The 57,671-nt window shown below is 69.2% G+C and carries 49 protein-coding genes (2 of these 49 only partly in view); 37 read left to right on the top strand and 12 right to left on the bottom strand.

Features of this window, described 5'->3' with window-relative positions; genetic code table 11:
• From HRC28_RS22180 to HRC28_RS22120, 13 genes are all read left to right on the top strand, one after another.
• Window positions 1-593: the 3' portion of a hypothetical protein gene (locus HRC28_RS22180; RefSeq protein ID WP_182377533.1), read on the top strand. 559 nt of this gene lie to the left of the window's left edge; the window shows 593 of its 1,152 coding nt (coding positions 560-1,152); its start codon lies beyond the left edge, outside the window; the stop codon is at window positions 591-593.
• Between the two features lie 148 nt (window positions 594-741).
• Window positions 742-2,670 (top strand): Ig-like domain-containing protein, encoded by a 1,929-nt coding sequence (locus tag HRC28_RS22175; RefSeq protein WP_182377532.1) that lies wholly within the window; start codon window positions 742-744, stop codon window positions 2,668-2,670.
• Window positions 2,671-2,797: 127 nt separating this feature from the next.
• The gene (locus HRC28_RS22170; RefSeq protein ID WP_182377531.1) at window positions 2,798-5,125 is read left to right on the top strand and encodes a hypothetical protein; all 2,328 of its coding nucleotides are present in this window, start codon (window positions 2,798-2,800) and stop codon (window positions 5,123-5,125) included.
• Window positions 5,122-6,726, top strand: coding sequence for an Ig-like domain-containing protein (locus HRC28_RS25180; protein WP_202033148.1), 1,605 nt, complete (start codon window positions 5,122-5,124; stop codon window positions 6,724-6,726). Before HRC28_RS22170 ends, HRC28_RS25180 begins: the two co-directional genes overlap by 4 nt.
• 80 nt (window positions 6,727-6,806) lie before the next feature.
• The gene (locus HRC28_RS22160; protein ID WP_182377530.1) at window positions 6,807-8,534 is read left to right on the top strand and encodes an Ig-like domain-containing protein; all 1,728 of its coding nucleotides are present in this window, start codon (window positions 6,807-6,809) and stop codon (window positions 8,532-8,534) included.
• Window positions 8,535-8,568: 34 nt separating this feature from the next.
• The gene (locus HRC28_RS22155) at window positions 8,569-11,298 is read left to right on the top strand and encodes a hypothetical protein (RefSeq protein ID WP_182377529.1); all 2,730 of its coding nucleotides are present in this window, start codon (window positions 8,569-8,571) and stop codon (window positions 11,296-11,298) included.
• A complete protein-coding gene (pstC, locus tag HRC28_RS22150; protein WP_182377528.1) occupies window positions 11,295-12,326 on the top strand; it encodes a phosphate ABC transporter permease subunit PstC in 1,032 nt (343 codons plus the stop codon). Before HRC28_RS22155 ends, pstC begins: the two co-directional genes overlap by 4 nt.
• Window positions 12,326-13,624, top strand: a complete 1,299-nt coding sequence (locus HRC28_RS22145) for an ABC transporter permease subunit (RefSeq protein ID WP_182377527.1) — start codon at window positions 12,326-12,328, stop codon at window positions 13,622-13,624. Before pstC ends, HRC28_RS22145 begins: the two co-directional genes overlap by 1 nt.
• On the top strand, window positions 13,621-15,399 hold the full coding sequence (locus HRC28_RS22140) for a substrate-binding domain-containing protein (protein ID WP_182377526.1): 1,779 nt from the start codon (window positions 13,621-13,623) through the stop codon (window positions 15,397-15,399). Before HRC28_RS22145 ends, HRC28_RS22140 begins: the two co-directional genes overlap by 4 nt.
• Window positions 15,396-16,361, top strand: a complete 966-nt coding sequence (locus tag HRC28_RS22135) for a sortase (RefSeq protein ID WP_182377525.1) — start codon at window positions 15,396-15,398, stop codon at window positions 16,359-16,361. Before HRC28_RS22140 ends, HRC28_RS22135 begins: the two co-directional genes overlap by 4 nt.
• A gap of 25 nt (window positions 16,362-16,386) precedes the next feature.
• Window positions 16,387-17,364, top strand: coding sequence for a phosphate ABC transporter ATP-binding protein PstB (pstB, locus tag HRC28_RS22130; RefSeq protein ID WP_237111609.1), 978 nt, complete (start codon window positions 16,387-16,389; stop codon window positions 17,362-17,364).
• A 25-nt stretch (window positions 17,365-17,389) separates the two neighbouring features.
• A complete protein-coding gene (locus HRC28_RS22125) occupies window positions 17,390-17,992 on the top strand; it encodes a hypothetical protein (protein ID WP_182377524.1) in 603 nt (200 codons plus the stop codon).
• 25 nt (window positions 17,993-18,017) lie between these two features.
• Window positions 18,018-19,124 carry a GuaB3 family IMP dehydrogenase-related protein gene (locus tag HRC28_RS22120; protein ID WP_182377523.1) on the top strand — a complete coding sequence of 369 codons (1,107 nt, stop codon included), beginning with the start codon at window positions 18,018-18,020 and terminating at the stop codon, window positions 19,122-19,124.
• A gap of 72 nt (window positions 19,125-19,196) precedes the next feature.
• Here HRC28_RS22120 and HRC28_RS22115 read toward each other — a convergent pair whose 3' ends face one another.
• Window positions 19,197-19,790 carry a TetR-like C-terminal domain-containing protein gene (locus tag HRC28_RS22115; RefSeq protein WP_182377521.1) on the bottom strand — a complete coding sequence of 198 codons (594 nt, stop codon included), beginning with the start codon at window positions 19,788-19,790 and terminating at the stop codon, window positions 19,197-19,199.
• A gap of 91 nt (window positions 19,791-19,881) precedes the next feature.
• Between HRC28_RS22115 and HRC28_RS22110 the strand changes: the two genes are divergently transcribed.
• From HRC28_RS22110 to HRC28_RS22100, 3 genes are read left to right on the top strand one after another with little or no spacing between them, the layout of a single operon-like run.
• On the top strand, window positions 19,882-21,030 hold the full coding sequence (locus HRC28_RS22110; RefSeq protein ID WP_182377520.1) for a phosphotransferase family protein: 1,149 nt from the start codon (window positions 19,882-19,884) through the stop codon (window positions 21,028-21,030).
• The gene (locus tag HRC28_RS22105; protein WP_182377519.1) at window positions 21,027-22,196 is read left to right on the top strand and encodes a hypothetical protein; all 1,170 of its coding nucleotides are present in this window, start codon (window positions 21,027-21,029) and stop codon (window positions 22,194-22,196) included. Before HRC28_RS22110 ends, HRC28_RS22105 begins: the two co-directional genes overlap by 4 nt.
• Window positions 22,197-22,235: 39 nt before the next feature.
• On the top strand, window positions 22,236-23,690 hold the full coding sequence (locus tag HRC28_RS22100) for an aldehyde dehydrogenase (RefSeq protein WP_182377518.1): 1,455 nt from the start codon (window positions 22,236-22,238) through the stop codon (window positions 23,688-23,690).
• A 6-nt stretch (window positions 23,691-23,696) separates the two neighbouring features.
• Here HRC28_RS22100 and HRC28_RS22095 read toward each other — a convergent pair whose 3' ends face one another.
• From HRC28_RS22095 to HRC28_RS22085, 3 genes are read right to left on the bottom strand one after another with little or no spacing between them, the layout of a single operon-like run.
• A complete protein-coding gene (locus tag HRC28_RS22095) occupies window positions 23,697-25,067 on the bottom strand; it encodes a PQQ-binding-like beta-propeller repeat protein (RefSeq protein WP_182377517.1) in 1,371 nt (456 codons plus the stop codon).
• The gene (locus tag HRC28_RS22090) at window positions 25,058-26,380 is read right to left on the bottom strand and encodes a hypothetical protein (RefSeq protein WP_182377516.1); all 1,323 of its coding nucleotides are present in this window, start codon (window positions 26,378-26,380) and stop codon (window positions 25,058-25,060) included. Before HRC28_RS22090 ends, HRC28_RS22095 begins: the two co-directional genes overlap by 10 nt.
• Before the next feature lie 27 nt (window positions 26,381-26,407).
• On the bottom strand, window positions 26,408-27,346 hold the full coding sequence (locus tag HRC28_RS22085) for a hypothetical protein (RefSeq protein WP_182377515.1): 939 nt from the start codon (window positions 27,344-27,346) through the stop codon (window positions 26,408-26,410).
• 356 nt (window positions 27,347-27,702) lie between these two features.
• Here HRC28_RS22085 and HRC28_RS22080 point away from each other — a divergent pair, with 356 nt between their 5' ends.
• On the top strand, window positions 27,703-29,028 hold the full coding sequence (locus tag HRC28_RS22080) for an HNH endonuclease signature motif containing protein (RefSeq protein WP_182377514.1): 1,326 nt from the start codon (window positions 27,703-27,705) through the stop codon (window positions 29,026-29,028).
• A gap of 117 nt (window positions 29,029-29,145) precedes the next feature.
• Here HRC28_RS22080 and HRC28_RS22075 read toward each other — a convergent pair whose 3' ends face one another.
• Complete coding sequence (locus HRC28_RS22075; protein ID WP_182377513.1) at window positions 29,146-29,340, bottom strand: hypothetical protein; 195 nt, start codon at window positions 29,338-29,340, stop codon at window positions 29,146-29,148.
• Window positions 29,341-29,569: 229 nt separating this feature from the next.
• Here HRC28_RS22075 and HRC28_RS22070 point away from each other — a divergent pair, with 229 nt between their 5' ends.
• Window positions 29,570-29,935 carry a hypothetical protein gene (locus HRC28_RS22070; RefSeq protein ID WP_182377512.1) on the top strand — a complete coding sequence of 122 codons (366 nt, stop codon included), beginning with the start codon at window positions 29,570-29,572 and terminating at the stop codon, window positions 29,933-29,935.
• A gap of 58 nt (window positions 29,936-29,993) precedes the next feature.
• Here the strand turns inward: HRC28_RS22070 and HRC28_RS22065 are convergent, their stop codons facing one another.
• Together HRC28_RS22065 and HRC28_RS22060 are read right to left on the bottom strand one after the other, a co-directional pair.
• Entirely contained in the window at window positions 29,994-30,338 is a 345-nt protein-coding gene (locus tag HRC28_RS22065) for a hypothetical protein (protein WP_182377511.1), read from the bottom strand.
• Between the two features lie 49 nt (window positions 30,339-30,387).
• The gene (locus tag HRC28_RS22060) at window positions 30,388-30,747 is read right to left on the bottom strand and encodes a hypothetical protein (RefSeq protein ID WP_182377510.1); all 360 of its coding nucleotides are present in this window, start codon (window positions 30,745-30,747) and stop codon (window positions 30,388-30,390) included.
• A 158-nt stretch (window positions 30,748-30,905) separates the two neighbouring features.
• Here HRC28_RS22060 and HRC28_RS22055 point away from each other — a divergent pair, with 158 nt between their 5' ends.
• From HRC28_RS22055 to HRC28_RS22045, 3 genes are read left to right on the top strand one after another with little or no spacing between them, the layout of a single operon-like run.
• On the top strand, window positions 30,906-31,292 hold the full coding sequence (locus tag HRC28_RS22055; protein WP_182377509.1) for a hypothetical protein: 387 nt from the start codon (window positions 30,906-30,908) through the stop codon (window positions 31,290-31,292).
• Window positions 31,285-32,283, top strand: coding sequence for a phosphotransferase (locus HRC28_RS22050; RefSeq protein ID WP_182377508.1), 999 nt, complete (start codon window positions 31,285-31,287; stop codon window positions 32,281-32,283). Before HRC28_RS22055 ends, HRC28_RS22050 begins: the two co-directional genes overlap by 8 nt.
• A complete protein-coding gene (locus HRC28_RS22045) occupies window positions 32,280-33,041 on the top strand; it encodes a class I SAM-dependent methyltransferase (RefSeq protein WP_182377507.1) in 762 nt (253 codons plus the stop codon). The genes HRC28_RS22050 and HRC28_RS22045 overlap by 4 nt, the downstream gene beginning before the upstream one ends.
• Here the strand turns inward: HRC28_RS22045 and HRC28_RS22040 are convergent.
• Both HRC28_RS22040 and HRC28_RS22035 read right to left on the bottom strand, forming a co-directional pair.
• Window positions 33,028-36,150 carry a BTAD domain-containing putative transcriptional regulator gene (locus HRC28_RS22040; protein WP_182377506.1) on the bottom strand — a complete coding sequence of 1,041 codons (3,123 nt, stop codon included), beginning with the start codon at window positions 36,148-36,150 and terminating at the stop codon, window positions 33,028-33,030. The genes HRC28_RS22045 and HRC28_RS22040 overlap by 14 nt on opposite strands.
• Before the next feature lie 24 nt (window positions 36,151-36,174).
• The gene (locus tag HRC28_RS22035) at window positions 36,175-36,537 is read right to left on the bottom strand and encodes a cupin domain-containing protein (RefSeq protein ID WP_182377505.1); all 363 of its coding nucleotides are present in this window, start codon (window positions 36,535-36,537) and stop codon (window positions 36,175-36,177) included.
• Window positions 36,538-36,751: 214 nt separating this feature from the next.
• Here HRC28_RS22035 and HRC28_RS22030 point away from each other — a divergent pair, with 214 nt between their 5' ends.
• From HRC28_RS22030 to guaA, 7 genes are all read left to right on the top strand, one after another.
• Window positions 36,752-38,389, top strand: coding sequence for a succinic semialdehyde dehydrogenase (locus HRC28_RS22030; protein WP_182377504.1), 1,638 nt, complete (start codon window positions 36,752-36,754; stop codon window positions 38,387-38,389).
• A gap of 4 nt (window positions 38,390-38,393) precedes the next feature.
• On the top strand, window positions 38,394-40,106 hold the full coding sequence (locus HRC28_RS22025) for a GMC family oxidoreductase (protein WP_182377503.1): 1,713 nt from the start codon (window positions 38,394-38,396) through the stop codon (window positions 40,104-40,106).
• A gap of 392 nt (window positions 40,107-40,498) precedes the next feature.
• Window positions 40,499-40,978, top strand: coding sequence for a hypothetical protein (locus HRC28_RS22020; protein ID WP_182377502.1), 480 nt, complete (start codon window positions 40,499-40,501; stop codon window positions 40,976-40,978).
• Window positions 40,979-40,982: 4 nt separating this feature from the next.
• Entirely contained in the window at window positions 40,983-41,720 is a 738-nt protein-coding gene (locus tag HRC28_RS22015; RefSeq protein WP_182377501.1) for an ATP-binding cassette domain-containing protein, read from the top strand.
• Window positions 41,717-42,988 (top strand): hypothetical protein, encoded by a 1,272-nt coding sequence (locus tag HRC28_RS22010; protein ID WP_182377500.1) that lies wholly within the window; start codon window positions 41,717-41,719, stop codon window positions 42,986-42,988. The genes HRC28_RS22015 and HRC28_RS22010 overlap by 4 nt, the downstream gene beginning before the upstream one ends.
• On the top strand, window positions 42,975-43,592 hold the full coding sequence (locus HRC28_RS22005) for a hypothetical protein (RefSeq protein WP_182377499.1): 618 nt from the start codon (window positions 42,975-42,977) through the stop codon (window positions 43,590-43,592). Before HRC28_RS22010 ends, HRC28_RS22005 begins: the two co-directional genes overlap by 14 nt.
• Entirely contained in the window at window positions 43,589-45,181 is a 1,593-nt protein-coding gene (gene guaA / locus HRC28_RS22000; RefSeq protein ID WP_182377498.1) for a glutamine-hydrolyzing GMP synthase, read from the top strand. Before HRC28_RS22005 ends, guaA begins: the two co-directional genes overlap by 4 nt.
• A 26-nt stretch (window positions 45,182-45,207) precedes the next feature.
• Here the strand turns inward: guaA and HRC28_RS21995 are convergent, their stop codons facing one another.
• Window positions 45,208-45,576 carry a helix-turn-helix domain-containing protein gene (locus HRC28_RS21995; protein ID WP_182377497.1) on the bottom strand — a complete coding sequence of 123 codons (369 nt, stop codon included), beginning with the start codon at window positions 45,574-45,576 and terminating at the stop codon, window positions 45,208-45,210.
• Between the two features lie 95 nt (window positions 45,577-45,671).
• On the opposite strand from HRC28_RS21995, the gene HRC28_RS21990 reads away from it, so the two are divergent.
• On the top strand, window positions 45,672-46,073 hold the full coding sequence (locus HRC28_RS21990) for a nuclear transport factor 2 family protein (RefSeq protein WP_182377496.1): 402 nt from the start codon (window positions 45,672-45,674) through the stop codon (window positions 46,071-46,073).
• A gap of 24 nt (window positions 46,074-46,097) precedes the next feature.
• Here HRC28_RS21990 and HRC28_RS21985 read toward each other — a convergent pair whose 3' ends face one another.
• Both HRC28_RS21985 and HRC28_RS21980 read right to left on the bottom strand, forming a co-directional pair.
• Window positions 46,098-47,744, bottom strand: coding sequence for a M14 family metallopeptidase (locus HRC28_RS21985; protein ID WP_182377495.1), 1,647 nt, complete (start codon window positions 47,742-47,744; stop codon window positions 46,098-46,100).
• Between the two features lie 88 nt (window positions 47,745-47,832).
• On the bottom strand, window positions 47,833-50,325 hold the full coding sequence (locus HRC28_RS21980; protein WP_182377494.1) for a phosphotransferase: 2,493 nt from the start codon (window positions 50,323-50,325) through the stop codon (window positions 47,833-47,835).
• A 77-nt stretch (window positions 50,326-50,402) separates the two neighbouring features.
• Here HRC28_RS21980 and HRC28_RS21975 point away from each other — a divergent pair, with 77 nt between their 5' ends.
• The 8 genes from HRC28_RS21975 to HRC28_RS21940 all read left to right on the top strand — a co-directional run.
• Complete coding sequence (locus HRC28_RS21975) at window positions 50,403-51,014, top strand: TetR/AcrR family transcriptional regulator (protein WP_182377493.1); 612 nt, start codon at window positions 50,403-50,405, stop codon at window positions 51,012-51,014.
• A 24-nt stretch (window positions 51,015-51,038) separates the two neighbouring features.
• Window positions 51,039-51,929, top strand: coding sequence for a DUF1295 domain-containing protein (locus HRC28_RS21970; protein WP_182377492.1), 891 nt, complete (start codon window positions 51,039-51,041; stop codon window positions 51,927-51,929).
• Window positions 51,926-53,044: an FAD-dependent oxidoreductase gene (locus HRC28_RS21965; RefSeq protein ID WP_182377491.1), complete on the top strand. Its 1,119-nt coding sequence runs from the start codon at window positions 51,926-51,928 to the stop codon at window positions 53,042-53,044. The genes HRC28_RS21970 and HRC28_RS21965 overlap by 4 nt, the downstream gene beginning before the upstream one ends.
• Window positions 53,045-53,137: 93 nt before the next feature.
• Window positions 53,138-54,370, top strand: a complete 1,233-nt coding sequence (locus HRC28_RS21960) for an endonuclease/exonuclease/phosphatase family protein (RefSeq protein ID WP_182377490.1) — start codon at window positions 53,138-53,140, stop codon at window positions 54,368-54,370.
• Between the two features lie 9 nt (window positions 54,371-54,379).
• Window positions 54,380-55,003 (top strand): DUF4126 domain-containing protein, encoded by a 624-nt coding sequence (locus HRC28_RS21955; RefSeq protein ID WP_182377489.1) that lies wholly within the window; start codon window positions 54,380-54,382, stop codon window positions 55,001-55,003.
• Window positions 55,004-55,029: 26 nt separating this feature from the next.
• A complete protein-coding gene (locus HRC28_RS21950; RefSeq protein WP_182377488.1) occupies window positions 55,030-56,436 on the top strand; it encodes an FGGY-family carbohydrate kinase in 1,407 nt (468 codons plus the stop codon).
• Window positions 56,433-57,596: a xylose isomerase gene (gene xylA / locus HRC28_RS21945; RefSeq protein ID WP_182377487.1), complete on the top strand. Its 1,164-nt coding sequence runs from the start codon at window positions 56,433-56,435 to the stop codon at window positions 57,594-57,596. The genes HRC28_RS21950 and xylA overlap by 4 nt, the downstream gene beginning before the upstream one ends.
• On the top strand, window positions 57,589-57,671 hold the start of the coding sequence (locus HRC28_RS21940; protein WP_182377486.1) for an ROK family protein. 1,090 nt of this gene lie beyond the right edge of the window; only the first 83 of its 1,173 coding nucleotides appear in the window; the start codon lies at window positions 57,589-57,591; its stop codon lies off the right edge, out of view. The genes xylA and HRC28_RS21940 overlap by 8 nt, the downstream gene beginning before the upstream one ends.

Genomic DNA, 57,671 nt, shown 5'->3' with positions numbered 1-57,671 from the left:
CCATCACCGGCGGTGTCCCGACCATCAACGGCATCACGGTCGACCCGAAGATCCCCCAGTCGGGTTCGGGTACCCGCAGCTTCTTCCTGAGCGCGATCGGTGGACAGCCCGCTTCGTGGCCGTCGTACATCACCGAGGACAACCTGCCCGAGAACAACGGATCGGCCATCCCCAACGGTGGCGACCTGATCCCGTTCTCGGTGGCGCAGTGGATCGCGCAGCACAACGTGATCCCGGGCATCGCCAACTCGACGACGGCCAGCATGTCCATCTCGTCGATCAACGCCCAGGCGCCGACCACTGGCACCTCGCCGAACCTGGCGCCCGGCGCCCTGTACGGCTCCAACACCCTCGGCACGTACGGCACGCCCCCGGTCCCGGGAACGGGTACGTTCAACCGCGACGTCTACGACGTCATCCCGACCCTGTTCACGCAGGGTTCGGCCACCCCCAAGCAGGGCGTGCTGGTCACCTCGATCACCGCGACGCTCAGCGGCGCGGCGGGCACCACGATCGTCAAGCGGTACGGCTTCGGCAAGCTCGGTTACCTGACGAACGCGTCGAACTACAAGCACGGCTCGTACCAGCACTGATCAGAGACGGCGCCGGTCCCCGTCGCAGGGACCGGCGCCGCACGAGCGTCCGCACCGAGTCAACCGGTGCGGCCGTCGTCCCTGCGCGCACGGACGAACTGCATCACCCATCCCACTGATGAATGACACATCAACCAGGAGAGTAGCAATGCGCTCAACCTTCACGCGGCGTCGCCGCCTTGCGGCCGTCGTCGCAGCGGCTGCGGTCCCGGCCGCAATGCTCGCGATGGCGCCTGCCGCCAACGCAGCGAACCCGACCGGATCCAACTACGAGCTCTTCTTCGAGCAGTCCCTGACGGGCGACCCGGCCAACAAGATCACGCCCGGCGGTTTCTGGGGCCACGAGGGTGCGGGCCGTAACCAGCCCACCACGATCGCAGCCGATCTCACCGACGGCGGCGGCGCGTTCCTCAACGCCTTCGGCATCGATGACCCGGGCAAGCTCCAGCTCGTGTTCGTGCCCACCTCGGCCAACGGCTCCGCCGAGGAGCCGACCATCACGCCCGGCATGACGGTCGCCGACGCGTACCCGTACTTCACCGACTTCGGTGCGCTGAGCTCGTTCCAGGGCAACCTGTCCAACCCGAACCTGGACTCGGTCCTCACCGTGTCGACGCCCTCCGAGTACAACGCCTGGGTGGTCGACGGCAAGCCCGAGCAGATCATCTCCTCGACGGACCTCGTCTCGCACGACGGCCTGCGCGCGGGCAACCCGGTCTCGGTGGCACCCAAGGGCAAGTCGGTCCTCAACCGCTGGCCGGCCGGCACCAACGTCTCCGCTGTCTTCGTGAAGACCACCGGTGCCTTCGACGCCGACGGTCGCGCAATCCTCGACGCCTCGAGCGGTCACGCGGAAGCTGCCTGGATCCCGTTCACCACGGCTGTCGACCCGGCCATCGGCGCGACCTCGGGCATCGCGACCTCAGGTGCCTACAATCTCGCCGTCGCGCCCGCCACGGCGACGACGACCACCCTCGCGGTGACCCCCACGTCGCCGCAGGCCGACACCGCCACGCTCACCCTGACCGCGACCGTCTCGCCGGCTGCTGCCGGAACGGTCACGTTCAAGGACGGTACGACGACGGTCGGTTCGGCCGCCGTTTCCGGTGGCACCGCCGCGATCACCACGTCGCTCCCGGCCGGTACGCACTCGCTGACCGCGGAGTTCGTCTCCGCCGATGCCGCGACCTTTGCCCACTCGACGTCCTCGGCTGTTTCGTTCACGACGACCCACAACGTGACCGCGACGTCGACGGTGCTCACGGTTCCTTCGGGCACCTTCACCGCCGGTGACGTCGTGGCCCTCTCGGCCGCGGTGACCCCGGCCGGCATCCCCGGCACGGTCGCGTTCAAGGACAACGGCACCACCATCGGTACCGACGCTGTCGACGCCTCGGGTGTCGCGACCTTCGACTGGACCTCCACCGTGGGCGGGCACAGCCTGACGGCCGTCTTCACCCCGGACAACATCGCCGACTTCGGTGCGTCCACCTCGGCGCCGCAGACCCTGACCGCCAACCCGGGCGGTCAGTTCGACACCGAGATCGCCAACATCGCCACGGACATCGACGCGGGCACGATCGACATCTCGACGCCGTACACGCCGGCCAACCCGTTGATCGTCGACGGTGACCCGGTGCTCGCCGGCAACCAGCCGCTGAAGCTCAACACCGACAACACGATGTACGTCGGTTCGGCACTGTTCGAGCACATCGTCGTGACCGACACCCGCGCGGGTGGTCTTCCGTGGCACCTGGTCGCGCAGGCCGGTGACCTCACCTCGGGCACCAACGCCATCAACGGCCAGAACGTCGGCCTCACCGGCCTCGAGCTGGTCAGCGGCAACGGCGCCGGTGGCGCCACCTACGGGGTCACCATGACCAACAACCCCGCAGGTGCTGCTCTCGCCGTCGGTGCTCCGGGCAACGCCGGTCTCGGTGGCGGCCTCCACGCCGTCCTCGACCGTGTCGCTCCCGGCACGGGCGCGGTCGAGTACAAGGGCACCCTGACCATCCAGGCCCCGACCTCGACGCAGGCCGGTCACTACACGGGCACCGTGACCTTCACGGTTTCCTGACCCAGACCGCCTTGGGGGCGGAGGAGACCGACGGGCCTCCTGCGCTGGGTCGGGTGCTTCGGCGCCCGGCCCAGCGACACCGCCCCCGAGGTGGGGATCACCACCACCAGAAATGGACGCCCCCAGCATGCGCACTTCCCTCCGGCCGCTCCTGGCCTTTCTTGCCGTTGTCGCGGTCCTGCTCGCCGGGGCCTTCGGCGCGCTGCCGACTCCGGCGGCTTCCGCGGATCCCTCAACCCCGACGGACGCTCCGGCGGACGACGCGACACCTCGCACCGACCTGCCGGACCCTGACGTCGACCGCTCGCAGAACATCACCTTCGGCATCGGGCCCGCCCACGCCGTCCCTGCCGACCAGGTCGTCGATGGCCGCCCGTACCTGCAGTACCTCTCCGGTCCCGGCGGCGCCGTACGCGACACGATCGCGCTCATCAACTACGGACCGAAGCCGATCACCCTGACGGTCTACGCGACCGACGCACTCCAGGGCACGGACGGAGCTTTCGGTCTCAAGGCCGGCGATGAGACTCCTTCGGACGCGGGCTCCTGGTTCAAGCTGCGCGCGCCCGGTTCGAAGAAGCTTGTCACCCGCGCAGAGATCACCGTCCCGGCCCGCAAGGGCGCTGCTTACGGCCGCGTCGAGGTGCCGCTCGAGGCGCGGATCCCGCTGGACGCAACCCCCGGTGACCACGTCGGTGGCGTGATCGCGTCCCTCGAGTCGATCGGCAAGGACGCCGAGGGTGCCCGCATCAAGTTCGACCAGCGGATCGGCTTGCGCACCTACTTCCGCCTCTCCGGCGCGCTCACGCCCGAGGTCACGATCGAGAACCTCAAGGCGTCGTACGACTGGAATGCCGAGGTGCACGGCCGCGACTCCGTCACCGTCACCTACGACGTGCGCAACACCGGCAACGTGCGGATGAATGCCGCCCAGATCGTCAACCTGCAGCGCCTGCTCCGTGACGACGTCATCGTGCGTCCGGCGCCGGTGGAGGACCTGCTCCCGGGCACGGTCATCTCGGTGAGGCAGACGGTCAACGGAAACTTCTCGGCCGGCCCGGTCACCCCGCTGGTCTCGCTCATCCCGGTTCCGGTCGATGACACGGTGCCTGCCGACCGAACGCCGGTGCAGGCGAACGTGACGGTATGGGCCTGGCAGTGGATCGCGGTGGCGATTGCCATCGTCCTCCTGCTCCTCCTGCTGGGTTTCGGCTACTGGCGTCACCGTCGCAACCGGGCCAAGGCAGTGGCGGTGGGCACAAGTGGTGGAACGGCAGGCGGACGACGTCGCGCGGTCCCCGCCAGGGGCAAGCGCCTGAGCAAGGAACCGGTCGCGAAGCCGGCCCAGGCGTCCCAGCCGGTGGGCCGCGTCGTCGCTCTTGCTCTCGCCACGTTTCTGGTGGGAACGGTGACTGCACACGCGCCGGTCGCGCAGGCCGACGTGTCCAAGCCCGAGGGCGGCAAGCTCTTCATCGAGGCCGACCACGCGACGGGCAACCCCGAGCGGGCCATCATCGACGGCGTCTGGGGCCACGAGGGCAAGGACGGGAAGCTCGGTAGCTACGTCTCGGCCGACCTGACCGACTCCAGCGGGAAGACGACCGACGCCTCCCAGGCGTTCTGGATGAAGCGCTTCGCCATCACGGACTTCAACAGCGTCGCTGTCGCGTTCGTCAGGACCAGCAAGGACGGTTCCTCGGAGCGACCGCAGGTCTCCAAGGGTCAGACGGCCGGCGAGGTCTTCGAATGGTTCACCGAGTTCGGCGTGGGCACCGGCCTCACCGGCACCGGTAATCCGTACACCGACCAGGTCGCCGTGGTCAGCACGAAGGCGGAGTTCCAGGCCTGGGTGCGGGCCGGCAAGCCCGAGCAGGTGTACGACGACAAACTGGTGGCTCGCGATGCGCTGGTGGACGGCCTGCCCAGGTCGGCGGCGCCGCGTGGCAAGTCGATCAAGAACCGGTGGCCCGCCAACACCGAGATCAGCCTTGTCGTGTTCCAGTACGACGGGTTCGATGAGAACAACGTGCCCCTCGTCTCGGTCGCCGAGGACGGCAAGGCGCGAGCCGCCTGGCTGACCTTCCGCACGGTCGCGGGCAAGGACGCGCCTTCGGTTCGCACGTCCGCCGGCTACCACGTCGTCAGCGCCAGCCCGCTGCCCAAGAAGCCGTCCGAGGTCTCGGACGACCCGTCGGCGGAGGTCAACGGGAAGGGTGGTTCCGCTCCCGCCACGCAGGGTGCCTCGGCTTCCCCGTCGGACGGTGCGACCGCCGCGGACGGTGAGGCCGAAGCGGCCGGAGCCAACAGCTCCACTGCGGTGATCGACAAGCCGGCGTCGTGGGACACGTTGTGGACCGGGTCGGGCTGGACCTGGGCGATCGTCGGTCTCCTGGTTCTCGTCGGTGGACTCGTGGGCGGCACGGCGCTCCTGCGAGGCCGGGCCGGTCAACCTTGACGGGGAGCCGTCTCGGGTCCCTTGGTCGCGGCCGCGCGGCGCAGTTCGCGTTGATGCTGGTCGTGCTGGCCGGCGCGTGGATGGGTCCTGCGGCGGCGGGGGTGGGTTCTACGGGCTCAGATGGCGAGCTGTTCTTCACGACCAGCGCGGCGGGTGACCCGGCCGACGCGATCGTCGGTGGGGGCTTCTGGGGCCATGAGGGTCCGGACCGTGCCGGGGCGACGGTCGTGTCGAGAGACCTCACCGACGGCGGTACCGACCTGGACCTCGCGAAGCTCGCCCTCGTGTTCACGCCGACCTCGGCCGATGGAACGGCCGAGGAGCCGGTGGTCACCGCGGGCCAGACCGTGGCCGAGGCGTACCCGTACTTCACGAGCGCGAGCCTGCTGACGCCTCTGCGGGGCAACCCGGACGATGCGGACGACGACCAGGTTCTCCTCGTGTCCAGCAGGGCCGAGTGGGACGCGTGGTCCGCCGATGGCAAGCCGGCCCAGGCGGCGTCGTCGGACGACCTCGTCCTGCACGACTCCGAGCGCCCGGGCGCTCCCGTGTCGGTGCACCCGATGGGCAGGTCGATCCTGAACCGTTGGGATACCGGCCAGGCGATGTCAGCGGTCATCGTCGCGACGACCGGTGAGTACGTCGACGGCGTCCCGGTCGTCGATGCGTCGTCGGGCCGCGCCCAGGCGTCGTGGATCACCTTCACCTCCGCGGTCGACCCGGCCATCGGTGACGCCGACCATCAGGGGGTCGCCACCTCCGGCGCCTATCAGCTCTCCGCTGGCGCGGCCCCTGCCGACGGCTCCGCCACGATGACCGTGCTGTCGCTCTCGGCCGGTCCGCTCAGCGCTGGCGAGCCGATTCCGCTGACCGCGGCGGTGACCCCTGCGACCGCCGGCACGGTCGAGTTCCGGGATGGAACAGCGGTGCTGGGGTCGGCACCGGTCGACACCAGCGGTGTCGCCGAGTGGTCGTGGACCGCCACTGCGGGAGACCACGTGCTGTCCGCCTTGTTCACCCCGGAGGACTCCGGGACCTGGTCGGGGTCGAGGTCGACACCGACGCCCGTCGAGGTGCTGTCGACGCGCTCGCGCTCGGCCGACGACCAGACCCTCGCCGCAGACGTGCCCGAAGGAGCGCTCACCCTGTCGACGCCGTACTCGCCCGAGCAGCCGCTGGATCTCGGTCGTCTCGTCCTGACGCCCGACGCGCTCACGTACACAGGATCCGCACCCTTCGCGGAGGTGCTCGTCACCGACACGCGGGCGGGTGCGCTGCCTTGGACGGTGACAGTGATCTCCACCCACCTCAGCGATGGGGCCGGCCACACCATCAACGCGCAGAACCTGGGCTTGGTCGACCTGGTCGCGGACGTCCGCAGTGGCGCGGGGCTGGCCGCCGTGACGGATCGCCCGGGTGCGAGCCCGCCCGTGGCGGCCTCGGACGGCGGGTCGCTCGGGCTCGGGTTCGTCCCGAAACCGGTGCTGTATCTCACCGAAGGACCGGGCACCGTCGCGTTCTCGGGGCGCCTGACACTCGCCGCGCCGGTCTCGACTTCTCCCGGTCACTACACCGCCACTGTCACCTTCACCATCGCGTAACCGTCCATACACCCGGGCATGACTGACTGCTCCTGATCTCGGGTCCCACTGATTTTTCACCGTCCTTGGAGGACCACTTCATGTCCCGCATGCAGCTTGTCGTGCGGCGACCTCGTCGGCTTGTCGCCGGCGCTGTCGCTGCCCTGACGCTGGCGTCCGTCGCCGTCACCGCAGCCGAGCCCGCCGCCCATGCGGCGAACCCGCCCGGATCGAACATCGAACTCTTCCTCGAGCCGACCGTCGGTGACTACGGCAACCCGGCCAACAAGATCGTCGGCGGCGGCTTCTGGGGGCACGAGGGTGTCGCCCGTGACAAGCCGACCGTCTTCTCCGCCGACCTGCTCGACGGCGGTACGGCGTTCCTGAGTGCCTTCAACACTGACAACGCGGACAACTTCGCGGTGGTGTTCGTCCCGACCTCCACGGACGGCTCCGCGGAGGAGCCGACCGTGACGCCCGGCCAGACGATCGCCGAGGTGTACCCGTACTTCACCGACCGTGGCTTCCTTTCGGCGATCCAGGGCAACCCGGCGAACCTCGTGCAGGACTCGGTGCTGACCGTGTCGACGAAGGCCGAGTACGACGCCTGGGTCACCGACGGCAAGCCGCTGCAGCAGACGTCGTCGGCCGACCTGGTCACGAAGGACGTCTTCCACGGCACCGCGCAGCACGACCCGCCGATCGTCGCCGTTGCGCCGAAGGGCAAGTCGATTCTCAACCGCTGGGCAGCGGGCGTCGCGATGTCGGCGGTCCTCGTCAAGACCACCGGTGCGTTCGATGCCCATGGCGTTCCGATCGTCGACGCGACGACGGGCCACGCCGAGGCCGCATGGTTGCCGTTCGTGACGAAGCTCGACCCGGCAGTCGGCGATGGAGCGCATCCGAACATCGCCACCTCCGGCGGCTACGACTTCGCCGGCGCCAAGGTCACCCCGACCCTGCCCACCAGCGTCGCCTGGAGTGGTGCGACGGCGAACCTGACCGCAACGGTGACCGGCAGCGCCGGCGCCCTCACCGACGCCACAGGCACCGTGGAGTTCTTGGCCCGCCCGAAGAACGACTCGGCCAGTGCGTTCGCGTCGGTCGGCAGCGTTCCGGTCGACCCGGCGGGCAAGGCCACTCACGCCGTGACCGGCCTGTTGGCCGGCGAGTACCAGCAGTACAAGGCCGTCTACACGCCCGACACGGCCGCTGGCGCCCTGTATGAGATCGCGACCAGCAACAACCGGACCATCACGGCCAGCAAGGCTGTCGTTGCCGTCACCGGAACGCTCCGCGTCGGCTTCGCCCAGACCCTGACGGCCACCGTCAGTCCGCTCGGCGCCCCCGGCACGGTCACGTTCTACAACGGTTCCACCTCGCTCGGCGCCGTTGCGGTCTCCACGTCGACGGGCAAGGCCATCAAGGCCGTCAAGCTCCCGGTCGGCACCCGGGTGCTGCGGGCCGTGTTCGTCCCGTCCAACGTCGCCTTCAGCGGCGCGACCTCGGCCAACGTCACCAAGGTGATCGCCAAGGCGCTCCCGAGCATCACGGTCGCGCGTTCACCCTCGATCGTCCGCAAGGGCGTTCGCGTGAAGCTGCTCGTCACGGTCAAGGCTCCGGGCCTGGTCCCGACGGGCGTCGTGACGGTCGTGTACGACCCGGCCAAGGGTGCGACCAAGATCCTGCGCGTCGCGCTGCGGAGCGGGAAGGCAGCGTTCCTGCTGCCCGCCGCGGTCAGGGGCAAGACGATCCTCAAGGTCACGTATTCGGGCAGTTCCACCGTCCTTGCTGCGGCGAAGGCCGTTCCGACGTACACCGTCCGCTGACGCGGACTGACGCACCACCAGGGGACCAACCCGCATGAACACCACCGCCACCGGCGGTACGGCGCGCCCGCCGTACCGCCGGGCCCGGATCGCGCTCGTCATCGCTGGACTGGCGCTCGCCGGCTCGGGACTCTCTGGAGCCCAGGCCCCGGCGGGCGCCGTCGGTCCGACCGGCGACGGCTCCGACTGGGGCCCGCAGGGCACCTTGTCGAGCGACAGCGCAGTCACGGTCCGCTGGGACAACGCCAGCAACCCGGAGTCCAGCGTGGTGCCCCGCAACGGGCAGCAGTTGATCCCGCACACCGACTTCAAGACCTATGACGACATCAGCAGCACACTGGTCGACGCCTACAACCAGCACTTCCACGACCTGTCGGTGACGGTCTCCCAGACCAGGAACCTGGTCAACCAGTCGATCAACCTCGACTTCGAGGGCGCGATCGGAGGCCCCGTCACCCCGGGTGCGAGCCAGTCAACCGCGTACTTCCAGGTGTTCCAGTGCTGGGGCGGGGTCACGGGGACCGGCAAGCCCGACCCGGCGGCCGCCAACCCCGACCCGGCCACCTGCCAGGTGGGTGCGGGTGGCCCGGACTTCGTCGATTCCGAAGAGGGCCAGAAGCGCAAGGTCAGCGAGGACCAGTTGGTGCTGGGCGGCGACTGGGACAGCATCTACCGCGCCAACGGCTACGCGCCGTACGTCGGGATCAATGGCGACAAGGTCGACGGCCAGGAAGGCAAGAACACCTTCTACAACCGCAGCGACACGAACGAACTGTCGAACGTCACCGTCAGCGACGCGGGCAGTGCGCAGCGTCAGTTCGAGGTGCAGACGACGGTCGAGTCCTACGGACTCGGCTGCGGCAAGCGGGCTGGCGTGCCGAGCACCCGCCCCTGCTGGTTGGTGGTCGTGCCGCGACTGTTGCCGCAACTGCGCAACGCCGGCCCGATCTCGCCGTCGCTCTGGGCGCAGCGTCTCCAGGTCCGCCTCGACTTCCGGGACGTCGCAGCAGGTTGTCCCGGCGGCAAGGCCGGTACACCGATCGGCGGGTCGGAGATGTTGACCACCGCTGCCGAGTCGTGGGTGCCGGGCGTCTGCGACGCTCGCGACATCGCCGTGCGGTACAGCCAGATCAGCGACCCGGTCGCTCGCTCCCAGTTCGTCACGGGTCAGAACCAGGCCATCGCGGCTTCGGAATCGCCGGCGGCGGCCGCCGTGCCCGTCCCGCTCGCGCTTGCTGCGCCCGTGATCAGCTACCAGCTGACCTACCAGCCGGCGTGCATCGACAACCCCGCGACAACCGACGAAGGTGCGCGGACGAGCTGTGGCTACGACAACCTGGACCAGATGGTCGCTGACCACCGGCGCGCGGGATCGCCCGTGCGCGATCTCAAGCTCGACGCGCGCCTGGTGGCCAAGCTCCTCACCCAGTCCTACTCCAAGGCGATCCTCGACGATGCGGCGCAGCTCCCCATCGCAGCCTGGGGGCGGCCTCCGCGTCCGCAGTTCCTCACCCAGGACCCCGAGTTCAAGCGCCTGAATCCGCACCTCTCGCACCTCGGCCCGGCCGTGGGGCAGTCGCTGGACCACCTGATCGTCGAGGGCATGCGTTCGGATGCCGCCACCCGGGTGTGGCAATGGATCATGGCGGATCCCGACGGCAGGGCGTTCATGAACGGCTGCCCCGACGCCGAGGGGATCAAGGTCAACCCGTTCTACTCGACGCGCACCTACGTGGGCTGCGAGGAGCGGAAGAGCGAGCTCAGCAAGCAAGCGGACGCGGACCGCGAGGAGACGACCAAGGCGGCCACCTACACGGACCAGGTCCCGACGTATCCGCCGCCGGGATCGCCCTACCCGCTGCCGACGTGGCAGGAGTTCCCCGGAACCTCGGACAAGCGCGCCTACACGCTCATCGACCTGTTGCCGCGGGCCGAGAGCATGCCGTCCTCCGGTCGTGAGGTCGGTCGCGGCCACATCCCGATCAACAAGTACGGCGACTGGTGCCCGTCCAACACCGATGACGAGTGCCAGCCCGCGCCGGGCAAGTACAAGGCCGACAAGAAGCGGCAGAACCCGACGCAGTTGAACCTGATGGCGATCACCGACAGCGCCACCGCTGCGCGGTGGCGGGTGCCGACGGCGACTCTTTGCAACAGTGCTGGCGACCAGTGCGTCGGAGCGGACGTCGCGTCGATGCGCAAGGCTGCTGACCGCTTCGAGAAGGACGCCGTCAACTGGTACACCCCGGGTGACACCGACCTGGCTGCGGGCGCCTACCCGCTCACGCTGCCGGTCTATGCCGCGCTGGATCCGGAACTGCCGCTGTCGGATCGCAAGGTGTACGCCGACGCGCTCGAGTTCATCACCACGAAGGGACAGGTCCCCGGATTCGAAGCCGGGGAGCTGCCGCCTGGTTATGCGCCACTGCCGAACACGCTGCGGGACCAGGCCAGGGCGGGCATCGCCGAGCTGCGCAAGGCAGTACCGGTGGTCGTGGCCCCGCCCGGGCCGGGTAACACCGGCGCGGGTGCCGGTGGCACCCCGGAGGCAGTCACGCCGCCGGCCGTCGCGCCCGTCGCCGACCCGAACGCCGCGGCCCCCGTGCCCAATCCGGCCATCGCGACCGACGAGATCATGGCGGTCTCTGCCAGCACTGAGACCTGGGACTGGTGGACGATCCCGCTCGGCCTGGCGGTTGCCATGTTCGCCGGACTCGGTGGCCCGATCATGCGGCTGCGTGGCAGGTTCGTGGTGGGACGATGACCGCGACCGGGACGGTCCTGCCCGACTATCCGGAAGCAGGCCTCGACGACGCCGTCGCCCGCGAGGTGCCGGTCGTGCACGCGCCGATCGACCAGGTGTTCCGTCAGGTGAGCCGGGCCGCCGGCACCATCGTGCTCGCGCTGATGGTCCTGATCGGTGTCTTCCTCACGGTGAACTCGATCGACGCCATCAGTTCGGTCGGTGTCGGCAAATGGGTCACGACTCAGGAGTGGTCGCCGGAGACCAACAACTTCGGCATCGCCGCCGTGCTGCCGGGCTCCGTCGTGATCGCGCTGGTCGCGCTGACGGTGGCCGTGCCCCTGTCCATCGGCACTGCCCTCTTCATCACCGAGATCGCCACGGGCAGGATCCGGCGACTGATGACCAGCATGGTGGACCTGATGGCCGCGGTTCCCTCGCTCGTCTACGGCATCTGGGGCCTGGCCTACTTTCAACCGCACATCGTGCCGTTCGCGGAGTTCCTGGCCAAGTACTTCGGCTGGATCCCGATCTTCGACGTGCGGGGAGCCGATCCGGCGAACCCGCTGCCCAACCCGGCGCTCTACACCTCGTCGTTTCTCATCGCCGGCATCATCGTGTCGCTGATGGTGATCCCGATCCAGACGTCGATCATGGTCGAGTCGTTCTCTCGCGCCCCGCAGGGGGAGAAGGAAGGCGCGTTCGCGCTCGGCGCCACCAAGTGGGGCATGATCCGCAACGTCGTCCTGCCCTTCGGCAAGGGCGGCATGATCGGTGCCGTGATGCTCGGCCTCGGCCGCGCACTCGGCGAGACGATCGCCGTGTACCTGATCATCGCGCCACTCTTCGAGATCAAGTTCCGCATCGTCGAGAACGGCGCGGTCACCATCGCCGCCATGATCGCCCAGCGGTACGGCGAGGCCAATGACTATTCGATGTCGGCGCTCATGTCGGCTGGCCTGGCCCTGTTCATCCTCACGATGGTCGTCAACTTCACCGCGTCGTCGATCATCGCCCGATCGCGCTCCGGCGCCGACAGCGAGGGATGATGACGCAGACCATCGACGCCCGCACCACCGACGGTCCGCAGACCACGACCGCGCCCACGACGGTCCTGCCGCGCGAACTCCTGCCGCCGCTCGAACTCGAGCCGGCCCGGGTCCGGGTCGGTGCTTCTGCGCACGAGCGTTACTCGGTGCCTGGGTCGATCGCGGCGGCCGTCTCGACTGCCCTGCTGCTCGGACCGGTTCTCGGCATGGTCGGCATGGGCTGGGTCCCACTCATGTCCTTCGTGTTCTTCATCGTGTTCTACAGCGTGCTGATCAGCATCACGGAGGACAAGCGAGCCGTCACGGACCGCTTCTGGCAGGTGATGCTGTGGTCGACCGGTGCGCTGGTCACCGGCGTGCTCGCGATGGTCATCGGCTATGTCTTCTTCCGCGGCTGGGGCGTGTACCGCCAGATGGACTGGACGGACCTCAAGCACAACTTCATCGCCAGCGACATGGGCTTGACCGGCCCGTTGGCGCCGATCACGTCCGGTGGCGTCTTCCACGCACTGGTGGGCACCCTCGAGCAGATCGGGATCGCGCTGGCGATCAGCGTTCCGCTCGGCATCGCGACCGCGCTCTTCCTCTCCGAAGTGAAAGGTCGTTTCGCGCGTTTCGTGCGGACGGTTGTCGAGGCGATGACCGCGCTGCCCTCGGTCGTGGCCGGACTCTTCATCTACGCGACGATCATCCTGCTCTTCACCAAGGAGCGGAACGGGATCGCCGCTGCCCTGGCGTTGACCGTCCTGATGCTGCCGATCATGATCCGGTCGGCCGACGTCGTCCTGCGCCTGGTCCCGGGAAACCTGCGCGAAGCGGGCTTGGCGCTCGGGGGCGGCCAATGGGCCGTCGTACGCCACGTCGTCCTGCCGACGGTGCGGTCCGGTCTCACCACCGCGATCATCCTGGGCACGGCACACGGCATCGGCGAGACGGCGCCGGTGCTGCTGACGGCCGGGGCGACGTCCAACACCAACTGGAACCCGTTCAGCGGCCCGCAGACCTCCCTTCCCTTGCAGGCACTGGAGTTCATCAAGGCGCCACAACCGTCGATGGTCACTCGCGGCTTCGCGACCGCGGCGCTGCTCCTGATCGTCGTCCTGATCCTGTTCACTCTGGCCCGCGTCATCGGTGGTCAACGGGCCGGTGAGCTCACCGCCCGTCAACTCCGCCGCCGGATGGCGCGCTCACGCCGCGACCAGAGCCGGGTGGAGTCCAACCACCAGGTCATTCGCGACCAGATCGAGCTGCTGCGCGCCGCTCACACGCTCGACTCCCGAGGAGACCACTCGTCATGAACGAACGCACTCGCAGGCCGCGCTCCCAACGGATCCGTGTCGGCTTCGTCGTCGCCGCGCTCCTCGCGCTCACGGCGGCCGCTCCGGCGCTGGCGATGCCGGTGAAGACTGCCGTTCCCAGCGCCGCGATCTCCGGGTCCGGTTCTTCGTGGGCCAAGAATGCGGTTGAGGACTGGAAGGCCGCAGCCAAAGGCCAGGGCATCACCGTCAATTACAACGATGGCGGCTCGTCGCAGGGTCGCAAGGACTTCGCCAACGGCCTTGCCGACTTCGCCGTTTCCGAGATCCCCTACACGGGAGACACTGCGGATCCGCAGGACAACGTCAAGCCGTCGTTCGGCTACGCGATGTTGCCAGTCGTCGCTGGGGGTACTGCCTTCATGTACCACCTCTACGTCGGAGGAAAGCGCTTCGATGGGCTGAAGCTCGACCAGCTGACCCTGGCCAAGATCTTCAGTGGCGGCATCCAGATGTGGAACGACCCGGCGATCAAGGCGACCAACCCCGGCATTGCGCTCCCGGCACAGAAAATCACGGTTGTCGTTCGAGCGGACGGGTCCGGCGCAACGGCCCAGTTCACGCAGTGGATGCTGCGCCAGTTCCCCGCTCAGTACAAGGCCTTGTGCGACACCACCGGCGGTTGCAAGCCCGGCCGTGCGACCTCGTACTTCCCGACCAAGAACCTTGAGGTTGGCGGCCCGAAGGGAACTCAGTTCGTTCCCCAGTCCAAGTCGGACGGCGTGACGACCTACACCGCGAGTACGCAGTACACGATCAACTACGACGAGTACTCGTATGCGCAGAACCTTGGCTTCCCGTCGGCGCAGATCAAGAACGCAGCTGGCTTCTACACCCTGCCGACCGAGCATGCAGTCGCCGTGGCGCTGACCCGGGCGAAGATCAACAACGACAAGCGCTCCGCCAACTACCTGTCGCAGGACCTCACGGCGGTCTACCCGTACAAGGATCCGCGCAGCTACCCGCTCTCGGCGTACTCCTACATGATCGAGCCGACCCAGACGCGCGGCAACTTCAACAAGGCCAAGGGCGCGACCCTCGCGTACTTCGAGCAGTTCGTGCTGTGTGAGGGCCAACGGACGATGGGTCAACTCGGTTACTCGCCGCTGCCGATGAACCTGGTCCTCGCAGCACTCGACCAGGTACTCAAGGTCCCCGGCATCGGTGCCGACACCAAGGCGAAGATCGCCGCCACGAAGGCCGGTGTGAAGAGCGGCGGAGCGAACCCCTGCAACAACCCGACCTTCAAGCCCGGTGACAGCCCGAACAACAACCAGCTGATCAAGAGCGCGCCGTTCCCGGCTGGCTGTGACGCCGCGTGCCAGGCGCCGTGGATCAACGCGATCGGCACCGGCGGACCGGGGAAGACTCCGGCCGCGCCCACCGGCACCGGCACCGGAACGGGCACCGACACAGGCGCCGTACCCGGCGCGGGAGCGGGCGCCGTACCCACGGCCACCCCGGGTGCCGCGACCAACTGTGATCCGGTGACCGGCCTGTGCACGGGCGACCAGGGTGCGGCGGCCGGCTCGGGGGACCCCAACGCCAGCGCCAACCCGTACAACCTCACCGGCCAGAAGACCTGGGGTACGGCGCAATTGGCGCTGCTCATCAGTGTCCTGCTGCTCGCCGTGCTCGTGCTCGGTCCGCCGCTGGCGGCACGCGCCCTCGACAGCGGCCGCACTCCTCCCCGCGCGGCTGCGGCCCCGCCGGTGACGGCGGAGCCCCCGGTCCCGCCAGCGCCAGGTGCACCGTGACGACGGCGACGGAGGATCGACGCACCGAGGGCAGGGCGCTGCGCGACAAGAGCCCCCGGAAGTTCTGGCCCACCGGGCTGCCGAGGCTGTCCAAGGTCGCGAATCCGACGCCGCCCGACTGGCGAACCGTGGTCGGGTCGTACGCGCTCTCGATGCTCTCGATCATCCTGCTGGCGCTGCTGTTCAACCTGACCGTCGTCAGCCAGGTCCAGCATTTCACGGCGCAACACCGGCTCTACGACCAGGTGCGACTGTCGATCGCCGAGGGCTCGGTGCCGATCGGACAGCGCGACGTCAACGGCGAACTCGTCGAGGCGGGCACCCCGATTGCTGTCCTGGAGATTCCGCGACTCGACATCCGTGAGGTCGTCGTCGAGGGATCGAGCTCCCGACAGACCAAGTTGGGCGTCGGACACCGGCGCGACACGCCCTTCCCGGGCCAGGCGGGCGCTTCCGTGCTCGTTGGCCGTTCGGCGGCGTACGGCGGCGTGTTCCGCTACCTCGAGATGCTCCGCCCGGGAGACACCGTGAAGGTGAGCACCGGCCAGGGGACGTCGGCGTATCGGGTGCTCGGCGCACGGGTGGGCGAGCAGAAACTGCCAGCCCTCGAGCCGGGCAAGGACGGTCGCCTCACCCTGATCACCTCGAACGGGCGGCCCTTCCAGCCCAGCGGGGTGCTCATGGTCGACGCCGAGCTGACCAGCACTGCGTTCCCGCGGCCGCCGGTGGCGATCGCCGAAGGCTATGTCGACCCCCACGAGCGGATGCTCACCGGCGACGACTCCCGGGTCTTCTCGCTGTCCTGGCTCATCCAGCTGCTGGTCGCCGCATCGATCGCTGCGGTCTGGGCGGCCAAGCGGTGGAACGTGATGGCGACCTGGGTCGTCTTCATCCCCGTCATTTCCATGATCGCGCTGGCCTGTGCCGACCGCGTCACCGACCTCTTGCCGAACACCCTCTAGTCCGGCCCGCACGACAGGAATCACCATGACCGACTACGAAGCGCTCAGCTACGCACCGCCAGAAGACGCCACCCAGACCATTCCGGTGGTGCCGCCCCTCGCGGTGCCCGCGACCCGTCCCGGCAAGCGACGCATGTTCACCGGTCGGACCGGCGGTGAGCGACCCGCGCCGGCGGAGGGCTATGCGCCGGTGCCCGACCTGCTGGCCCAACGGGTGGCCGGCGCCAACGCCGCCGAGTTGCGGGCCGAGGACATCACGGCATGGTTCGGTGAGCGCAAGGTCCTCGACCGCGTCTCGCTGACCATGCCCGCAGGCCAGGTGACCGCCCTCATCGGACCGTCCGGCTGCGGCAAGTCGACGTTCCTGCGGATCCTCAACCGGATGCACGAGCTGGTGCCGTCGGCCTCCCTGGCCGGCCAGGTGATCCTCGGTGACGAGGACATCTACGGCCCCGACCAGCGGGTCACCCACGCGCGTCGCCGGATCGGCATGGTCTTCCAGAAGCCCAACCCGTTCCCGGCGATGTCGATCTACGAGAACACCATCGCGTCCCTCGCCCTCACCGGTATCAAGGCCAGCAAGGCCGAGAAGGACTTCCTGGTCGAGGACTCCCTGCGCAAGGCGTCCTTGTGGGACGAGGTCAAGGACCGTCTCCACCAGCCCGGTGGTGGCCTGTCCGGTGGCCAGCAGCAGCGCCTCTGCATCGCTCGGGCGATGGCCATCGCCCCTGAAGTCCTGTTGATGGACGAGCCCTGCTCGGCCCTCGACCCGACCTCCACGCGCCGCGTGGAGGAGACGATCGCCGAACTGCGTGGTCAGGTCACGATCGTCATCGTCACGCACAACATGCAACAAGCGGCACGTGTCTCCGACAAGTGCGCGTTCTTCCTCGCAGCAATGAACACCCCCGGTGTCATCGTCGAGTACGGCGACACCGAGGCCATGTTCAGCAATCCTCGGGACTCACGTACATCCGACTACGTCCATGGACGTTTCGGCTAGACACCCGACTCGACGGAGGCGGCGGATGCCGCGCGACACCTCAACGATTCTGCAGGCAGGCCTCGACGACCGCGTCCTCGAGCGGCTCGTCGGCGCTCCCGTGCACTGGGTCGACGGCGGCCCGGTCAGCGGCTGGCAGCCGGTGCACAGTCGCCACGCCAAGGCGCTGACGCCGTCCGGCCAGCGGGCCAAGTTCGTGCTGACGCGGATCGCGACCCCGGTGGCCGACCCGGTCATCCAGAGTTGGGTGCGCCACCAGGAGGCGTTCGTCGTACCCCGGAAACAGCAGGCGGACGCGCTGGTGTTCTGGCGACTCGCTGTCCGCCAACGGGCCTTCGCCATCGACGCGCGGCCGCGCACCGACGTCGCCACCGCCATCGAGGGCACCCAACGACTGGCGCGCAAGGTGGGCCGACTACGGGTCGCCTTCGCGTTCCTGCCAGGCCAGACGGTGCCGGCCTGGGCGGTGCACGACGGGACCACTCCGGTGTTCCTGGGGCTTCCGAACCACCACCTCGTACGGACCGAAGAGGTCGGCGAGAGCCTGGCCGCGATCGTCTCGCTCGCCCGGCTGAAGTCCCAGGTGCACGACGTGATCGCGGCACCGCTGATGGAGGCCCTCGCCTGAACGGGGCGACCGGTACCCTTCTCCGGTGAGTGACATCGAGATCGGCCGTGCGAAGCGCGCGCGTCGTGCCTATTCCTTCGACGACATCGCCATCGTGCCCTCGCGGCGCACGCGTGACCCGGAGGAAGTCAGCATCGACTGGCAGATCGACGCGTACCCCTTCACGCTGCCGATCATCGCCGCGCCGATGGATTCGGTGATGTCGCCGTCGACCGCGATCGCCTTCGGCCGCCACGGCGGTCTCGGCGTGCTCAACCTCGAGGGTCTCTGGACCCGGTACGACGACCCGGAGCCGTTGCTCGAAGAGGTCGCCGGGTTGCAGGGCGAGGAGGCAACCCGTCGCCTCCAGACGATCTACACCGAGCCGATCAAGGCCGAACTCATCACCGCGCGCCTGCGCGAGATGCGCGACGCCGGCGTGACCGTGGCCGGCTCGTTGTCGCCGCAGCGCACCAAGGAGTTCGCGAAGGTCGTCACCGACGCCGGCGTGGACCTCTTCGTCATCCGCGGCACGACCGTCTCCGCCGAGCACGTCTCCAGCCAGGCCGAGCCGCTGAACCTCAAGGAGTTCATCTACGAACTCGATGTCCCGGTCATCGTCGGCGGCTGCGCGACCCATCAGGCCGCACTGCACCTGATGCGCACGGGTGCTGCCGGTGTGCTCGTCGGCTTCGGTGGCGGCGCCGCCCACACGACCCGCACCGTTCTCGGTGTCGCCGTGCCCATGGCCAGCGCCGTGGCCGACGTCGCCGCCGCGCGCCGCGACTACCTCGACGAGTCGGGCGGCCGCTACGTCCACGTGATCGCTGACGGATCCATCGGTACCTCCGGTGACCTGGCCAAGGCGATCGCCTGTGGGGCGGACGCCGTGATGGTGGGCTCGCCGTTCGCGCGCGCCACCGACGCACCGGGTCGCGGATTCCACTGGGGTGCCGAGGCGCACCACGCTGACCTCCCGCGCGGCCAGCGCGTGCAGCTCGAGCAGGTCGGCACGATCGAGGAGATCCTCTTCGGCCCGTCCCGCGTCGCCGACGGCACGATGAACCTCGTCGGCGCCCTCAAGCGTTCGATGGCCACCACGGGCTACACGGAGCTCAAGGAGTTCCAGCGGGTCGAGGTCGTCTCCAGCTGACCCCTCGCCGACTTGGGGTTTGTCTCGCCCGAGTTGGGGTTTGTCGCCGTCGACTTGGGGTTTGTCACGCAGTCAGGGGCGAAGGCTGCGGATCAGTGTCGCCGACGTCCGGTGGACCCAGGCGTCGTCGAGTTCGCTGGGGGTCAGCAGGAGGCCGGCGAGCACGGCCCCGATCGCCAGGCGCAGTACGTCGTCCGCGCGCGCCTCGGGATGGGCGTCGCCGTTGGCCACGGCTGTGCGCAGGCGGTCCTCGAGGGCCGCGAACACCCCTGCAAACCGCCGCATCATCGCGGCGTGCAGGTCCGGCCACGCGCCCACTTCGGCGAGCAGGCCGGGCAGCGCCGCTGCGCCGATCGGTGAGCAGAGGGTGTCGCGCGTTCCACGGACGACGCCGGTGATGTCGGTGGCGAGGTCGTTTCCCAGCACGAGGTCCTCGGCGAGCTCGCCGGGGAACGCGGCTTCGTGGATCAGGTGGGGGAGCGCGGGCCACCGTCGATACAGAGCCGCCTTCGTCGTACCTGCTCTGTCGGCGACGGCCGCGACGGTCACCGCGGCATAGCCGCCTTCCACCAGCAGGTCGCGTACGGCGACCAGGAGCGCCTGTTCGATGCGTGGATCTCGCGGCCTGCCGGCGCCGCGGACCACTTCGTCGATGTCTTTCCCCATGACCTCTTCCCCTATTACGACACCGAAGGTACCGTAATCCTCCGTTGACAACTAGAACACGTTCTAACAGGCTGAATCCAGGAGGCCCCCCATGTCGCAGTCAGAGTTGCCTGCCGAGATGACGTTGCAGCGCTCGAGCCGCGACCAGTCGGCGGTTCACGACCAGCTCGAAGCCTGGTTGGCCACCGTGCTGCCCGCCGGGTCCGACCCGACGGTGTCCCTGCTCGCCGGGGTCGACAGCAACGGGATGTCCAGTGAGACCGTGCTGCTCGACGTCACGGTGACGGAGAACGGCGAGCGGGTCACCGGCGCGTACGTCGCCCGGGTCGCGCCGGCGCCCGAGGACCTGCCGGTGTTCGAGGAGTACCGCCTCGGCGACCAGTACGACGCCATGCGGCTCGCCGCCGAACTCACCGACGTGCCCGTGCCGGCCGTGAGCTGGCTCGAGCCCACGGGTGAGGTGCTCGGCACTCCGTTCTTCCTGATGGAGCGGATCGAGGGCATCGTCCCGCCCGATGTGCTGCCCTACACGTTCGGCGACAACTGGTTCCACGACGCGACGCCCGAGCAGCAACGGCACCTCCAGGACACGAGCGTCGAGGTGCTCGCGAAGCTGCACGCCATCCCGGACGCGGCCACCACCTTCGCCTTCCTCGACCCGGCCGTGACCGGGGCCGACGGTGCGACTCCGCTGGCGCGAAACCTGGCCCGCACCCGCTCCTGGTACGACTTCGCGCAGCGCGCCGACGCCGACAGCCAGCCCTCACCGCTCATCGAGCGCGGGCTCGCCTGGCTCGAGGCCAACCTGCCTGCCGACGAGGGTGACCCCGTCCTGGTCTGGGGCGACGCCCGCATCGGCAACATGATGTTCCAGGACTTCACGCCCGTGGCCGTGCTCGACTGGGAGATGGCGACGATCGGCCCGCGCGAGCTGGACCTGGGGTGGATGGTCTTCGCGCACCGGGTCTTCGACACGATCGCCACCAGCCTGGGGGTGCCCGGCATGCCCGACGTCCTGCGCGCCGAGGACGTCGCGTCGACGTACACGGCGGCCAGTGGCGTCGAGGTCGGCGACCTGACCTGGTACCAGCTCCATGCGGCCGTGCTCTGGGGCTGCGTCTTCCTGCGGACCAGCGCGCGCCAGATCCACTTCGGTGAGATCGCACGTCCCGAGGATCCCGAGTCCGTCTTCCACCACCGGCCGTTGCTCGAGGCGATGCTCGCGGAGGTCGGCGCATGAGCCTTCACGACGAGTACGTCGGCCTCGGTCCGCTCGACGAGTACCCGATCCACCAGTTGCCGCGCCCCATCGCGTGGGCCGGCAGCAGCGACCGCAACTTCTACGACCGTTGCTACCTCAATGCCCACGACCGCACCGGTGACCTGTTCCTGATCACCGGGCTCGGGTTCTACCCGAACCTCGGCACCAAGGACGCCTTCGTCCTGCTGAGCCGGGAGGTCGAGGGGCGGCGCGAGCAGACGGCCCTGCACCTCGGCGACGCCGCCGATCCGCGTGGCGCGGACCGGATGGCGCAGCAGGTCGGCAACTACCGGATCGAGATCCTCGAGCCGCTGCGGAAGCTGCGCGTGGTGCTCGAGGAGACCGAGGGGATCGCCCTCGACCTGACGTGGGAGGGCTCCTTCGACGTCGTTCAGGAACTGCCGCATGTGATGCGCCAGGGCGCGAACACCATCCTCGACGCCCAGCGGTTCGCGCAGGTTGGTACCTGGGAGGGCACGATCGCTGTCGACGGCGCCGACATCGCGGTCACACCCGACCGCTGGGTGGGTTCGCGGGACCGGTCGTGGGGAGTCCGCCCAGTGGGCGAAGCGGCGCCGGGCGGCAAGCCGGCCGACCCGGCCTTCGAGGGCATGTGGTGGCTCTACGTCCCGATGCGCTTCGACGACTTCTGCGTCGTGATCATCATCCAGGAGACGCCCGACGGCTTCCGCACGCTCAACGACTGCACGCGGATCTGGAAGGACGGCCGGGTCGAGCAACTCGGCTGGCCGCGCGTCGAGATCCGCTACACGCCGGGCACCCGCATCCCGACCGGCGCGACCATCCACTGCACCACTCCCTCGGGCGAATCGCTGGTGCTGGAAGTCAGCTCGAAGTTGCCGGTACCCATCCATGTCGGTGGTGGGTACGGCGGCGATTCCGACTGGACGCACGGCGTCTGGAAGGGCGCCGGCTTCACCGAGCGGCTCACCTACGACATGAACGACCCGGCCGTTGCGGGGCGGGTGATGTTCGGTGTGATCGACCACGTCGGACATGCCGTCGCCCACGGCGCCGGAGTCGACGTATCCGGTGGTGCCGAAGGCTGGGGGCTCTTCGAGCACGGCGCCCTCGGTCGCCATGACCCCAGCGGCTTCGCCGACTGGTTCGACCTCGCCCCCTGAGATCTCGACAAGTTCGATCAAACGAAAACGGAGACCCCCATGACTCTCGACCGCGACGCCCTCTTCATCGGTGGCACGTGGAGCAAGCCCGCGACCGACGCCGTGCTGGAGGTGGTCTCGCCGCACTCGGAGGAGGTCGTGGCGCGGGTGCCGGAAGGTTCGACGGCGGACATCGATGCCGCGGTCGCCGCTGCCCGCAAGGCCTTCGACGAGGGCCCGTGGCCGCGGATGGCGCCGGAGGAGCGGATCGCGATCGTCCAGAACCTGTCGGGTCTCTACGCCGCCAAGCTCGACGAGATGGCGACCGTGATCAGCACCGAGATGGGGTCGCCGATCTCGTTCAGCAGCCTCGCGCAGGCACCGGCACCGTGGATGCAGATCGAGGCGTTCCTCGCGATCGCCCGGGAGTTCCCGTGGGAGTCGACGCGCCCCGGCGTGCTCGGCACCGACGTCCTCGTGCGGCACGAACCGGTCGGCGTGGTGGCCGCGATCCCGCCGTGGAACGTCCCGCAGTTCACGGTGCTGTCCAAGCTGATCCCGGCGCTGCTCACCGGCTGCACGGTCGTCGTGAAGCCCGCGCCCGAGACGCCGCTGGACTGCTACCTGCTCGCCGAGATGCTCATCGAGGCGGGCGTTCCAGAAGGCGTGGTCAGCATCGTCGCCGGTGGTCGCGAAGTGGGCGAGCACCTGGTGCGGCACCCCGGCGTCGACAAGGTCGCCTTCACCGGATCCACCGCTGCTGGGCGCCTGATCGGTGCCATCTGCGGCCAGCAGTTGAAGCGGGTCTCCCTCGAACTCGGTGGCAAGTCCGCCGCGATCATCCTCGACGACGCCGACGAGACCGCCGCGATCGAGGGCCTGAAGTTCCTCGGCGTGATGAACTCCGGCCAGGCGTGTGTCGCCCAGACCCGCGTGCTGGTGAGTCGCAAACGCCACGACGCGTTCGCCGAGGCCCTCGCCTCCGCCATCGGCGGCATGGTCGTCGGCGACCCGATGGACCCGGCCACGGAGATCGGTCCGATGGTTGCGGCGCGCCAGCAGGAGCGCGTGGCGTCGTACATCCGGATCGGCCAGGACGAAGGCGCCCGGTTGCTGACTGGTGGCGACGGTCGTCCCGACGGCCTCGACAAGGGTTGGTACGTCCGGCCCACCGTCTTCGCGAACGTCGACAACAAGATGCGGATCGCGCAGGAGGAGATCTTCGGTCCCGTCCTGTCGGTCATTGCGTACGACGACGTGGCCGATGCCGTGCGGATCGCCAACGACTCGGAGTACGGACTCGCCGGGACGGTCTGGACCGCGGACCACGAAGCCGGCCTCGAGGTGGCCCGCGGGGTGCGGACCGGGACCTACGGGATCAACACGTACACGATGGACTTCGCGGCGCCGTTCGGCGGTTTCAAGGCCTCGGGCACGGGCCGCGAGTTCGGTCCCGAAGGGCTCGCGCAGTACACCGAGATCAAGTCGGTGTACCTGTCTGCGCCGGCGATGTAGCGGCCGTCAGTAGCGGTAGGTGAAGGCGCCGACGTCGTTCAGTGCGTCGGTGGGCACCGCGTCGTCGTTGACCACTCCGGACAGGATGCTCTGGTTGCGTCCGAGCAGCAGGCCCTTGTCGGTCACGGTCATCAACGGCGCGGACGCCAACCCTTCGGCGTACTCGCTGGGGAGGCTCCAGCCCGTCACCTTCTTGCCGGTGGCCGCGTCGAGCAACAGGAACGAGCCGTTGGTGTTGCCGGGGACGTTGACCAGCAGTTGGTTCCCGTCGTCGCTGAGCGGCCCGAAGTGCGGGAACTCGCCCAGGTCGTAGCGCCACAGGACCTCGCCGGTGGCGAGGCTGAAACGGGTGACGGCCTCGCCGTCCTCGGTGAGCAGGTCGTCGCCGTCGAGTTGGACGCTGTACGGGTTCTCGGGGCCGATGGAGTTGGTCCAGACATGGAACCGGTGCTCCGCGTTCCCCTTGATCGCGTCAGCCTGGAGTTGTTGGCTGAACCGGGTTGCGCCCGTCGCCGGATCGAGGAGCCACACGTACTGCCACTCGTCGCCGCCCCGGTAGAACCGCTGGGAGAGGAGTCGGCCGTCGCCCACCATGCCGACGTCCGCGGCGTCGCCCGGCGCGGAGGAGGCAATCTTTTCTGCGGTGCGGATCCACCGCTGTTGTTGGGTAGCCGTGTCGTAGCCGACGTAGGTCTGGGGGCTGCCGTTGTAGGTGCCGAGGGCGATCGTCAGCGACGAGGTCCCCTTCACCGGTGCGAGGTCCTGGATGGAAGCCTGTCCCAGAGTCGTCGGGACGGACCAGACCGATACGAGAATCCCGCCCGCGCTGATCCGATAGACGTTCTCGTCGATGGCGAGGTAGTCCGTGCCGTCCACGTTGATCAGTGGAGCCTTGGGGTACGTGTCGAGTTCGACGTCGTTGACGATCGTGCCGTCCCGCACGTCGATCGTGTAGAGGCGATGGCCGCTCCGGTCACCGGCGTCGAAGGGCTGATAGCTCGTGAAGTGCCAGTGGTGGTCGGCGGTGGCCTTGCTGCCCATCGCGCTCGGGACCTCGCCGCGCAGGTCGATCGGGTTCGACCAGACGGTCGAACCGTCGTCGAGGGAAACGCCCAGCATGGTGTCGTAGGCGGCGTAGACGCCGACGTCGCCGTCGACGAAGAGGGCCTGCTCCTCGGCTTCGTACTCTGTCGACTCGCGGGTTCCGGTCGATCGGATCAGCCATGCCGGGTCGACGCCGGTGGGCGGCTTGTCCGGTGTTGCCTGAGCCGTCGGCTTGCCGGAGGTGTCCTCGGGATCGCCGCTGCATGCCCCAGCGCCGAGAGCCAGCAGTACGACGAGCGCGGCGGCCGAGCCGCGACGCGCCCTCACAGCCACGCCGCCGTCTTGGCCATCAGGTCGCCGAGGTTGCGGGCGCCCACCTTCTTGAACATGGACTGGTCGACCGCGCTGTACTTCGAGTAGAGCTCGCGGATCAGGTCCAGCATCTTCGCCCGGCCGTGGACGTCTTCGACGTAGGCGAAGATCGCGGCGGAGCAGTAGTAGTTGGCGTTCACGTTCCCGCTCTGGAAGTCGCCGGGGCTGAGGCCCTCGTTGCCCTTCATTCGGGCGCGGTAGGACGGGAAGGCGCTGCGGATCGTGCCGCCGTAGCGACTCATCACGCCGGAGCCACCGTCGGACTCCACCCACATGGCGAACCCCTCGGTCGCCCAGGTGGGGTTCTCGAAGCCCCACTGCCCCGCCAGGGCGTGGGCCGTCTCGTGGGCCGCCAGGTCGCTGGCGTACCCGTCGCCGGTGATGAAGGTCGGGTGGATGACGATCCGACCGGTGTAGAAGGGCACCCCCTTGCCGCCGGTCTCGTCCTCGACGGTGAGCTTCTCGGGGTCGAGGTAGTCGGCCATCGAGGCGAACCCGGCGCGGTCGCGGACCACCGAGTCCTTCGCGGCCTTGCCGGCGAGGAACAGCGGACTGTCGGGCTTGTCCATCGTGAGCAGCACCTTGGTGGCGCCACCCGGCGCAGTGATGACCTGGAGTGCGCGGCCAACGCCCTCGCTCAGCGGCTTGAGCCAGCGCTGGGCCGCGGCGCGGTCACTGCTGCGGAACGCCAGCACCGCGTGCTCGGCGGTCAGCACCTGCCAGTCGCCCTTGAGGTCCCACGGGGCGGGGGAGTTGTAGCCGTCGGGACCTTCGACGTCGCTGAGCGCCAGGGCTGCCTTCGGGCCGTCCTTGCTGATCTTCGCGGAGTACTGCTGGACGACCGGGAGGCCGTCGGCGCCCTCGATCTGGTGGATCAGGAACAGCGACAGGTCGGTGTTGAGCGGGCCGCCGCTGGCGTTGCTCTGCCGTCCGAGATACGTCCGGTCGACGCCGAAGCGCAGTTCCTTGACCGGGAACTTCGCGAGCGTGTCCAGCCGGCCTTGCCACACGCTGACGTCGAGGCCGGGGATGAGCGCCGCCATCGCGCGGGGGTCCCTGGCCGTCAGTGCACCATTGAGCTCGCCCATCAGCGCGTCGATGTCCGCGTCGAGGATGACCGTCCCTGCGTCCTGTCCGTGGATGATCGGCCCGGATGACGACGGGCTGGACGAGGCTCCCGCCTTCGGGTCGGAGGAGCTGCCGCTGCAGCCAGTGAGCGTCGTCGCGGCGGCACCAAGAAGCAGGGCTCGCCGCCCCAGAACAGCAGAATCCATGGGGACACCCTTCCCCACGGCCCGGGTTCAAACCCCGGCGGGCCGTAGGCGCAGTCGGAGTGCGAGCGACGGCGCCAGATGATCGTCCACGTCGACGACCGCACGCAGCAGGATCGTGCCCTGCTTCGGGTCACCGTCGTCCTCGATGACCATCAGGCCCTCGACCTTGGCAACCTCGCCGTTGATCAGCGGCAGGGGTAAGACATCTGTGACGACGTCGTTGACGAGCAGCGCCAGCGCGCTGCCGGTGACGGGGCCGTCGTCGATCACGTTGGGGCTGTCCTCGGCGGCGGCGCTCACCAGCACGCTGCCGTCAGGCAGGGCGACGGCGTCGGTGACCGCCAGTCCGATGCCGTGGCTCTGTCCGAGGTCGTAGCTGCGGGAGCTCGTGACCTCGACGGCTTGCGGCAGTAGCTGGCCGGTCATGGCCGCGAGCACCTGTGCGAGGTCGAGGTCCACGCTTCCCGACGGCATTCCGGCCGCCGGCAGGCCGCGGTGGAACCAGCGCAGCTTGCCCCCAACCAGACAACTGCCTTCGAGGTTGAGGACGTCGGGATCGACCTGCAGTTGCTCCGCGACCGTTGCGTACAGCGGCGTCATGTCGGTGACGGTGACCCCCGGTTGGCCGTCCTCAAGGACGACCAGCACCCAGCGCATCCGTGCTGCCGATGAACCGGAGCCCATCATCAGGACGGCGGGCCGGCCGTCGATCTCGAGCGGGCAGGCCGCCTCGAGGTCGGGCTTGAGGTGCTTCGTGCCGGAGTGCTTCTCGAACGTGTCGAGGCCCTCGACCGGATCGAGGAGCCGGACTGCCGTCACCCGGTCGGGCGTGCACCACGCCGCGTGCGTCGCGTCGTCCTGAACGACGAGGAATCCCGCACCGAAGGGGGCGACAGCGGAGGCCGCGCGGACGGGGGAGCCGTCGGGGAAGCGGAGCGGGGTGACGTCCTCCAGTTCGACCTGCACGCGAGGAGTCTTGCGTAACCCCCAAGTTCGTCGAGTTGCGGCGAGTGCGGGGCCGCGCAAGTTCGTCGAGTAGCGGGGAGCGCCAGCGAGCCGCGTATCGAGACGCCGCCCCGGTGGTTGAGGTGCGAGCGGATTCTGGCGAGCCCGGTGGTTGAGGTGCGAACGAATTCTGGCGGGCCCGGTGGTTGAGGTGCGAACGAAATCTGGCGAGCCGGTGGTTGAGGTGCGAGCGAAGCGAGCCTCGAAACCCCCCGGCCTGACCACGAACTCTCCACAGCCCGTTTGGGGACTTTCGCCTGTCCACAGGCGGGTTTCCGCCGCTTCGCGATGTCGGTGGTCGGTGATGTAATACATGTATGGATCTCGGAACCGACACCCGCTCTGACCGGGCCTTGCTGTCCGATCTCAGCGAGGGCGTCAAGGTCCGCCAGGCTGCGCTGGTCAAGGAATGGATCGACATCGCGACCTGGGCCACGCGCAACATCGTCACCAGCCCCGAGCAAGCCGCGACCATCGTCGACGGGATCATCGACACCGGCGTCCCCATCGCCGGCGCCGGCGCACCCCTGGTCAGTGAGTTCAACCTGATGGAACTCATCGCCGTCCTCGGCAGGTCCCCTGACGGTGGACGGGCGTACGTCGGACGGATCATCGAGTGCGCCTGGCGCCTCCCCAACATCTATGCAGCAGTGGTCGAGGGCAGGTTGGAGCCCTGGCGGGCCGAACGCATCGCCGACCTCACCCACCCCTTGAATGCTGAAGCGGCTGCCTTCGTGGACCGCCAACTCGCTGCCGTCGGCGGTGTGGGGTGGGCTCAGCTGGAACGGCTGGTTCAGGAAGCGGTGATCAGGTTCGACCCCGAACGCGCCGAAGCCGAACGCCAGGCCGCCAACGAGGAGCTGTTCGTTGACGTCCATCTCGATCAGATCGACCAGCACGGACGCGTCCGCGTCGACGCGACGGTGGACGCTGCCGACGGTCACGACGTCGACCAGGCCCTCAATCGGCGCGCGATCCAGCGCGGGAAGCTCGGCGACGACTCGTCGCTGGGCGTGCGGCGGGCCCGGTCGCTCGGCGACATCGCCCGCCAGGACCTGTCCCTGGACCTGCTGTTCACCGACGAGGAAACCGGTGAAGTCGTGGCCCAGTCACCCGGCCGCAAGGTCGAACTGAGTGTCCACATCACCGACACCACCCTGACCTCTGACGATGAGGACAACCCGTTCGCGAACCCCGTCGGCCGCTGGGACCAAGGCCGTGCACCGATCTCCATCGCGCAGATCAAGGAATGGCTCCGCGCCCGCGACACCACGATCATCGTGCGACCGGTCATCGACCTTGCTGATTGCGTCCCGGTCGACTCCTACGAGATCCCCGACCGCATTCGTCGCCGCGTCGAGCTCAGGGACCACCAGTGCCGGTTCCCGAGTTGTCCAAAGCAAGCCACCGCTTGCGACCTCGACCACGCGAAACCCCATGGGCAGGGCGGTGTGACGTGTCCTTGCAACCTGGTCCCGCTGTGCCGACGACATCACCGCGCCAAGACCCACAGCCGATGGCGCTACACGATCGTCCTGCCCGGCCACTACCTCTGGACCAGCCCGAACGACCGACACTTCCTCGTCGGACCCGACGGCACCCGCGCCCTCGACCCACCCCGGTCGCCCGACCCTGACGAATAGCTCCCCGTCCCGCACCCCGCCCACCAGCGGGGCCAGCGGCATGCCCGGAGCAAGTCAGTAGTGAGACAGCGGACCCGCACGCCCATGCCGATGAGAGCGCACCAGAGCGGAGACGAGTTAGAGCCGGGTCGGTTCGTCGCGCTCGGGCAGCAGGTACGGACCAGTTTCGTAGAAGATGATCAGGGGGTCCTGGTTGGCGGTCTCCCACCGTTCCGCCATCACGACGGTCTTGGTCCGTCCCTTGCGCTGAGCCTTCTTGAAAAGCCGCTCTCGCTCAGCAGGTTCGATCAGGTGGCGGCGCACATGGGCCACACCATCTTGGTCCACCGGGGTGTCGCTTGACCGTGAGACTCCACCGCCGCACCAGAGAATCGCCCACGGGGTCCCGTGATCGACGGCGCTTAGCGCCTCCTGCGTTCCGACAGCGTCGTGCGTCCGTGTCCACTTCGCTGACATGTGTTCGAGGATATGTCCCCACGTCCGGATCTGCCGCCGAGCGTCCGGCCAAGGAGAGCTGTGTTCAGTCCTGCACAATGAAACTGTGGCGGACAACTCAGGCGGGGAAGAAACCGAGGAGCCCAGAATCGTGCTCACCGCCCTCGGTCCCGATGGGTTCGAGTATGAGGTAACCGTGGCAATGCGCGGCGTGTATGCGCGGGAATGGAATTCGACGACCGTTCTAGGCTTCGTTTTCGATCTGGTGGTCAACGATTTCATCGGACCTCGCATTGGTCGCAAGTCGCCGGTCCGAAAGGTGACGGTGTTCCGCAGCTATCGCGACTGGAGACCGATCCGAAAGCGCTACCGGGCGTGGTATCCGGATCCGGACGAGGCCTTGTTGGCAGCGCACGAAATCTGGGAGGAAATTCAGCGCGGGCACCTGCGCTGGCTTCATCCCCTGCCCTAGGCACCTAGGCACTCGGCTCGTCGCCGGACTGACCACCGCTTTGCCGATGAGCGGGCGGTCAGCAGGGGTGGTCTTCGTCCTCGCCGTCCGTGCGAGTCAGGATCAGCCGGTCGTCATCAGTCCAGGTCGTGCGAAACCAACCGGGGATGCTGAGTTCGCCGTTCCCACTGCCAGCCTCGCTCCACACCCCATCGATGCAGGTGTAGATGCTGACGTTCAGGTCGGCGCCGTCCCCGTTGGGATCGATCAACGCTGCGGCAATGTCACCTTCGACCTGAAGGTCGACTACTCGCGCGTACCGCCGGTCCCAGGCACCAACGTCAATCGCGGCATCGGCGTCGAAATGGTTCATGCGCAGATCGTCGCAGCAGTTGGTCACGTTCAGGACGATGCGCTCGACCATCCCGCGGACCGCGCGGTCGCGTCGATGAGCGGAAGCGCGGGGAGCGCGTTCAGTCCTCGTGCAGTTCGCGGATCTTTCGCCCGAGCTCACGAAGCGCCTCTGCGTCGCCGAGGCCGAACACACGGCGTGGATCCGCGCCTTGCAACCACTCCGCTACCTGACCCGGATGGACGTGGTCGCCGAACAGTTCCTTGGCGTCCACGAGGTCGTCCATGTCGTCATCGTTGCCAACCCTGCACCATCCGAGTCCGCCGTTGTCGGTGTCGTAGATCAACCAGGTCGGAGCATCAGCGCCGTTGTCCGTCACGCAGGCGCAGAACCAGACGGCACGATCGACGACGGCGCGGCGTCCTTGGGTGGGAATCGCCCCTGAGGCCCTTTCGGTCGCGATCGAAAGGATGCGCTCCACGACCGAAACAGAGGGATCTTCTGGAATCGGTGACCGGTGGCGACCAAACATTCGCGAACCGTACCGCCGGACTGCCAGCTCCCCGGACTGCAAGCGCACTGCAAGGCTGTCCCGGCACGCTCGGTCCTGTCAGAATGAGCCGAGCCGAGGAGCCGAACATGTCCCAGCCATCAGCGGTCGACCGCTTCCTGGAAGCCGTTTGCTCCGGCCGGATCGACGAGTGTGACGCCTGGGCGCCGAACGCGACTCTGGACGCCACCGTGCCGAACTGGCGCTTCCACCGCGCCGGCGCGGACCAGATCCGCGACACCTACCGCGGGTGGTTCGCGGACCCCGGCGCGTTCGAGCAGTTGCGCCGCGAGCCCACCAGCAAGGGGGAGGTCGTGGACTACACGTTGTCGTGGACCGAGGGCGGGATCCCGCACGCCGCCCACCACACCCACCTGCTCGACGTCGTCGACGACCAGATCGTCGCCGACGTGGTGCTGTGCGGCGGCCGTTGGCCGGCGTCCCTGCTGGCCGAGATGGAGGCCGCAGATGTCTGACCGCTACCCGGTCCTCGACTCCGTCGATGCCCTCCTCGTCGGTGCCACCGGCCGCACTCCGTTGGACGCGCCTGGCAAGTCCGGTGCCGTGCTGGACCGGGTCACGATCGATGGGGCGTCGTACGTCGTGAAGTACCTCGACCACGAAGGTGACTGGTCGCTGCGGGCGGCGGGTGTGCCCGGCAGTTCGACGGTCGCCCTGTGGCGCCGCGGCATCCTGGCCGCCCTGCCCGACGAGATCGTCCAACCGATCGTCGCGGTCGCCCACGATCGCGAACGGCCGACGCTGGCAGCGGTGCTGATGGACGACGTCGCGGAGACCCTCGTGCCGGCCGTCGACGACCCGATCACGATCGAGCAGAACGACCGCTTCCTCGACCACATGGCCGCCGTGCACGTGGCGTTCTGGGACACCGACCTCGACATCGACGTGGTCACACCGACCGACCGCTACCTCGAGTTGTCGCCACGGATGGCGGCTGCCGAAGCGGCGCTCGGCTCCGACCACCTCGTCCCGAGGCTGGTCGCCCAGGGTTGGCCGTTGCTGGAGACCGTCGCGCCCAAGGCGGCGGCCATCGTCGTACCGCTGGTGCACGATCCGGCGCCGCTGGTGAACGCGCTCGCTGCAACGCCCAGCACCCTGATCCACGGCAACTGGAAGCTCGACAACCTCGGCACCGACAGCGAGGGCCGCACCGTCCTGCTGGACTGGGAGACGCCCGGCCGCGGCGCCGCCACCGCCGACCTGGCGTGGTACCTCGCGATCAACTGCCGCCGGCTGCCCGTCTCCAAGGAACAGGCCATCGCCACCTACCGGGCAGCGCTCGAACGCCGCGGCATTGACACCGCGCCGTGGTGGGACACCCAGATCGGACTGAGTCTGCTCGGTGCGCTGGTGCAGTTCGGCTGGGAGAAGGCCTTCAGCGGGTACGACGACGAGCTGGTCTGGTGGGAACAGCGGGCCATCGAAGGCGCGGCTCTGCTCGCGTGACCGCGATCGGCTCGGCCTACGACCTCTCCGCTGCCGCCTGGCGGAGTGGTCCGGCCGCGCTGTACGCACGGCTCGCCGGCGCGATGCTTGACGACGCACAGTTCCCCCTGGCCGGCGCGACGGTGCTGGACGCCGGTGCCGGAACCGGTGTTGCAGGGGAGCAGGCCGCCGCACGCGGTGCGGCCCGGGTGGTCGCGGTCGACCTGGCGCCGCGCATGCTTCCACGGCCACCGGCGCTCTCCGTCGGTGGCGACCTGCTGCGGTTGCCCTTCCGTGACGGCAGCTTCGACGTGGCGGTGGCCGCGTTCAGCCTCGGCCACGCGCCCGATCCCGTGCAGGCGCTGGCCGAACTGCGGCGGGTGGCCCGGTCGCTGGCTGCCTCCGCGTTCCCCGTGGGGTGGACCCACGTCGCCAAGAACGTGGTGGAGAGCGCTCTCGTGGAGCGGGGTTATCGGGCGCCGGACTGGTACGTCGCGTTCAAGAACAGTGCCGAGGCGCGGGTCGGGGATCCGGACCGACTGGCCGGCCTCGCCTCCGCTGCGGGCTACGCGTCGGCGGGCGTGGGCCGGATCGACGTCGACGGGGGCTTGACGACGCCAGCCGAGATGGTCGCGTGGCGGATGGGTATGGCGCACACGGCGCCCTTCGTGGCCGGGCTCTCGTCCGCTGCAAGAGCGGACCTCACGGCCGAGGTCGAGGCGGCGCTCGTCGGTGCGCCCGCGGTCGTCGTACCGATGCTGGTGCTCAGCGCGCAGTGAGCGTGGCCTGGTGGCGCCAGGCCTCCAGGCGACGCGTGGCGTCGGCGCGCAAGGTGTCCGCGTGGTCGCCGCTACGACCGGCCAGGTCGACGACGAGTTCCTCGGCGCGAGCGAGCCAGCGCTCCTGACCGAGCTCGGCGCCCGTCTGCCCAGCCCACCACCACGCCTCGATCCCGACCGAACGCTCGACCTCGCTGAGGTCCGCCCACGCCTTCTCGAGATCGACCGGTTCGCCGAGTGCGGCCCGCGCCCGGTGCGCGACCAGGTCGGCGCAGGAGACGTAGCGCGGCACTCCTGCCGACGCGGCCGACGCGGAGAGCGCCGTCGCGACCTGGAGCGCCTTCTCGGCGGACCCGCCCAGCAACAGGGCCTGCGCGTCGAGCAGGTGCAGCTTCATCTGCAGCCGCCAGCCGAAGACCAGGTCGCCCACCAGAGCGACCCGCGCCTGGTCGAGCAGGGCCAGGGCGCCGTCGGGATCGCCCGCCCGGATCCGCGCATCGGCGAGGTCCTCGAGTGCGGCAACCAGCACCTCCGGGATCACCACGCCGTCGACGGTGGCGACTGCTTCTTCGTGTGCGTCGATGCCCGCACTCGTCGCACCCAGATTCCGCAGCACCCAGCCGCCGAAGTTGACGCCACGGCCAGCAAAGCGCGGTACGTCGCGTCGCGCGACCTCCGCCGTGTACCCGGAGAAGCAGGCCAGCGCCTCCTCGCCGCGGCCGGCGACGGCAAGGGTGTGGCCGGTGAAGAGCAGCGCGTGCATCGACGCCGGCGTGTGGGTGACGCTGATGCCGGGCCGGGTCACCGGCCGCAGCAAACCGAGCGCCTCGTCGACGTTGCTCCGGTGGGCGTGCAGGACCCCGAGCCAGGCGGCTGCCTCGAGCCGGTCCTCGCCCGTCGCGTCGCGCAACGCGGTCTCGAGCCGTCGCGTGGCGCGAGCCAGATCGCCCTGCGCATGCAGGAATCGCCCCGACGCGACCAGGCAGCGGGTGCGTGTCCGGTCGTCCTCCGCACCCAGCGCCCCGTCGTCCGCGTACGACGTCGCGTCGTCGAAGCGGCGGTCGAAGTACGCCGCCCAGGCCGCTGCCTCCCAGCGCTCCGGCCCCGCATCCGTCGCCGCGAGCGCGTCCTCCTCGGCCGCGCGGTAGCGCCCGCGCCGGATTCGGACCCGCGCCCGTTCGAGCCGGGTGTGGTCGTCGGGCACCAGGGTGAACGACTCATCGAGCAGCTCCTCAGCGGTCGCATGGTCGAACCGCTCGGCCGCCCGGGCCGCGGCCGCGCGCAAGGACACCGACGCGAGGACGCGGTCGCCGCCGAGTCGCGCGTGTTCGGCCACCGCTGAGGGGTCGGCGTCGGCGCGTCGGGCGAGCGCCCGTCCCGCCTCGCGGTGCAGCAACGCAGACCGGCCGGACGTCGTACCCGAGACCAGGGCGGTGCGGACCAGGTCGTGGCGCAACTGGAGTCGACCGGCGTTGTCGACGAGGAGTCCGTGGCGGACGGCGCGCTCGGCGTCGGTGAGGACCTCGAGCGTGCTCCGACCCAGGACGCCTGCGAGCAGGTCGATGTCGAGGTCGCCGCCGAGGATGGCCGCAGTGCGGACGAGGTCGCCGGCCGGGCCGAGCTGGTCGCAGCGGGTCGTCACGGCGGCCACCAGCGACTCGGGGAGTTCGCCGGCAGCCACTGCGGCCAGTTCGGCGAGGAACAGCGGGTGTCCGCCCGAGCGGAGGTAGAGGTCGTCGGCACGGTCGGTGCCGACGATGGCCGCGACGTGCTCGCGATCGAGCGGGCCGAGGCTCACGTAGTCGGTGGCCGGCAGCGGACCACCCTCGTCGGGTCGGCCGCCGAGCACCACGACCAGGGGCACCGGCCGGCGCTGGAGATAGGTGAGCCAGTCCGCCAGGGTCGGGCCGGCCAGGTGCGCGTCGTCGATGACCACGACCGCGCACCGGTCGCCTGCGATCCGGGCCAGCACCCGGGACACCGCCGCGTAGACGACCGACGGTCCCAGTGACGGGTCGATCGCGTGGGAGTTCTCGCCGGTCGTTCCGAGGAGGGACGCGAGCAGCGCGTCGTCCTCGCCGAGCAGGGACGTGGGATCTGCCGACTCCTGGACGTACCGCCCGATGGCCGAAAGTACGACGTCCAGGGGCGCCGCGCGGTCGAGAGCTCCGCACGTGCCGATCAGCACGCGGTCGCCGAGGTTCTTGCGGGCAGCGGCCCAGTTGGTCAGCAACGTGGTCTTGCCGATGCCGGCCTCGCCTGCGACCAGCGCGACCCGGGGGAGTCGCTCGGCCAGCGCCCGGCCGATCAGGGCGTCGAGGTGGGCTACCTGGCTGTCCCGACCGACGAGCGCCGGCGTCAGGGACACTGCGGTGGCGGCCGGGACCTCGCCGCGCAGGATCGACAGGTGCAAGGCCTCGGTCTCCTCAGCGGGATCGGCGCCGACCTGTTCGGCCAGCACCTCCCGCAGGGAGGCGTACGCCGACAGCGCGAGTGCTGGACGACCGCCGGCCGCCTGCGCCCGCATCACGGTCCGCCAGGCCTGTTCGTCGAGGGGATCGGTCCCGGTGTCGGCCGAGGCGATCTCGAAGGCGTCGCGCCACTGACCCGCGTCGAGCAGTGCGCTCGCTGCGACGCGTCGGGCGCGCTGCACCAGGCGGTTCGCGGCGTCCGTCTCTGCGGCAGCCCACGCGGATTCCGCGCCCACTTCCGGGACGGGACCGCGCAGCAGGGCGAGGCCCACGCGCGCCGCCGCGGCCGCGCCCGCGATCTCGCCCGCTGCCTGGCGCCGTTCGATCTCGCCGGCGACAGCTTCGACCTCGGAGAGGTCGAAGCTGTCCGCGCACAGTCGGTAGCCGATGTCGGTGCGTTCGACGCGCTCGCGCCCCAGTTCGCGTCGCAGCCGGCTGGCGAGCACCGCCACCTGGTCGGCGGGACGCGCCGGCGGATGGTCGCCCCACAGGGCATCGACGAGGGCATCGACGGGAACCGGGCGGCCGCGGGACAGGGCGAGGAGCTGGAGCAGGCCGCGGGTCTTCCTGTCCAGCTGCGTCAGATCGGTTCCGTCGACCGTGAGTTCCCCGAGCACTCGCACGGAGAGCGCGCTCACGCGCGTCATGCTACGCCGCAGCGCTCACGGCCGGGCGTAGTTCGACGCGCCGTACCAGTCGACGACCACGGCCGGCTCGTCCCCGACCACCCACGCGTCATGGCCCTCGGGCAGGGAGGTCACGTCGCCGGCGGTGGCGGTGAACTCAGTGCCGTCCGCCATCAGGATCGCGAGGGTGCCGCTCACGTGGTACTGGAAGTGCGGCGCCTCGCACAGGTGCGTGCCGGCGATCGGCTGCACGTGCTCGGACCAGCGCCATCCGGGCTGCAGCGTGAGCCGCCCGATCTCGGCGCCGCCGATCACGACCAGGTCCACGTTGCCGCGTTCGAAGGACCGGGTCTCGTCGGGCTTCTCGAAGCTCTTCTGTTCGGTGATCTGGGTGCTCATCGCGGGTCTCCTCCACGGGGTGGGCGACGCCGGTCGTCGCGTTGAGCAGAGCCTGCGCCCGGCACCTTGCAGAGTCCTTGCAGCCGCCTCCGGGAGGCCCCAAAGGCTCCGAAACGGGCCGAAAACGACACTTGACACACAGAATGGATGTGTAAAGCGGCACATCTGCTACCGATCGGTAGCGTTGGTGACTCGGCTCACCTACTCTCGTCACATGAGCGAAGCCAATCCCGGTTCCGGAGCGCCTGGTGGCGCCGCAGATCCCGCTGTCGGCGGGCCGCACGATCCCGAGCACGACCCGCGGGCGTCGTACGCCCTCGAGCCGGAGTACGTCGCCCGGCTGACCGACCGCGTGCTGGCCACCACGGGCACCACGACCCAGGTGACCTCGCCGATGAACGGCGCTCCGCTGGCGAACATCCCGCAGTCGAGCGAGGAGGACGTCGCCGAGGCGTTCCGCCGGGCACGCACGGCCCAGGTCGCATGGGCGCGGGTGTCGATCGACGAGCGCGCGCGCATCCTGCACCGCCTGCACGACATCGTTTTCGACCGGCAGGCCGAGATCATGGATCTGATCCAGCTCGAGTCCGGCAAGGCCCGCAAGCACGCGTACGACGAGCCGCTGCACATCGCGCTGACCGCTCGCTACTACGCGCGCACCGCCCACCAGCACCTCGACACCGAGCGTCGCCCGGGTGTCATCCCGGCGCTGACCCGGCTCGAGGTGAACCGGGTGCCCAAGGGTGTCGTCGGCATCATCTCGCCGTGGAACTACCCGTTCACGATGGCGCTCTGCGACGGCCTGCCTGCTCTGCTCGCCGGCAACGCCGTCGTCACCAAGCCCGACGCGCAGACCATGCTGTCGGCGCTGCTCGGCGCCGAGCTCCTCGAGGAGGCCGGCTTCCCGCGTGACCTGTGGCAGGTCGTGGCCGGCCCCGGCCGCGTGCTCGGCACGCCGATCATCGAGCGCGCCGACTACATCTGCTTCACCGGCTCGACCGCGACCGGCAAGATCATCGCCCGCCAGGCGGCCGAGCAGCTGATCGGCTGTTCGCTCGAACTGGGTGGCAAGAACCCGTTCCTCGTGCTGCGCGACGCGGATGTCGAGCGTGCCGCCGAGGGCGCCGTACGCGCGTCCTTCTCGAACGCCGGCCAGCTCTGCGTGTCCGTCGAGCGGATGTTCGTCGCCGACCAGGTCTACGACCGCTTCGTGGAGAGGTTCGTCGCGCGCACCAAGGCGATGTCGCTCGGCGCGAGCCTCGAGTGGGGCGTCGACATGGGTCCGCTCATCTCGGCCGACCAGCTCGAGACCGTCGAGGCCCACGTCGCCGACGCCGTGGCGAAGGGTGCCCGCGTGCTGGCCGGTGGTCGTGCGCGGCCCGACCTGGCGCCGTACTTCTTCGAGCCGACCATCCTCGAGGGCGTCACGCCCGAGATGACCTGCTTCGGCAACGAGACCTTCGGCCCGGTCATCTCGCTGTACCGCTTCCACGACGAGTCCGACGCGATCGCGCGCGCCAACGACGGTGACTACGGCCTCAACGCCGCGATCTACAGCAAGGACGGCGACCGCGCCCGCGTGATCGCCCGTCAGGTCAAGTGCGGCACGGTCAACATCAACGAGGCGTTCGGTGCCACCTTCGCGAGCATCGATGCCCCGATGGGAGGCATGCGCCAGTCCGGAATGGGACGTCGGCAGGGCGCCGAGGGCATCCATCGCTACACCGAGGTGCAGTCGGTCGCGCAGCAGAAGTTGATGCGGTTCGGACCGATGTTCGGGATGTCGGACGAGACGTACTCCAAGGTCACCACCGCGACCTTCCGCCTGATGGACAAGCTGGGACGGGCCTGACGCGATGACTGATTTCGACTACGACGTCCTGATCGTCGGCTCCGGTTTCGGCGGTTCCGTCAGCGCGCTGCGCCTGACCGAGAAGGGCTACCGCGTTGCGGTCCTCGAGGCCGGGGCGCGGTTCACCGACGAGACCCTCCCCGAGAACGGCGGCGACCCGCGGACGTTCGTCTTCCGCCCCGAGCTGGGCCTGTACGGCATCCAGCGGGTCGACCTGGTCAACGACTGCTTCATCCTCGCCGGTGCCGGGGTGGGTGGTGGTTCGCTGGTCTACGCCAACACCCTCTACGAACCGCTGGACCCGTTCTACGAGGACAAGCAGTGGGCGCACATCACGGACTGGAAGTCCGAGCTGGCGCCGTACTACGACCAGGCCAAGCGGATGCTGGGCGTGACCGAGTACGCCCACATGACGCCGGCGGACGACGCCATGAAGAAGGTCGCCGACGAGATGGGTGTCGGCGACACCTTCCACGCGACCCCGGTCGGCGTCTTCTTCGGCGCGCCCGGCCAGGCCGAGGGCGAGAAGGTCGCCGACCCGTTCTTCGGGGGCGCCGGGCCGGAACGCAAGACCTGCATCAACTGCGGCTCGTGCATGACCGGTTGTCGGCACAACGCCAAGAACACGTTGGTGAAGAACTACCTCTACCTGGCGGAGCAGAACGGTGCCGCCATCCACCCGCTGACGACCGTCACCGACGTGCGCCCCCTGGCCGGTGGCGGCTACGAGGTCACCGCCCGCTGGACCAAGGCGAAGCTGTCCCGCAAGTCGGCGGTGAAGACGTTCCGGGTCGAGCAGGTGATCTTCTCGGCAGCCGCGCTCGGCACCCAGAAGCTGCTGCACCGGCTCAAGGCCGAGGGCTCGTTGCCCGAGATCTCCGACCGGCTCGGCGTACTGACCCGCACCAACTCCGAGGCGATCCTCTGGGCCACCGCCAACGATGACGACGTCAACTGGTCCGAGGGTGTGGCGATCACCTCGTCCTTCCACCCCGACGAGCACACCCACATCGAGCCGGTCCGCTACGGCCCGGGTCGCAACGTGATGCCGCTGATGGCGACCGTCCTGGTCGACGAGGTGGAGGGCGAGCACCGGGTGAAGACCTGGGCCAAGGAGCTGTGGAAGCAGCGCGGCGGCATCAAGGACCTGTACGCGCTCAACACCTGGTCTCGGCGCACGGTCGTGGCGCTGGTCATGCAGACCCTGGACAACTCGATCACCACGGTCTGGCGCCAGCGTGGTCCGGTCAGTTACATGTCCTCGGAGCAGGGCCACGGTGCCCCGAACCCGACCTACATCGCGCCCGCGTACGACGCCGTACGACGCCTCGCGAAGGTGATGGGGGCCAAGGAGGCCTACGGCAGCCTCGGTGAGCCCCTCAACATGCCGCTCACCGCCCACTTCATCGGCGGTTGCGCGATCGGCGACAGCCCCGCGACCGGTGTGGTGGACCCGTACCAGCGGATGTACGGACACGCCGGCCTGCACGTCGTCGACGGCTCCGCGATCTCGGCGAACCTGGGCGTGAACCCGTCGCTGACGATCACGGCGCAGGCCGAGCGGGCGATGTCCTTCTGGCCGAACAAGGGCGAAACGGACGTACGACCGATGCTCGGCGACATCTATCAGCGGGTCGATCCGGTCGCTCCCCGGAGCCCCGTGGTCCCGGCGGACGCCCCCGGTGCGCTCCGGCTGCCGATCGTCGGGGTCAGCTGAGGGTTCTCAGAGGTGATTTCTGGGCGGTTCGGAGCTTTCCGGGCCGCCCAGAAACATTGGGGAAGTTGTCGAGTGACGGCGTAACCCGGCCATGTCGGACTCGTTGAACCAGCGAGCCCGGAGATTCACGCTCCCTCCCGAAGCCCGGGCTCGGTCCAGGCACTGTCCAACAGCTGCGTGGACAATCAGGGCCCGACCACCCTCCCTCCCCGGTCGGGCCCTGGTGCATTTTTCGAGCATTGCGCGCGTCTCGAGATCTTCAGCGACTCCCTCGCCCCCACCATTCAGGCGTTTCTCCACAGCCCGGAACGTCCCGCTTGACATACATGTATGGGCACATCAAGATTCTCCGCAGTCGGTAGCGCCGCTGCCACTCCATCTCGGGAGGTTCCATGTTCGCCCTGACCCGTTCCACCGCTGCGCTGGCGGTGTCCACCGCTGCCGCCGCCCTCACGTTCGCCGCAGGTCCCGCCTCCGCGGCCTCCTACGACTGGTACTCGGCCTCGGCCCCGCTGATCGCGTGGGAGGACGGCTCCCGCCAGGCGCTCGCGTACGGGACGTCGTACCAGAAGGACGGGTTCTTGAAGAACCACACCAACTACAAGGACCCCCGCCCGGGCGGTGACGACGTCTACACCGAGACGACCTACTCCTACTACAAGTGGTGCAACACGGCGATCCAGTGGTGCAGCGAGGTCGGCAAGGACCAGAGCGCCCGTGACGACAGCGGTCAGTGGAAGAGCCAGTACGACGCCGACGACTACTCCACCCGCAATGCCGAGCGTGGTCGCATCTTCTCGAAGGTGTGCGAGGACCAGAACAACAGCGGTGACCCCTGCAGCCGCAAGCCCTACTTCACGTTCTCCCTCTGACCCGATGAGCGTTGTCGTCGACGACCTTCGCTGCAGCTACGACCGTCGCCGTCCGCCGGCGGTCGAGATCGATCTGCTCGACATGGGGCCGGGGGTCTGCGGGCTGGTGGGCGTCAACGGCGCCGGCAAGTCCACCCTGCTGCGGTCCCTGTCCGGCTCGCGCCGACCGGAGCACGGCAGGGTCCGGGTCGACGACATATCGCTCTACGGTCCCGACAGGCACCAGGTGCTGGGACGCATTGGCTACATGCCCCAGCAGCTGGACCTGCCGGGCGAGATGCGGGTGGCGGATGCGCTGGCGTACGCGAGCTGGGTGCGAGGAGTGCCACCCGGGGTTGCCCGGGCGCGGAATCCGCAGCTCCTGGAGCGCGTCGGGCTCTCTCGTCGGGCAGCTGATCGGGTGGGTCAGCTGTCCGGCGGGATGAACCGCCGCCTCGCGCTGGCGGTGGCGCTGGTCACCGACCCGGACGTCCTGCTGCTGGACGAGCCCACCACCGGGCTCGATCCCGAGCAGCGTGTCGCGCTGCGCGGGATCGTCTCCGAGCTCACCGCGTCCGCGGTCACGGTGCTGAGCAGTCACGTGATGGAGGACGTCGCGATGATGGCGAACCGGATCGCCGTCCTGCATGAAGGCCGACTGCTCCATGACGGCACCGTTGAGGCGTTCGTTGCCGAGCGCGGCGGACCCCAACGCTCGCCGGAGTTCGCCTTCCTCGCGACCATCGCCGCAGGTGCAGCATGAGCGCGCGGCTGGCCTGGCTGGGTGGCCGGTGGGCGCTCGTGGCCCAGTTCGTGGCGCTCCTGGCGGCGGGCGTGCTCTGGGTTGCACCGCGGGCGACGTCCTGGGTCGGTTCGTGGAAGCAGGCCCTCGACTTCGGGGCTGGGGCGACCGCATTCATCGGACCCGTTGCCGCCGGTGCTGCGTGTCTTGCCTACGCCCGTCTGCGCCGCTCTGCCATGAGCGAAGTGATCCTGCAGGGCAGGCGGGACTGGTGGGTCTGGTTGCAGCCATCGGTCGCGGTCTGGGGGCTGGCCTCGGCTGCCCTGCTGATCCTGGTGCTGGGGGTCACCGGCGTGGCGAGCGCGGCCGGTGCGCCGTCGTACTGGGGCAGTTCCTGGATCGTCGTCCCGGCACTCGCGGTCCTTGCGGCCCAGACCGTCATCGGAGCTGGCCTCGGTTTCGCCAGTGGTCGGGCCTGGGTCGCGCCGCTCGTGGCCGCCGGGGTGTTCTCGATCAGTTTCCTCACCTCGTCCCAGGTGATTCCCGAGTTGTTCAACACCGGTGGGGTGACCGGCACCTTGGCGGGTCAGGTCTTCGCGGTCGGCCCGGTGCTGATGCCCGCCGTGGCCGCGCTGGGCATCGTGATGATGGTTCTGGTGGCCGCTGCCCCGAGGCTGTTCTGGGCGACCTGGCCTCGTCGCGGTGTGGTCGTCCTCGGTGCCGCTGCGTTCGTCGTCGGCTGGCTGGGGGCACCCGCCAGCAATGACGACCGGTACGAGTTGCTGCCTCGGCCGCCGCAGACCTGCGCTGGCGCGCGGCCGCAGGTCTGCGTGTTCGAGGAGACGCCGCGACCGCTCGCGGACCTCGTCACCCGCGTCGAGCGCCAGGCCACCTTCCTCTACGACGCCGGCGTCCGGGTTCCCGAGCGCTTCACGCAGCACTACGCGACGCAGGACCACGATCCGTCCGACGGCGTCGTGCAACTGATCGGCGACGACGAGTCGAGCTCCTCGGTCAGTGATGACTCGGCAACCGACACCCTCGTCACGCCGGCCCTCTGCGATCAGGACTATGGCGCAGAGCCGCCCTACCTCGCGATGGATGCTCGCCACCTGCTCGGCCGCTGGCTCCAGGTCAGGGCAGGGATTCGTCAGCCAGCGCCGGGTGACAGCGATCGCGTCTGGCTGCTCGGCGATCGCGAGGCCCAGGAGGCGTGGGTGCGCGACGTCTACCGACGGTTGCAGACCTGCGCGTTCGAGGAGATCACGATCCCTGATGGCGTGGGATAGGCGTCGCGTCGCCGTGATCCGTGCCTGGGGACTCGCTGCGGGTCTGGCGGCGGGGGTGGTCCTGGCGGGGGTGACGTTGGTCGTGAGCGATGTCTACCTCGATCTGCCGACGCTGCGGGACAGGGTCCGAATCGTGCACGTCTTCCCGGGGCTGGCAGCGGTCGTCCTTCCCTTCCCGCTCGTCGACCGCACCCCCGGACTGACGCTCATGTCGGCGCGGCCTCCAGTCGTGCTGGCCCTGTTCCGACTGGGTGGGGTGCTCCTCACCTCTGCGCCGGTCGTGGCCGCCCTCCTGCTGGTGGGGTGGACGCTTCCCGGTGCGCTGGTCGTCGTCGCGTTCCTCGGCATCGCCGCTGCTGCCTGTGCCCTCGCCGGTCTCTGGTACTGGGTGCCGATGATGGGCCTGTTGGTCGTCTGGCTGCAGTGGGGGTCGCGGGAGGAGGTGGTCCATGCGGGCGGCGTGTGGCTCAGCGTGGACGTTGCCCTGTTCGTCGTCGGGAGCGCCCTGTATGTCGCTCTCGAGTGCGGGCGCGTGCGGTCTCTCACCCGGGAGGCAGGCACGAGTTCAGGGAGACGGCGTGGCGCCGATACGATTCGCCCATGACGGCGCCCGGGGAAACCACGAACGAGTCCGAGCACGACCTGGTCCTGGTGGTGGACTTCGGTGCGCAGTACGCCCAGTTGATCGCCCGCCGCGTGCGCGAGGCCAACGTCTACTCCGAGATCGTGCCGCACACGATGCCGATCGCCGAGATGGTCGCGCGCGGCCCGAAGGCGATCATCCTGTCCGGTGGCCCCTCCTCGGTCTACGAGACCGGTGCGCCGGCCCTCGACCCGGCGCTCTTCGAAACCGGCGCCGCGGTGTTCGGCATGTGTTACGGCTTCCAGTTGATGGCGCAGGGCCTGGGCGGGACGGTCTCCGCGACCGGCGCCCGGGAGTACGGCCGCACCCGCGTGCAGGTCACCGAGGGCGGCACGCTGCTCGACGGCCTGCCGACCGAGCACAACGTCTGGATGTCGCACGGCGACTCGGTGACCGCGGCCCCCGAGGGCTTCGCCGTCCTGGCCTCGACCGAGTCGACCCCCGTGGCGGCGTTCGAGAACGTCGAGCGCGGTTTCGCCGGCGTGCAGTGGCACCCCGAGGTGCTGCACTCCGAGCACGGCCAGAAGGTCCTGGAGCACTTCCTCTGGAACATCGCCGGCTGCCGCCAGACGTGGACCATCGGCAACATCGCCGAGGAGCAGATCGCCCGGGTCCGCGAGCAGATCGGCCCGGACGGGCGCGCGATCTGCGGCCTGTCGGGCGGTGTCGACTCTGCGGTCGCGGCGGCCATCGTGCAGAAGGCCATCGGCGATCGCCTCACCTGCGTGTACGTCGACCACGGACTCATGCGCAAGGGCGAGACCGAGCAGATCGAGCGCGACTTCGTGGCTGCGACCGGAGCCAAGCTGGTCACCGTGGACGCGGAGAAGCAGTTCCTCGAGGCGCTCGCGGGCACCAGCGAACCCGAGGCCAAGCGCAAGATCATCGGTCGTGAGTTCATCCGCGCGTTCGAGGGTGCCGAGCTCGAGGTCATCAAAGGCGCACCCGAGGGGACGAAGGTCGGATTCCTGGTGCAGGGCACCCTGTACCCCGACGTCGTCGAGTCCGGCCACGGTGCCGGCACCTCGACGATCAAGTCCCACCACAACGTCGGCGGACTGCCCGAGGACCTCGAATTCGAGCTCGTCGAGCCGCTGCGCGAACTGTTCAAGGACGAGGTTCGCGCCGTCGGTGCGCAGTTGGGCCTGCCGGACGTCATCGTCCAGCGCCAACCGTTCCCCGGCCCCGGCCTCGGCATCCGGATCATCGGCGAGGTCACGCGCGAGCGCCTCGACATCCTGCGCGACGCCGACCTGATCGCCCGCGAGGAGATGACCGCAGCGGGCCTCGATGGCGACATCTGGCAGATGCCCGTGGTGCTGCTCGCCGACGTCCGCTCGGTCGGCGTCCAGGGCGACGGCCGCACCTACGGCCACCCGGTGGTCCTGCGTCCCGTCACCTCCGAGGACGCCATGACCGCCGACTGGGCCCGCCTGCCCTACGACGTCCTCGAGAAGATCTCGACCCGGATCACCAACGAGGTCCGCGAGATCAACCGGGTGACCGTCGACATCACCTCGAAGCCCCCGGGCACGATTGAGTGGGAGTGAGCCGGGGCTTCTGACGCCTCGTTCGCTCAGGCGCTGCGCTCGTCGTACTCGCCGCGGGCGCGAAGGACATCTTCGATGTGTTCTTCGGCCCACTGCCCGAGTGCGCTGAGGGGTCCGCGCAACGTCTGGCCGAGGCCGGTGAGCTGGTACTCGACGCGTGGCGGCATTTCGTTGTACATGGTCCGGGAGACGATTCCGTCGCGCTCCAGGTCGCGCAGGGTCTCGGTGAGGACCTTGCCGCTGATTCCGTCCACGGCCTCGCGGAGCGCGCCGAAACGCAGGGGGTCGCCGTCGAGGGCGATCACGATCATGGCGGTCCACTTGTTCGCGATCCTGGCCAGGGACGTTCGCGAGGGACAGGTCGAGATCATGACGTCCCACGGTGGGTTGGGCATCGAAACTTCTTTCGCCAAGGGCCTTTAGTTACGTTGAGGTAACAGGTTACCAACTGTAACCATAGTGCCTCAATCGATCCTCAAGGGAGACCCAGATGTCCGAGCAGACCCCCGCCGTTGTGGCGACCACCTACTTCGACGCCCTGGGCCGCGGTGACATGCCGACGGTCATGGCGCAATTCGACGAGGCCGTGGTCTGGCACCAGCCCGGTGCCAACCGGTTCAGCGGCGACCATGCCGGCATCGGCGGCGTGGGTGCCTTGCTGGGCGGGATGATGGAGACCAGCCAGGGAACGTTCCAGCTCTCGGTCGCGGGGCCGGCCATGGTCAACGGCGAGTTCGTCGCCGTACCGGTGCGCTTCTCCGGCCGTCGTGACGACGTGTCGATGGACATGGCCGGCGTGGACCTGCTGACGGTTCGTGACGGCAAGATCGTCGAGGTGCACCTCTTCTCCGAAGACGGCGCAGCCGAGGACGACTTCTGGGGACGCCCCTGACGATGTCGGATCAACCGGCCAGCGTCAGCAGGCGAGGTTCTCTGTCGCCGTCCCGCCACGAGCGACCGTCACCTGCTGTGTGTCGAGAACGGTGCCGGCGGGGTTCTCACAGGTGAGGGTCCAGGTCTCGGTGCCCCCCGCAGCCGTCACGGCGGGTCGCGTCGACGGGTTGACGTGCCACGTCCAGGCGCCGCTCGCCGGCACCACCAGGGTGGACTCCAGGGTGTCGGGGAACGCGAGTGCCGGGTTCCAGGGCTCGGTCTGGAACGTCTTCGTCAGCCGGAGCGTGACCCCTGGCGTGGCCGTCCCCTCGATCACGGAGTGCCGGGCCGCGTTGGCGCTGCTCTCCGCGGCGATCAGGAAGGCCTCGCGCACTCCGCCGCCCGGCATCTTCCTCGTCCCGCCGCTGTATGGGCCGACGACACCGGTGGCGAACTGCGGGTGGAAGCCCTGCGTGCCGTGCTCGAACGTGAAGCCGAGACCGCCGGTGGCGGTGTAGGACCAGTCCTCGGTGGTGCCGCTGGTGTTGTAGAGCTCATATCCGCGGATGCTCTGGTAGCTCATCTGCGCGGCCATCTGGTCACCGAGGGACGTCATGAGGGCGTCATCCGCCGGCGTTTCCGCGCCGTTCCAGCCCGGCGGCCGCAGTACGAGGGCGCTGTAGGTGTGGTTGCTGATCATCGTGACCACCTGGCGTGAGGAGATCAGCTCGCGAATGTTCTGCGTCTCGGGTTCGCTGAACGGTCCGGCGCCGAAGTAGGTCTCGTCCGTGGGGAACGGTGACGCCCCCGGGCCGTTCCACAGAGCGCCGTAGTTGCGGTTCGGGTCGGTGCCGAGTGCGCGGTTGGCGCGCAGCGCACACGCGCCGTCCGCGGGGAACTGGCCGTCGGTGAGGCGACAGTTCTTCCGCTTCAGTTCGTACGCGCCGCCCCGGCTGACCTGGAAGCCGTCCGGGTTGACCACCGGCACGATCAGCACCCGGACGCTGTCGAGAATGTTCTGGATCCGCGTGGTCGCGGCGTTCTGCAGGAGGTCATAGGCGAACTCGGTGACGAGCTCCGCGGACGGCCACTCGCGGGCGTGGTGGACGCCCAGCAACAGGTACGTCGGCTTCCCGTCATCGCTGGCGTTGACGCCGTTGCTGATCTCGATCCCCTGCACGTCCCGGCCTTCAAGGCTGTCGTGGTTCAGGGTGAGCATCCGAGCCTGGGTCGGGTACGACGCAGCGAGCGCCGCCATCTCGGTGCCGTAGTCGGCCAGGGTGCGGTACGCCGTACGTCGTGACGGAAGCGTTGATCCGCCGGGCTTCGCCGCGGCGTACGCCTTGTCGGCGGCGACCCTCTCGCGCTCGGCCGCCTTCACGTCCTTGACGACGACCTGCCCCGAGAAGCCGGCCCGCGCCAGGGCGGCCCGGTCTGCACTGGTCTCCACGATGACATCGATCGAGTCGACGCCCACGGTGCCGGCGAGGTCGAGACCCAGGTCGGCGACCTTGTTCCGGTCGGCCCGGGTCGGCGTCTCGACCCGCACGATCTGGGTCGGACCGTCCTCGGGCGGGGTCGGTTTCGGTGCGCCCGCGGCCGAGTGCCCGACGGCCAGGGGGAGCCCCAGGACAAGTGCCGCTCCGGCGCCGACGAGGGCAACCTTCCGCCGCTGCAGATTCATGGTCATCCTGGGCTCCCAAGGGTCGGCGACAGTGCCGATTGCGACCCTAGACCTGCTGATTCGCCCGGGGAACACCTCGAAAAGGCTGGCCGACTCAGTCGATGTGACCGACCTGGGTCTGGCCTGCGCCGGCCGCCGGCTTCGCCATCAGTGCGGCGAAGGTGGGGACGAAGTGGAGGTCGCCCTCGACGACGATGCGACGGGTGAGCGCGGCCTCGGTCGCGTCGATCCGGTTGGTGGCGAGCGCCATCAGGTCGGCCGACGAGAGCATCAGGGTCAGACGTGCGTCCGGGGCGCCCTTGCCGACGATGCCGCGGGCGACGGTCGGTGCGCCCGTCAGGGGCAGGGTCAGGTCGAAGACGTCGACACCGCCCGACTTCGCGTCGGTCACCTTGAACCGGATCAGCGCGTCGACGCCCTCAGCCGCCGCGCGGTTGATCTGGCCGGGCAGCGCCTTGAAGATCGCGGCCGTGACGGGGCGGCCGGCGCGCGAGTTCATCAGGCCGTCGTACGCCGACCCGGGGACTGCCGCGACGGCCCTGGTCGCCGCTGCAGTGGCCCGCTCCTTCGCCGTACGCCCGAAGCGCTGGGCGGCGGCGATGACGGGGGAGTCGCTGTCCTTGGTCGGCACCACGTTGTGGCCCCACTCGATCCAGCCCAGGCCGGTGCGGCCGTCGGAGGTCGTCACCCGCGCCATCGCCCGCGGGAACTCGCAGACCCGGCCGTCGGGCGCCTCGATGCGGAGCGGGCCGTAGGCGATCGGCTCCCACTCGTACGACGTCCCGGTCGGCTCGAGCGTCGCGATGGTGCGCCCGGGCATCCGGCTCTCGGGGATCTGGTAACCGGTGCCCATGCCGTTGATCTCGGTCAGGCCCTTCGGGTCCTGCTCGTAGCCGACGGTCGCGTTGGTCATGCCGGGGAAGCGCAGTTCGATCGTCTGCATCCGGGTCTCGTCCTCGAGGTGGGCCGAAGCCCACGTCCAGTCCATCGACCACCAGTCGCGCGGGCCCCAGGAGTGGTCGCGCTGGCCGGGGCCGTCGAGGGTGAGCACCTCGTCGCCGATCGTGATGGTTCCGGTGACGCGGCAGGGCATCTCGTAGCGGCTGGTCACCTGGTACATGTACGGCTCGCCGTCGGTCTCCCAGACCAGGTCCATCTCGACGTGCACCGGCTCGCCGGCCTCGTCACGCAGTGCGGCGGCCGGGTCGTCGTACGACTGACCGGTGCCGGCGAGGGTGGCGCGCATCTTCTTGAGCGGCTCCTCGACGACCAGGTCCGAGGTGAACTCGTCGGTCTCGACGACATTGCCGACCGTCGGCAGCGGCGCCTCGTAGGCGAGGACGCCGACGGACGGGCGGTCCACGCCCACGACGTAGGCGGTGTAGACGGTGCGGTTCAGCTTCGGGACGAAGCCAGCGCGCACGTAGGCGCCGATCGTGCCGTCGGCGCTGATGGCGTCGAGGTAGTAGCTCTCGTTCCAGTACTGGTCGATGCCCGGCTCGTGGCGCGCCTCGTCGTTCGGGTCGACCTGGATGGCGGCCGTGCGGATCTCGTGGAGCAGGGTCAGGGCGTCGAGGTCGAGGACCTGCTGGCAGTGCCGCGAGAGCATCGTCATGAACATCTTGTCGCCACGCTCGGTCGCCACGACGACCATCGGGGCGCCGATCGCCATCAGCACGCCGGAGAAGGCGTTGAGGCGGTACCCGCGCCAGCACTGGTCGAACGAGAAGTCCTTGACGCCGTTCGCGACGAGTTCGTCGTGGTACGCCGTGACGAGTTCCTTCTCGTGCGCGCGGCGGTCCTCGACGGTCAGGTTGCCGCCGATGAAGAACGACAGGTCCTTGGTGAGTGGGCCCCACTCGAGGGTTGCCCAGTCGACGATGGTGACGTCGCGGGCGGCGCCCTCCTCGCCGAACAGGATGTTGTCGAGACGGAAGTCGGAGTGCGCGAGGCCGCGCGGCTCGCTGCGGTCGGCGGCCCAGGTGTCGAAGGACTGCACCAGCTGGTCGACGACCGGGCGGTGGGTGTCGTCGATCCGGGTGCCGAAGCGCTCGTAGTAGAGCGGCAGCAGCATCTCGAGCATCAAGCCCGTGACGACCGGGTCCTTGGAGATGGTCGCCGCGAGCTCGGGGTCGCCGTGCACCGACGCCTGCAGGCGGGCGAGCTCGATGACGACCTTGCGGGCCTCCTCGGGCGAGCAGCCGACGATCTGGTCGCCGGGGTGCGCGGGGGAGCCGTCCTCGAGCAGCAGCGTGAACCAGCCGTCGACGTCGTCGTATTCCGCGACGTAGGAGCGGGGAAGCGCGGTGCTGGGGAGGCGGCCGGCGATGCCGCCATAGAAGGCAACCTCGCGCTCGTAGATCCCCATCGAGACGCCCGTGGCCCGTACCGATGGGTCGGCGTCGGCGATCTTCAGGACGACGGACGAGGCGTCGCCGTCCCAGTCCAGGACGATCCGGAAGGTCCCGCTCACCTGGCCGGTGCCGATCGGGCCGACCGTGAAGCTGCGCACCGGTGCGCCGAGGGCACGGGTCAGCCAGTCGTGGGTCAGGTCGTCGACGGAGTGCAGGACTTCAACGGAGCTCATCAAGGGGCCTTTCGAGACAAAGTGATACTTGAGTATCACATGAAACCGAAGTCTCGTCACCTTGCTATGCTGGTGCCATGACCACAGCAGCCCCCACGCTGAGGGACCGCAAGAAGGTCCGTACGTCGGCCGCGATCTTCGACGCGGCGGTGGCGTTGATGGCCGACCGTTCCTACGCCGACATCACGGTCGAGGAGATCTGCGAACGCGCCGAAGTGGGGCGCGCGACCTTCTTCCGCAGTTATGGCAGCAAGGCCGGCCTGCTGGGCGAGTTCGCTCGCCAGATGGCCGAAGTGGCGGCTGCGACGCTGGCTGCCTCGTCTGCCGAAACCGCCGAGGCGCGGCTCGGTGTGATCGAGGAAGTCGTCCGCGACACCTGGCTCGAGAGCGACGCCGGGATCCGCGAGATGGGCGCCGAGACGATCCGCGCCGGGATGCCGCGCGGTGGCCTCGACATGCACGCCGAGTTGATCGCCCTGATCGCGGAGATCATGCGCAGTGGTCAGGAGAGCGGCGAGTTCCGTACGACGGCGCTCACTCCCGAACTCCTGAGCTGGATGCTGATCGTCAATCTGGGCCTGTGCGTCATGGACTGGCTCGACCACCCTGAGGGCGCTCCGCTTGGCGAGCGGACCCGCGCGGCGCTCGACGTACAACTGGCCGGCCTCCGGCAACCACCGAAAAACTAGAACACGTTCCTGTATCGTCGGGGCGTGAGCAAGGCCGCGTCGCTGACCCGCGTCGGGATCGCATACGTCGCCGCGTTCGGCGTCGCAACGATCTGGCTGCTGTGGGGCCCGGACGCCCGTTGGCTCTGGCTCGACGGACTGATCGCCGACGTGCTCGCGACGCTCGTGGTCTTCGCGGCGAGCCGGATCCACCGCAACTCCAGTTTCTACGACGCCTACTGGAGCATCCTGCCGCCGTACCTCGCCGTCTACTGGTGGCTGGCTGCGGACGCGCCCGGGGTCAGTGACGGGCGTGCTTGGCTGGTGCTCGCGGTGATCGCCGTGTGGGCGATCCGGCTCACCGGCAACTGGATCTACGCCTTCCCGGGACTGCACCACGAGGACTTCCGCTACCCGCTGGTCCGCGAGCGCGCGGGCCGCCTGGAATTCCTCGCCGACCTGGTCGGCATCCATGTAGTCCCCACGATGCAGGTCTTCCTCGGCCTGCTTCCCGTGTACGCCGCCGTGGCGCTCCCCGGACGTTCGCTGAACTGGCTCGACGGGGTGGCCGTCGTAGTCGGCCTCGCTGCCGTCGCCCTCGCCTTCGTCGCCGACCTGCAGATGTACCGGTTCGTCCGCACACGTCAGCCGGGCCAGGCGATGGACCGCGGTCTCTGGGCGTGGTCGCGCCATCCCAACTACTTCGGCGAGATCAGCTTCTGGTTCGCGATGGGCCTGTTCGGACTCGCCGCCTCACCGGGCGACTGGTGGTGGCTGCTGATCGGCACGGTCGCGATGGTCGCCATGTTCCAGGCGGCCAGCATCCCGATGATGGAGGGACGCAGCCTCGAGCGGCGGCCGTCGTACCAGGACGTCATCGACCGGGTGCCGCGTCTGGTGCCGCGACCGCCCCGCCGGACGGGTGGATCCGCGTGAGCCAGCCGAAGGTCGTCGTCGCCGGGCTGGGTGACAGCGGCCTGCTCACCGCGCTCCACCTCGCGCGTTCCGGTGCGGTGGACGTCGTCGGCATCTCCTCGAAGCCCGGGCTCGTCAGCGGGCAGGAACTCGGGATGCGGCTGGCCCGGCCAGAGGAGTGGACGAGGGATCACTGGTACGGGTTCGGGCGGTTCGCCCGGCTCGACGGCGCCCGGACGGTGCATGGCGAGCTCACCGCTGTGGATGTGGCTGGTCGGGCGCTGACGGTGCGTGACCTCGCGGGCAGTGATCGGCAGGAGTCGTACGACGTGCTGGTGCTCGCCACGGGCGTGACCAACGGCTTCTGGCGGCGCCCGGAACTGCAGACCGCCGACGAAGTGGACGCCGCTCTGGCGTCGTCGCACGGGCAGGTCGCGGACGCGGACAGGGTCGTGATCGTCGGCGGCGGTGCCGCCGCGGTCAGCACCGCGCTCCAGGTCGCGACGCGCTGGCCCGCCAAGCGGGTGGTCCTCTGCTTCCCTGGCGACCGCGCCCTGCCGCGCCACCACTTCCGCACCTGGGACCACGTACGACGACGGCTGCTCGCCGCGGGCGTCGACCTCCGCCCCGGTCACCGTGCCGCGCTGCCCGACGGGTTCGCCTGTGACCGGATCACGGCCGGGCCCATCGACTGGAGCACGGGCCAGGCGCCGACGCCGGCCGACGCGGTGGTGTGGGCGATCGGGCGCGTCCGTCCGAACACGAACTGGCTGCCGTCGTACCTCCTCGACGAGGGGGGCTTCGTGCGGGTCGAGCCGACGCTGCAGGTGCCCGGTCATCCGGAGGTGTTCGCGATCGGGGATGTCGCGGCGACCGACGAACTGCGGTCCTCGGCCCGCAACCGCGCGGACAAGATGCTGGCCGCGAACATCCGGGCCTTCGTCGGCGAAGGTGACCTGAAGACGTTCCGGGCTCCGCGGCGCCGGTGGGGCTCGGTCCTCGGGGTGGAGGCCGACGGGCTCCGCGTCTACGCGCCATCCGGCCAACCGTTCCGGTTCCCGGCCTGGTCGGTCCGGTCGATCCTCCAGCCCTGGATCGTGGAGCGCGGGATCTACGGCGGCATTCGCCGGCGCTGACGCTCGTTCATCGAACCTTCACCGCTCACGGTGGTGGGGTGGGGGTGGTCGGGATTAGCGTCATGGTGTCCGCATTTCCTGCTCGGAGGTCCCATGCGCCGCACGTCCCGCATCTTCGTTCCGCTCGCCACCCTGGCCCTGCTCGCGTCGGGCCTCGGCGCCACCGTTGAGGTCGCCGGCGCGGCACCTCGCGGTGGTGGAGGGGCTGATCCCGTCCGGTTCGCCACCTTCAACGCGTCCCTCAATCGCAGCGTGGACGGCGAACTCGTCGCCGACCTCTCGAACCCGGACGACCCCCAGGCCCGCAACGTGGCAGAGACGATCCAGCGAGTCGACCCGGACGTCGTACTCATCAACGAGTTCGACTACGCGCCCGCTGCAGTGGACCTGTTTCGCGACAACTACCTCGAGGTCTCGCAGAACGGCGCGGACCCCGTGGAGTACCCGTACTCCTTCGTCGCTCCGTCGAACACCGGCGTCCCGAGCGGCTTCGACCTGAACAACAACGGCCAGGTCGGCGGCGGCGACGACGCGTTCGGCTTCGGTCTGTTCCCGGGTCAGTACGGCCTGGTCGTCTACTCGAAGTACCCGATCGACACCGCGGCGGTCCGCACCTTCCAGACCTTCCGCTGGGCGGACATGCCGGGCGCGCTCCTTCCCGACGACCCGGCGACGAGCGCGCCGGCCGACTGGTACTCGCCCGAGGAACTGGCGGTCTTCCGGCTCTCCTCGAAGTCGCACTGGGACGTCCCGATCCAGGTGGGTGGCGACACGGTGCACTTCCTCGTCTCGCACCCGACGCCGCCGACCTTCGACGGCCCCGAGGACCGCAACGGCAAGCGCAACCACGACGAGATCCGGTTCTGGGCCGACTACGTCTCCGGTCCGGCGCGCGGCGGTTACATCTACGACGACAAGGGCCAGTACGGCGGCCTGCGGCCCGGTTCGAGCTTCGTGATCGCGGGCGACCAGAACGCCGACCCCGAGGACGGCGACTCGGTCGACGACGCGATCCTGCAACTGCTCGACCACCCGTTGATCAACAGCCGGTTCGCGCCGTCGTCGGCCGGTGCTCCGGAGGCTGCTCTCCTGCAGGGCGGCGCGAATGTCGCTCAGACCGGCGACCCTGCCCTCGACACTGCGGACTTCGCCGACGGTGCGCCGGGCAACCTGCGCGTCGACTACGTCCTGCCGTCGCGTCGGCTGAAGGTGCTGGGCGGCGGGGTGTTCTGGCCGACGGCCGCGGACCCGCTGTATCGCCTGACCGGCACGTTCCCGTTCCCCACGTCCGACCACCGCATGGTCTGGCTCGACGTGCGGTCCTAACCTGACCCCGTGGAATCACTCGCCCTCGCGTTCTCCTCCGGCTGGGCCAGCGGCATCAACAGTTATCTCGTGGTGCTCGTGCTCGGTCTCTCGGACCGGTTCGGCACGGTCGACGAGATCCCTGACTTCCTCGGGCGCTGGGAGGTGCTGGCGCTTGCGGGCTTCCTCTACGCCTTCGAGTTCGTGGCCGACAAGATCCCGTACGTCGACTCGGCATGGGACGTGATCTCCACGGCGATCCGGCCCGTGGTCGGTGGCGTCCTCGGCGTCCTCATTGCCGGCGACTCGGGCTCGCTCAACGAGATCACGGGCGGCCTGGTGGGTGGGTCGACCGCCTTCGCGTCGCACTCGGTGAAGACCGGGACCCGGATGGCGGTGAACACGTCCCCGGAACCGTTCACCAACATCGGGATCAGCCTCGGCGAGGACATCACCGTGCTCGCGGTCATCGCGTTCGCCGTGCAGCACCCCTACATCGCGGCCTCGATCTCGCTGGTGCTGCTGCTCCTGGGGCTGGTCACGCTCTGGCTGGCCTGGCGGATCGTCCGTCGCGGCTGGCGGCGTTTCCAGGCGTGGCGGGAGCGACGGCGGGGCGGTTCCCCGTCGGCGGATCTGCCGGAAACCTTGACTTAGTTCAAGACTCGTACTAAATAAGAGGAGTGCCGCTCGTCCTCGGTGTGGACTCCTCCACCCAATCCACCAAGGCCCTGCTCGTCGATGCCGACGACGGGGCCGTGGTCGCTCGCGGGTCGGCGCCCCATCCGCCGGGAACCGAAGTCGACCCGCGCGCCTGGTTGCGCGCCTTCGACGAGGCAACGTCGGGGCTGCTGGAACGGGCCGACGCGGTCGCAGTGGGTGGGCAGCAGCACGGCATGGTCGCCCTCGACGGTGCTGGTGAGCCGGTTCGGGATGCCTTGTTGTGGAACGACACCCGCTCCTCTTCCTCCGCCCGAGCGCTGATCGGCGAACTGGGCGGTCCGCAGGCCTGCGCCGATGTGCTGGGCAGTGTCCTGGTGGCCTCGTTCACGAGCAGCAAGTTGCGGTGGCTGCGCGACCACGAACCCGATGCTGCTGCTCGCGTCGCGCGGGTGATGCTGCCGCACGACTACGTCTCAGCACACGTGGCTGCGCCCGGGACGCGGCCGTTCACCGATCGCGGGGATGCGTCGGGGACGGGCTACTTCTCCGCCGGTGCCCGCGGCGGGGTGGGTGAATGGCGGCCCGACCTGTTGTGCTCGGCCCTCGGACGGGAGGCGGAGGTGCCTTCTGTCGTGGGCCCCGGTCTCGTTGCGGCCGAGACGCGTAGCGGCAAGGTCATGGCAGCCGGCACCGGCGACAACATGGCCGCCGCGCTCGGCCTCGACCTCGACACCGAGGACGTGTTGATCTCCATCGGTACGTCGGGCGTTGCATCCGCCGTGGCCGCCCAGTCGGTGGCGGACGGCACCGGCACGGTCACCGGCTTCGCCGACGCCACCGGCCGCTACCTGCCGATGGTCACGACGATGAACGCCGCCGGGATCCTCGACCTCCAGGCCCGCTGGCTCGGTGTCTCCCACGACGAGTTGGCCGCCCTCGCGCTGGCCTCGACGCCTGGTGCCGGCGGGGTCACGCTCTCGCCCTACTACGGCGGCGAACGCACCCCGAACCGTCCCGACGCCTCCGGGACCTGGGCCGGACTGCACTCCGGAACCACGCGGGCCGACCTGGCGCGGGCTGCCGTCGAGGCACTGCTCTGCTCGCTCGCCGACGCGGTCGACGCCCTGGTGGCCCGGACCGGTGTCGAACCGCGGCGGGTGCTGCTCGTCGGGGGAGCGGCCCGCAATCCCGCCGTCCGGGCCATCGCCCCTGCGTTGCTGGGTCGTGACGTCGTACTCCCTCAGGAGGGGGAGTACGTCGCCCGGGGGGCCGCGCGCCAGGCCGCATGGGCGCTCGCGGGGACCTCCACCCCTCCCGCCTGGCCGCTCCCGATCGCCGGCACCCTGACCGGTCCTCCCGACCCTGAAGTCCGCGAGCGCTATGCCGCACTCCGCGACGCCCTCCACCGAGAAGAGGAAACACGATGAACCGCCCCACCCCCACTCCTGCCGACAAGTTCTCCTTCGGACTCTGGACGGTCGGTTGGCAGGCGCGCGATCCGTTCGGTGACGCGACCCGCGCGCTGATGGATCCCGTGTATGCACTGGAGAAGCTCGCGGCGATCGGTGCGTACGGCGTGAACTTCCACGACGACGACCTGATCCCGTTCGGGTCCGACGACGCCACCCGCGACGCCATCATCGAGCGGTTCCGCAAGGGCCTCGCCGAGACGGGGCTCGTGGTCACGACTGCGACCACGAACCTGTTCACCCACCCGATCTTCAAGGATGGCGGGTTCACATCGAACTCCCGTGACGTGCGGCGGTTCGCGATCCGCAAGGTGATGCGCAACGTCGACCTGGCGGCCGAGCTCGGAGCGAAGGTCTACGTCTGCTGGGGCGGACGGGAGGGCGCGGAGTACGGCGCCTCGAAGGACGTCGCGGTCGCACTCGACCGTTACCAGGAGGCGTTCAACCTTCTCGGCGACTACGTCACTGACCAGGGCTACGACATGAAGTTCGCCATCGAGCCGAAGCCCAACGAGCCGCGGGGCGACATCCTGCTGCCGACCGTGGGGCATGCGCTGGCGTTCATCGAGACCCTCGACCGCCCCGAGCTGGTCGGCGTCAACCCGGAGATCGGGCACGAGGAGATGGCCGGACTCAACGCCGCCGCCGGCTACGCCCAGGCGCTGTGGCAGGGCAAGCTCTTCCACATCGACCTCAACGGCCAGAACGGTCCGAAGTACGACCAGGACCTCCGCTTCGGAGCCGGCAACGTGCGTGGCGCCTTCTGGGTCGTCGACACCCTGCTGGCCGGCGGGTACGACGGCCCGGTGCACTTCGACTACAAGCCGGTGCGACCCGAGACGGACGCGGGCGTGTGGGTCTCGGCGCAGGCGTGCATCGACAACTACCTGATCCTTCGGGAGAAGGTGCGGGCGTTCCGCGCGGATCCTGTGGTGCTGGAGGCGCTGGAGGAAGCGGGGCTGCCCGAGCTCGCCGTACCCACGCTGGGGGAGGGGGAGGGCTGGCAGGAACTGCAGGCGTGGCCGCTGCCCGACATCGAGGCGCTGGCCGCGCGCGAGGTCGCGATGGAGCGGCTCGACCAGCTCGCCCTCGAGCACCTGTACGGCGTCCGTGGCTGACGCCACCGAGTCGTTGCGCCGCCGCAATGCGGCGGCCGTCCTCCGCACCCTGCGGTACGACGGCCCGGCAAGCCG

The organism is Nocardioides sp. WS12 (assembly GCF_014108865.1).
Lineage (GTDB): Bacteria > Actinomycetota > Actinomycetes > Propionibacteriales > Nocardioidaceae > Nocardioides.
The sequence above is the reverse complement of the archived record's forward strand: the minus strand, read 5'-3'. Positions and strand labels throughout refer to the sequence as shown.

Bases quoted from the DNA above. Each gene is read 5' to 3' on its own strand.
- HRC28_RS22175 (WP_182377532.1), top strand. From the start codon at position 742: ATGCGCTCAACCTTCACGCGGCGTCGCCGCCTTGCGGCCGTCGTCGCA.
- HRC28_RS22170 (WP_182377531.1), top strand. From the start codon at position 2,798: ATGCGCACTTCCCTCCGGCCGCTCCTGGCCTTTCTTGCCGTTGTCGCG.
- HRC28_RS22160 (WP_182377530.1), top strand. From the start codon at position 6,807: ATGTCCCGCATGCAGCTTGTCGTGCGGCGACCTCGTCGGCTTGTCGCC.
- HRC28_RS22155 (WP_182377529.1), top strand. From the start codon at position 8,569: ATGAACACCACCGCCACCGGCGGTACGGCGCGCCCGCCGTACCGCCGG.
- pstC (WP_182377528.1), top strand. From the start codon at position 11,295: ATGACCGCGACCGGGACGGTCCTGCCCGACTATCCGGAAGCAGGCCTC.
- HRC28_RS22145 (WP_182377527.1), top strand. From the start codon at position 12,326: ATGACGCAGACCATCGACGCCCGCACCACCGACGGTCCGCAGACCACG.
- HRC28_RS22140 (WP_182377526.1), top strand. From the start codon at position 13,621: ATGAACGAACGCACTCGCAGGCCGCGCTCCCAACGGATCCGTGTCGGC.
- pstB (WP_237111609.1), top strand. From the start codon at position 16,387: ATGACCGACTACGAAGCGCTCAGCTACGCACCGCCAGAAGACGCCACC.
- HRC28_RS22125 (WP_182377524.1), top strand. From the start codon at position 17,390: ATGCCGCGCGACACCTCAACGATTCTGCAGGCAGGCCTCGACGACCGC.
- HRC28_RS22115 (WP_182377521.1), bottom strand. From the start codon at position 19,790: ATGGGGAAAGACATCGACGAAGTGGTCCGCGGCGCCGGCAGGCCGCGA.
- HRC28_RS22110 (WP_182377520.1), top strand. From the start codon at position 19,882: ATGTCGCAGTCAGAGTTGCCTGCCGAGATGACGTTGCAGCGCTCGAGC.
- HRC28_RS22105 (WP_182377519.1), top strand. From the start codon at position 21,027: ATGAGCCTTCACGACGAGTACGTCGGCCTCGGTCCGCTCGACGAGTAC.
- HRC28_RS22100 (WP_182377518.1), top strand. From the start codon at position 22,236: ATGACTCTCGACCGCGACGCCCTCTTCATCGGTGGCACGTGGAGCAAG.
- HRC28_RS22090 (WP_182377516.1), bottom strand. From the start codon at position 26,380: ATGGATTCTGCTGTTCTGGGGCGGCGAGCCCTGCTTCTTGGTGCCGCC.
- HRC28_RS22080 (WP_182377514.1), top strand. From the start codon at position 27,703: ATGGATCTCGGAACCGACACCCGCTCTGACCGGGCCTTGCTGTCCGAT.
- HRC28_RS22065 (WP_182377511.1), bottom strand. From the start codon at position 30,338: ATGGTCGAGCGCATCGTCCTGAACGTGACCAACTGCTGCGACGATCTG.
- HRC28_RS22055 (WP_182377509.1), top strand. From the start codon at position 30,906: ATGTCCCAGCCATCAGCGGTCGACCGCTTCCTGGAAGCCGTTTGCTCC.
- HRC28_RS22050 (WP_182377508.1), top strand. From the start codon at position 31,285: ATGTCTGACCGCTACCCGGTCCTCGACTCCGTCGATGCCCTCCTCGTC.
- HRC28_RS22035 (WP_182377505.1), bottom strand. From the start codon at position 36,537: ATGAGCACCCAGATCACCGAACAGAAGAGCTTCGAGAAGCCCGACGAG.
- HRC28_RS22030 (WP_182377504.1), top strand. From the start codon at position 36,752: ATGAGCGAAGCCAATCCCGGTTCCGGAGCGCCTGGTGGCGCCGCAGAT.
- HRC28_RS22025 (WP_182377503.1), top strand. From the start codon at position 38,394: ATGACTGATTTCGACTACGACGTCCTGATCGTCGGCTCCGGTTTCGGC.
- HRC28_RS22020 (WP_182377502.1), top strand. From the start codon at position 40,499: ATGTTCGCCCTGACCCGTTCCACCGCTGCGCTGGCGGTGTCCACCGCT.
- HRC28_RS22015 (WP_182377501.1), top strand. From the start codon at position 40,983: ATGAGCGTTGTCGTCGACGACCTTCGCTGCAGCTACGACCGTCGCCGT.
- HRC28_RS22010 (WP_182377500.1), top strand. From the start codon at position 41,717: ATGAGCGCGCGGCTGGCCTGGCTGGGTGGCCGGTGGGCGCTCGTGGCC.
- HRC28_RS22005 (WP_182377499.1), top strand. From the start codon at position 42,975: ATGGCGTGGGATAGGCGTCGCGTCGCCGTGATCCGTGCCTGGGGACTC.
- guaA (WP_182377498.1), top strand. From the start codon at position 43,589: ATGACGGCGCCCGGGGAAACCACGAACGAGTCCGAGCACGACCTGGTC.
- HRC28_RS21995 (WP_182377497.1), bottom strand. From the start codon at position 45,576: ATGCCCAACCCACCGTGGGACGTCATGATCTCGACCTGTCCCTCGCGA.
- HRC28_RS21990 (WP_182377496.1), top strand. From the start codon at position 45,672: ATGTCCGAGCAGACCCCCGCCGTTGTGGCGACCACCTACTTCGACGCC.
- HRC28_RS21985 (WP_182377495.1), bottom strand. From the start codon at position 47,744: ATGACCATGAATCTGCAGCGGCGGAAGGTTGCCCTCGTCGGCGCCGGA.
- HRC28_RS21980 (WP_182377494.1), bottom strand. From the start codon at position 50,325: ATGAGCTCCGTTGAAGTCCTGCACTCCGTCGACGACCTGACCCACGAC.
- HRC28_RS21975 (WP_182377493.1), top strand. From the start codon at position 50,403: ATGACCACAGCAGCCCCCACGCTGAGGGACCGCAAGAAGGTCCGTACG.
- HRC28_RS21960 (WP_182377490.1), top strand. From the start codon at position 53,138: ATGCGCCGCACGTCCCGCATCTTCGTTCCGCTCGCCACCCTGGCCCTG.
- xylA (WP_182377487.1), top strand. From the start codon at position 56,433: ATGAACCGCCCCACCCCCACTCCTGCCGACAAGTTCTCCTTCGGACTC.